The 57,671-nt window shown below is 40.9% G+C and carries 59 protein-coding genes and 2 pseudogenes (1 of these 61 running past the window's edge); 39 read left to right on the forward strand and 22 right to left on the reverse strand.

All coding sequences use genetic code 11. The features are described 5' to 3' along the window. Positions 1-1,209: 1,209 nt before the first annotated feature. On the forward strand, positions 1,210-3,186 hold the full coding sequence (locus VCASEI_RS12890) for a replication initiator protein RctB domain-containing protein (protein WP_086960004.1): 1,977 nt from the start codon (positions 1,210-1,212) through the stop codon (positions 3,184-3,186). Positions 3,187-3,324: 138 nt separating this feature from the next. Here VCASEI_RS12890 and VCASEI_RS12895 read toward each other — a convergent pair whose 3' ends face one another. After that, positions 3,325-3,792 (reverse strand): hypothetical protein, encoded by a 468-nt coding sequence (locus VCASEI_RS12895; protein WP_086960003.1) that lies wholly within the window; start codon positions 3,790-3,792, stop codon positions 3,325-3,327. 424 nt (positions 3,793-4,216) lie between these two features. Between VCASEI_RS12895 and VCASEI_RS12900 the strand changes: the two genes are divergently transcribed. The 5 genes from VCASEI_RS12900 to VCASEI_RS12920 all read left to right on the forward strand — a co-directional run bounded on the left by VCASEI_RS12900 (position 4,217) and on the right by VCASEI_RS12920 (position 7,741). Then, positions 4,217-4,414, forward strand: a complete 198-nt coding sequence (locus tag VCASEI_RS12900; RefSeq protein WP_086960002.1) for a PA3496 family putative envelope integrity protein — start codon at positions 4,217-4,219, stop codon at positions 4,412-4,414. Between the two features lie 295 nt (positions 4,415-4,709). Next, a complete protein-coding gene (locus VCASEI_RS12905; RefSeq protein WP_086960001.1) occupies positions 4,710-4,919 on the forward strand; it encodes a DUF3283 family protein in 210 nt (69 codons plus the stop codon). 94 nt (positions 4,920-5,013) lie between these two features. Further along, positions 5,014-5,739, forward strand: coding sequence for a YebC/PmpR family DNA-binding transcriptional regulator (locus tag VCASEI_RS12910; RefSeq protein ID WP_086960000.1), 726 nt, complete (start codon positions 5,014-5,016; stop codon positions 5,737-5,739). A gap of 120 nt (positions 5,740-5,859) precedes the next feature. Continuing rightward, the gene (locus VCASEI_RS12915; protein ID WP_089110653.1) at positions 5,860-6,735 is read left to right on the forward strand and encodes an NAD(P)-dependent oxidoreductase; all 876 of its coding nucleotides are present in this window, start codon (positions 5,860-5,862) and stop codon (positions 6,733-6,735) included. Between the two features lie 307 nt (positions 6,736-7,042). After that, positions 7,043-7,741, forward strand: coding sequence for a tellurite resistance TerB family protein (locus tag VCASEI_RS12920; RefSeq protein ID WP_086959998.1), 699 nt, complete (start codon positions 7,043-7,045; stop codon positions 7,739-7,741). Positions 7,742-7,827: 86 nt separating this feature from the next. On the opposite strand, the gene VCASEI_RS12925 is transcribed toward VCASEI_RS12920, so the two are convergent. Together VCASEI_RS12925 and VCASEI_RS12930 are read right to left on the reverse strand one after the other, a co-directional pair. Next, entirely contained in the window at positions 7,828-8,121 is a 294-nt protein-coding gene (locus VCASEI_RS12925; protein ID WP_162621068.1) for a hypothetical protein, read from the reverse strand. A gap of 176 nt (positions 8,122-8,297) precedes the next feature. Further along, positions 8,298-9,692: an MATE family efflux transporter gene (locus tag VCASEI_RS12930; protein WP_089110655.1), complete on the reverse strand. Its 1,395-nt coding sequence runs from the start codon at positions 9,690-9,692 to the stop codon at positions 8,298-8,300. A 53-nt stretch (positions 9,693-9,745) separates the two neighbouring features. Here VCASEI_RS12930 and VCASEI_RS12935 point away from each other — a divergent pair, with 53 nt between their 5' ends. Continuing rightward, the gene (locus VCASEI_RS12935; RefSeq protein WP_086959995.1) at positions 9,746-10,630 is read left to right on the forward strand and encodes a helix-turn-helix transcriptional regulator; all 885 of its coding nucleotides are present in this window, start codon (positions 9,746-9,748) and stop codon (positions 10,628-10,630) included. Between the two features lie 167 nt (positions 10,631-10,797). On the opposite strand, the gene VCASEI_RS12940 is transcribed toward VCASEI_RS12935, so the two are convergent. From VCASEI_RS12940 to gltS, 5 genes and pseudogenes are all read right to left on the reverse strand, one after another. Next, positions 10,798-12,341, reverse strand: a protein-coding gene (locus tag VCASEI_RS12940) for an IS3 family transposase (protein WP_110957763.1) whose coding sequence is annotated in 2 segments (ribosomal slippage) — positions 10,798-11,876 and positions 11,876-12,341 — 1,545 coding nt in all. Because the reading frame shifts where the segments join, the coding sequence is not laid out codon by codon here. A 335-nt stretch (positions 12,342-12,676) separates the two neighbouring features. After that, positions 12,677-13,676: pseudogene (locus VCASEI_RS12945) on the reverse strand (IS110 family RNA-guided transposase). A gap of 208 nt (positions 13,677-13,884) precedes the next feature. Next, positions 13,885-14,787, reverse strand: a complete 903-nt coding sequence (locus tag VCASEI_RS12950) for a 1,4-dihydroxy-2-naphthoyl-CoA synthase (protein ID WP_170924565.1) — start codon at positions 14,785-14,787, stop codon at positions 13,885-13,887. Positions 14,788-14,847: 60 nt separating this feature from the next. Beyond that, entirely contained in the window at positions 14,848-16,230 is a 1,383-nt protein-coding gene (locus tag VCASEI_RS12955; RefSeq protein ID WP_162621103.1) for an MDR family MFS transporter, read from the reverse strand. 128 nt (positions 16,231-16,358) lie between these two features. Next, positions 16,359-17,582, reverse strand: coding sequence for a sodium/glutamate symporter (gene gltS / locus VCASEI_RS12960; protein WP_086959992.1), 1,224 nt, complete (start codon positions 17,580-17,582; stop codon positions 16,359-16,361). A 773-nt stretch (positions 17,583-18,355) separates the two neighbouring features. Here gltS and VCASEI_RS12965 point away from each other — a divergent pair. From VCASEI_RS12965 to VCASEI_RS12975, 3 genes are all read left to right on the forward strand, one after another. Next, complete coding sequence (locus tag VCASEI_RS12965) at positions 18,356-18,997, forward strand: YdcF family protein (RefSeq protein WP_086959991.1); 642 nt, start codon at positions 18,356-18,358, stop codon at positions 18,995-18,997. A 58-nt stretch (positions 18,998-19,055) separates the two neighbouring features. Then, complete coding sequence (dgcA, locus tag VCASEI_RS12970) at positions 19,056-20,030, forward strand: N-acetyl-D-Glu racemase DgcA (RefSeq protein WP_086959990.1); 975 nt, start codon at positions 19,056-19,058, stop codon at positions 20,028-20,030. A 124-nt stretch (positions 20,031-20,154) separates the two neighbouring features. Beyond that, positions 20,155-20,391 (forward strand): LysR substrate-binding domain-containing protein, encoded by a 237-nt coding sequence (locus VCASEI_RS12975; RefSeq protein WP_086959989.1) that lies wholly within the window; start codon positions 20,155-20,157, stop codon positions 20,389-20,391. Between the two features lie 60 nt (positions 20,392-20,451). On the opposite strand, the gene VCASEI_RS12980 is transcribed toward VCASEI_RS12975, so the two are convergent. After that, complete coding sequence (locus VCASEI_RS12980; RefSeq protein WP_089110710.1) at positions 20,452-21,477, reverse strand: NAD(P)-dependent alcohol dehydrogenase; 1,026 nt, start codon at positions 21,475-21,477, stop codon at positions 20,452-20,454. Positions 21,478-21,813: 336 nt separating this feature from the next. Between VCASEI_RS12980 and VCASEI_RS12985 the strand changes: the two genes are divergently transcribed. The 3 genes from VCASEI_RS12985 to map all read left to right on the forward strand — a co-directional run bounded on the left by VCASEI_RS12985 (position 21,814) and on the right by map (position 23,769). Then, positions 21,814-22,608 carry an AraC family transcriptional regulator gene (locus VCASEI_RS12985; protein WP_086959987.1) on the forward strand — a complete coding sequence of 265 codons (795 nt, stop codon included), beginning with the start codon at positions 21,814-21,816 and terminating at the stop codon, positions 22,606-22,608. 167 nt (positions 22,609-22,775) lie between these two features. Next, positions 22,776-23,000 carry a ParD-like family protein gene (locus VCASEI_RS12990; RefSeq protein WP_086959986.1) on the forward strand — a complete coding sequence of 75 codons (225 nt, stop codon included), beginning with the start codon at positions 22,776-22,778 and terminating at the stop codon, positions 22,998-23,000. Beyond that, on the forward strand, positions 22,993-23,769 hold the full coding sequence (gene map / locus VCASEI_RS12995; RefSeq protein ID WP_264298551.1) for a type I methionyl aminopeptidase: 777 nt from the start codon (positions 22,993-22,995) through the stop codon (positions 23,767-23,769). The genes VCASEI_RS12990 and map overlap by 8 nt, the downstream gene beginning before the upstream one ends. 208 nt (positions 23,770-23,977) lie before the next feature. On the opposite strand, the gene mpaA is transcribed toward map, so the two are convergent. Next, complete coding sequence (mpaA, locus tag VCASEI_RS13000) at positions 23,978-24,685, reverse strand: murein tripeptide amidase MpaA (protein WP_197709608.1); 708 nt, start codon at positions 24,683-24,685, stop codon at positions 23,978-23,980. Between the two features lie 238 nt (positions 24,686-24,923). On the opposite strand from mpaA, the gene VCASEI_RS13005 reads away from it, so the two are divergent. Further along, complete coding sequence (locus VCASEI_RS13005; RefSeq protein WP_086959983.1) at positions 24,924-26,540, forward strand: peptide ABC transporter substrate-binding protein; 1,617 nt, start codon at positions 24,924-24,926, stop codon at positions 26,538-26,540. A 46-nt stretch (positions 26,541-26,586) separates the two neighbouring features. Here the strand turns inward: VCASEI_RS13005 and flhB are convergent, their stop codons facing one another. From flhB to VCASEI_RS13035, 6 genes are read right to left on the reverse strand one after another with little or no spacing between them, the layout of a single operon-like run. Beyond that, entirely contained in the window at positions 26,587-27,702 is a 1,116-nt protein-coding gene (gene flhB / locus VCASEI_RS13010) for a flagellar biosynthesis protein FlhB (protein ID WP_089110708.1), read from the reverse strand. Next, entirely contained in the window at positions 27,699-28,475 is a 777-nt protein-coding gene (fliR, locus tag VCASEI_RS13015) for a flagellar biosynthetic protein FliR (RefSeq protein ID WP_089110707.1), read from the reverse strand. Before fliR ends, flhB begins: the two co-directional genes overlap by 4 nt. Next, the gene (gene fliQ, locus VCASEI_RS13020; RefSeq protein ID WP_086959980.1) at positions 28,476-28,745 is read right to left on the reverse strand and encodes a flagellar biosynthesis protein FliQ; all 270 of its coding nucleotides are present in this window, start codon (positions 28,743-28,745) and stop codon (positions 28,476-28,478) included. A gap of 1 nt (position 28,746) precedes the next feature. After that, positions 28,747-29,487, reverse strand: a complete 741-nt coding sequence (gene fliP / locus VCASEI_RS13025) for a flagellar type III secretion system pore protein FliP (protein ID WP_086959979.1) — start codon at positions 29,485-29,487, stop codon at positions 28,747-28,749. Positions 29,488-29,494: 7 nt separating this feature from the next. Continuing rightward, a complete protein-coding gene (locus VCASEI_RS13030; protein ID WP_086959978.1) occupies positions 29,495-29,911 on the reverse strand; it encodes a FliM/FliN family flagellar motor switch protein in 417 nt (138 codons plus the stop codon). A 7-nt stretch (positions 29,912-29,918) separates the two neighbouring features. Then, positions 29,919-30,728, reverse strand: coding sequence for a hypothetical protein (locus VCASEI_RS13035; RefSeq protein WP_086959977.1), 810 nt, complete (start codon positions 30,726-30,728; stop codon positions 29,919-29,921). A gap of 302 nt (positions 30,729-31,030) precedes the next feature. Here VCASEI_RS13035 and flgB point away from each other — a divergent pair, with 302 nt between their 5' ends. The 23 genes from flgB to VCASEI_RS13150 all read left to right on the forward strand — a co-directional run bounded on the left by flgB (position 31,031) and on the right by VCASEI_RS13150 (position 50,032). After that, positions 31,031-31,345, forward strand: coding sequence for a flagellar basal body rod protein FlgB (flgB, locus tag VCASEI_RS13040; RefSeq protein WP_086959976.1), 315 nt, complete (start codon positions 31,031-31,033; stop codon positions 31,343-31,345). A gap of 23 nt (positions 31,346-31,368) precedes the next feature. Then, the gene (gene flgC / locus VCASEI_RS13045) at positions 31,369-31,794 is read left to right on the forward strand and encodes a flagellar basal body rod protein FlgC (protein WP_086959975.1); all 426 of its coding nucleotides are present in this window, start codon (positions 31,369-31,371) and stop codon (positions 31,792-31,794) included. 2 nt (positions 31,795-31,796) lie between these two features. Beyond that, positions 31,797-32,465 (forward strand): flagellar hook capping FlgD N-terminal domain-containing protein, encoded by a 669-nt coding sequence (locus VCASEI_RS13050; RefSeq protein ID WP_089110706.1) that lies wholly within the window; start codon positions 31,797-31,799, stop codon positions 32,463-32,465. Positions 32,466-32,477: 12 nt separating this feature from the next. Then, a complete protein-coding gene (gene flgE, locus VCASEI_RS13055; RefSeq protein WP_086959973.1) occupies positions 32,478-33,677 on the forward strand; it encodes a flagellar hook protein FlgE in 1,200 nt (399 codons plus the stop codon). An 8-nt stretch (positions 33,678-33,685) separates the two neighbouring features. Further along, the gene (locus VCASEI_RS13060; protein WP_089110705.1) at positions 33,686-34,414 is read left to right on the forward strand and encodes a flagellar basal body rod protein FlgF; all 729 of its coding nucleotides are present in this window, start codon (positions 33,686-33,688) and stop codon (positions 34,412-34,414) included. A 9-nt stretch (positions 34,415-34,423) separates the two neighbouring features. Beyond that, the gene (gene flgG / locus VCASEI_RS13065; RefSeq protein ID WP_086959971.1) at positions 34,424-35,209 is read left to right on the forward strand and encodes a flagellar basal-body rod protein FlgG; all 786 of its coding nucleotides are present in this window, start codon (positions 34,424-34,426) and stop codon (positions 35,207-35,209) included. A gap of 105 nt (positions 35,210-35,314) precedes the next feature. Beyond that, the gene (flgH, locus tag VCASEI_RS13070; protein ID WP_086959970.1) at positions 35,315-35,989 is read left to right on the forward strand and encodes a flagellar basal body L-ring protein FlgH; all 675 of its coding nucleotides are present in this window, start codon (positions 35,315-35,317) and stop codon (positions 35,987-35,989) included. Further along, positions 35,974-37,110: a flagellar basal body P-ring protein FlgI gene (locus VCASEI_RS13075; protein WP_086959969.1), complete on the forward strand. Its 1,137-nt coding sequence runs from the start codon at positions 35,974-35,976 to the stop codon at positions 37,108-37,110. The genes flgH and VCASEI_RS13075 overlap by 16 nt, the downstream gene beginning before the upstream one ends. Further along, a complete protein-coding gene (locus tag VCASEI_RS13080; RefSeq protein ID WP_086959968.1) occupies positions 37,110-37,877 on the forward strand; it encodes a rod-binding protein in 768 nt (255 codons plus the stop codon). The genes VCASEI_RS13075 and VCASEI_RS13080 overlap by 1 nt, the downstream gene beginning before the upstream one ends. Positions 37,878-37,890: 13 nt before the next feature. Next, the gene (flgK, locus tag VCASEI_RS13085) at positions 37,891-39,264 is read left to right on the forward strand and encodes a flagellar hook-associated protein FlgK (RefSeq protein ID WP_086959967.1); all 1,374 of its coding nucleotides are present in this window, start codon (positions 37,891-37,893) and stop codon (positions 39,262-39,264) included. Between the two features lie 11 nt (positions 39,265-39,275). Further along, positions 39,276-40,160, forward strand: coding sequence for a flagellin N-terminal helical domain-containing protein (locus VCASEI_RS13090; protein WP_086959966.1), 885 nt, complete (start codon positions 39,276-39,278; stop codon positions 40,158-40,160). Between the two features lie 13 nt (positions 40,161-40,173). Further along, positions 40,174-41,025, forward strand: coding sequence for an OmpA family protein (locus VCASEI_RS13095; protein WP_086959965.1), 852 nt, complete (start codon positions 40,174-40,176; stop codon positions 41,023-41,025). A 23-nt stretch (positions 41,026-41,048) separates the two neighbouring features. Beyond that, a complete protein-coding gene (locus VCASEI_RS13100; RefSeq protein WP_086959964.1) occupies positions 41,049-41,381 on the forward strand; it encodes a flagellar hook-basal body complex protein FliE in 333 nt (110 codons plus the stop codon). Between the two features lie 15 nt (positions 41,382-41,396). Beyond that, positions 41,397-43,067, forward strand: coding sequence for a flagellar basal-body MS-ring/collar protein FliF (gene fliF / locus VCASEI_RS13105; RefSeq protein WP_089110704.1), 1,671 nt, complete (start codon positions 41,397-41,399; stop codon positions 43,065-43,067). After that, a complete protein-coding gene (locus VCASEI_RS13110; RefSeq protein ID WP_089110703.1) occupies positions 43,057-44,061 on the forward strand; it encodes a FliG C-terminal domain-containing protein in 1,005 nt (334 codons plus the stop codon). Before fliF ends, VCASEI_RS13110 begins: the two co-directional genes overlap by 11 nt. Positions 44,062-44,070: 9 nt before the next feature. After that, positions 44,071-45,081 (forward strand): hypothetical protein, encoded by a 1,011-nt coding sequence (locus tag VCASEI_RS13115; protein WP_089110702.1) that lies wholly within the window; start codon positions 44,071-44,073, stop codon positions 45,079-45,081. A 90-nt stretch (positions 45,082-45,171) separates the two neighbouring features. Beyond that, positions 45,172-45,456: a flagellar biosynthesis anti-sigma factor FlgM gene (locus VCASEI_RS13120; protein ID WP_086959960.1), complete on the forward strand. Its 285-nt coding sequence runs from the start codon at positions 45,172-45,174 to the stop codon at positions 45,454-45,456. Continuing rightward, a complete protein-coding gene (locus VCASEI_RS13125) occupies positions 45,457-45,876 on the forward strand; it encodes a hypothetical protein (RefSeq protein WP_086959959.1) in 420 nt (139 codons plus the stop codon). Between the two features lie 82 nt (positions 45,877-45,958). Continuing rightward, positions 45,959-46,657: a flagellar basal body P-ring formation chaperone FlgA gene (gene flgA, locus VCASEI_RS13130; RefSeq protein ID WP_089110701.1), complete on the forward strand. Its 699-nt coding sequence runs from the start codon at positions 45,959-45,961 to the stop codon at positions 46,655-46,657. A gap of 515 nt (positions 46,658-47,172) precedes the next feature. Beyond that, positions 47,173-47,865 carry a hypothetical protein gene (locus tag VCASEI_RS13135; protein ID WP_089110700.1) on the forward strand — a complete coding sequence of 231 codons (693 nt, stop codon included), beginning with the start codon at positions 47,173-47,175 and terminating at the stop codon, positions 47,863-47,865. Between the two features lie 129 nt (positions 47,866-47,994). Next, a complete protein-coding gene (locus VCASEI_RS13140) occupies positions 47,995-48,831 on the forward strand; it encodes a hypothetical protein (protein WP_089110699.1) in 837 nt (278 codons plus the stop codon). A 128-nt stretch (positions 48,832-48,959) separates the two neighbouring features. Next, entirely contained in the window at positions 48,960-49,415 is a 456-nt protein-coding gene (locus tag VCASEI_RS13145) for a DUF1294 domain-containing protein (RefSeq protein ID WP_089110698.1), read from the forward strand. Positions 49,416-49,537: 122 nt separating this feature from the next. Further along, entirely contained in the window at positions 49,538-50,032 is a 495-nt protein-coding gene (locus VCASEI_RS13150; protein WP_089110697.1) for a hypothetical protein, read from the forward strand. A 380-nt stretch (positions 50,033-50,412) separates the two neighbouring features. On the opposite strand, the pseudogene VCASEI_RS13155 reads toward VCASEI_RS13150, so the two are convergent. The 4 genes and pseudogenes from VCASEI_RS13155 to VCASEI_RS13170 all read right to left on the reverse strand — a co-directional run bounded on the left by VCASEI_RS13155 (position 50,413) and on the right by VCASEI_RS13170 (position 54,325). Beyond that, positions 50,413-51,568, reverse strand: a pseudogene (locus tag VCASEI_RS13155) (IS110 family RNA-guided transposase). A 345-nt stretch (positions 51,569-51,913) separates the two neighbouring features. Then, a complete protein-coding gene (gene tnpC / locus VCASEI_RS13160) occupies positions 51,914-53,512 on the reverse strand; it encodes an IS66 family transposase (RefSeq protein WP_110957756.1) in 1,599 nt (532 codons plus the stop codon). A 115-nt stretch (positions 53,513-53,627) separates the two neighbouring features. Next, positions 53,628-53,954 (reverse strand): IS66 family insertion sequence element accessory protein TnpB, encoded by a 327-nt coding sequence (tnpB, locus tag VCASEI_RS13165; RefSeq protein WP_004393962.1) that lies wholly within the window; start codon positions 53,952-53,954, stop codon positions 53,628-53,630. Next, positions 53,951-54,325 (reverse strand): hypothetical protein, encoded by a 375-nt coding sequence (locus VCASEI_RS13170; RefSeq protein ID WP_110957753.1) that lies wholly within the window; start codon positions 54,323-54,325, stop codon positions 53,951-53,953. The genes tnpB and VCASEI_RS13170 overlap by 4 nt, the downstream gene beginning before the upstream one ends. Before the next feature lie 145 nt (positions 54,326-54,470). Here VCASEI_RS13170 and VCASEI_RS13175 point away from each other — a divergent pair, with 145 nt between their 5' ends. Then, positions 54,471-54,662, forward strand: a complete 192-nt coding sequence (locus VCASEI_RS13175) for a hypothetical protein (protein ID WP_089110223.1) — start codon at positions 54,471-54,473, stop codon at positions 54,660-54,662. 223 nt (positions 54,663-54,885) lie between these two features. Here the strand turns inward: VCASEI_RS13175 and VCASEI_RS13180 are convergent, their stop codons facing one another. Further along, positions 54,886-55,497: a LysE family translocator gene (locus VCASEI_RS13180; RefSeq protein WP_089110224.1), complete on the reverse strand. Its 612-nt coding sequence runs from the start codon at positions 55,495-55,497 to the stop codon at positions 54,886-54,888. A 108-nt stretch (positions 55,498-55,605) separates the two neighbouring features. Here VCASEI_RS13180 and VCASEI_RS13185 point away from each other — a divergent pair, with 108 nt between their 5' ends. Further along, positions 55,606-56,496 carry a LysR family transcriptional regulator gene (locus VCASEI_RS13185; protein WP_086959831.1) on the forward strand — a complete coding sequence of 297 codons (891 nt, stop codon included), beginning with the start codon at positions 55,606-55,608 and terminating at the stop codon, positions 56,494-56,496. A 103-nt stretch (positions 56,497-56,599) separates the two neighbouring features. On the opposite strand, the gene VCASEI_RS13190 is transcribed toward VCASEI_RS13185, so the two are convergent. Beyond that, positions 56,600-57,671, reverse strand: the 3' portion of a protein-coding gene (locus VCASEI_RS13190) for a flagellar biosynthesis protein FlhA (protein ID WP_089110225.1). 1,001 nt of this gene lie beyond the right edge of the window; 1,072 of the gene's 2,073 nt are visible here — the last part of the coding sequence; its start codon lies beyond the right edge, outside the window — the gene reads right to left on this strand; its stop codon occupies positions 56,600-56,602.

The raw sequence follows: 57,671 nt of genomic DNA on the forward strand, positions 1-57,671 counted from the left end.
AAGTTTTTCCAATCAACTTAACCAATGCCAACAGTGTACACCAAAATACCATAAAAACAATAATTTGGTGAACATTTAACACAATGATACTTTTAATGCGAAATTGTAATTTATTTGCAATAACAATGAAAAAACTTAAATTAGATCACGTTTTTATTTGAAAGTTTTGCAAGTATTTACTAATAAATTTAAAAACTTTTAAACTGTTACGGTGTCACCTATTTACAATGTAAATAAGAATAAATACGGAACGATTATAAATATGTAAAATTTTACGGTCTTTGTCATTTCAACCTGTCAATAATATATACAAATTATTAGTCACCTTTATATTGCTCAATAAACAATCGATAATAACCAAAAAATAAAATATACGTTAATAATGCCGACATAAAAGGATAAAGGGAGGGTACGACACACTCTAAACACCTTAAACAATTTTAATGTGAAAGAAAAAATACAATATAAATAATAATTTTTTAAAATATAGCCTTGATCATGTTTCCTATACCGTTGAAATACACCAAAGGAAACATGATCATGAGAGACGTGTAAATTTGGACAGGATGAAAAAGAAGATCAATATTCGGATCAATGATCAAGATAAATATAACTCTGGAAGCATGCAATCCCTTGTATAGATTACATCTATTGTTATTTGAACTGACACCTTAAACGATAATATCCCTATAATAAAAATAAAAATTATCGCTATCCGCTTGATCATGCTTCGTAAAATGAGCTATCTCTCTGAAAATGGAACATTGAAAGAAAAAATAAGCATCAGAAATACGAATACTTGATCATCGTTCCCTATATTTTTAACCCCAAATATAAAAGACAACATCAAGGCTTGTGGATAAGTTGTCAATTAATGATGATCATCGTTTCAAAATGAATATGATCATGCTTCGATAATTTTATGATCATTCTTCTGCTTGAAATTGATCATGCTTTCATTATAACAATGATCATCGTTCAGATTACATCTTGATCATGCTTTCAAGCGTTAAAAAAAAATAGCTTTTATTATCATTACCTTGGAAGGAGATTTATGTTCAGATCAATAGATCATATAACCATTTAAGATCATATAAACAAAAAGATCAGTTATTTAAAGAAAAGCATTTTTTCCTTTCTTTTTTGATCTTTTTTATTTATTCTCTTGGAACGATGCTAATTTTACAGCCAATGATAAATGGAATCGCTATGCCTAGCCCTGAAAAGATCTTAATAAAATTACCGAGAGACCACAAAGGTGGCCACTTATTTTTGATTTCAGAGCATACGATCGACTGGATCGAGCAGTATCAACATTTTAAAGGCGTAACCAAAAGCATTATTGAATTATTAAACTTAATTTCGCTTAGAGGTCTTTCAAGTAAAGATGGATTAGTCTCAACCACTGAACTTATTGAATCAACTGATGGACAACTCACCAGAGCAGCAATTCAGCAAAGGTTACGAGCAGCCGTTTCTATTGGTCTATTTAGCCAAGTTCCAGTTAGATTTGAAGAAGGTCTAGCCGGTAAAACCATGCTTCATTCCTTCGTAAATCCGAATCAATTAATTTCAATTTTAGGGGCAACAAGCCTAAAAACTGACACTACTCGGCAAAATGAAAAACAAAAACGTTCAAAAGCATTAGCTCAAACACAAGTAAATCGTCAACTTTTGAATGAGCACGGATTATACACACCACCAGCTATGCGCGATGAAGCGGATCAATTTATAGTATCTCCAACCAATTGGGCGGGGATTATTGACCAAGCTTTAGCACCACCAAGAACGAGAAAAAACTACCAAAAATCAATGGTTTCTATTTCAGGTACTCGTGCGATTATTGAAACGCGATCATCAAAAAATATCATGACAGTCGATGATCTCATGACTCTATTTGCTCTGTTTACGTTAACCGTTCAATATCATGAACATCATCAAGATGACTATCATATGAACGCAAAGCAGATGCCAAATAAGACCCCATTATATATAACGGACATCTTATCTTTACGGGGAAAGAAAGACAGCGGACCGGCTCGCGACTCTATTCGAGATAGTATTGATCGTATTGAGTTTACTGACTTTCAATTACATGAACTAACGGGAAGATGGTTAAGCGAAAATATGCCTGAAGGGTTTAAAAGTGATCGCTTTCGATTTATTGCTAGAACGATCACTGCGTCAGATGAAGCACCAACAGAAAGCTCAACAGGCGAAATTCGAATTAAACCTAATTTGTATATTTTGGTTTGGGAGCCATCATTTTTTGAAGAATTATTAACGAAAGATTACTTTTTCTTATTCCCACCTGAAATATTGAAACAGCATACTTTAGTATTTCAGCTATACACCTTCTTCAGAAGCCGCCTAGTACGCCGTTTAACTGAATCTATGTTACTTAGTGAGATTAATCAAAAACTTGCTCGTAATATTGAATGGCGTCGTTTTTCAATGGATCTTATTCGTGAATTAAGAAAGCTGTCTGAAGGTAAAACGACAGAAGATCTTTTTGTCGTTAATTTATGGGGCTATCATTTGACAATCACGACCTTGATGGATAAAGGGAAAGTTCAAGATTATCAAATTGATATTCGTTGTGATGCGGAAGAAGTATTACGTTTTTCTCGTGCTCGTACTACTAATGCAGGTAAGCGGAATATGGCTCCTACATTACCAAACCCGCTACGTCATGAATTGGTTTCAAAGCAGAAATTGCAAGAGTTATCTGAAATCATTGATGGAGAATTTGAACCGATTCAACGCAAAGATCCTTCACCAAGAGGGCGCTTAGGCCGTCGTGTAAAACAGAAGAAGCACTTAGTTGAAATAAATGCTGATGAAATTACTATAACCTTATCCAAATATACGTCACCAGAAGCGCTAGAACGCAGTATTACGGCTTTATCAGCAATGACTGGTCATCCCTTTGCTTCTATTCAGGAAGAGTGTAATGAGCTTGTTAGTAAGCTAGATTGGCTGCGAGTAGGTGAGCAGGTAGTCCCATATCAAACGTTAAGTAAAACCATTGAATTATTTAATCAAGAGACGAAAGCTAAGCACCTTTCAATAGAAAAGTTAATTGGTGGGTTAGCGGTGCGCCGGAAGGTCTGTAAACAAGTTTTTGAAGGACATATTGATGAAATGGTCATACGTGCATTAGATGAAATGGCTAATACCGCTTAATCATATTCGATATCTTTTTTATTTCGATAATATTATACGGCTTATATGGCCGTATTTTTTATGTTTAAAAATAAGCGTTTGATGTGTTATTAAGAAAGCATGATCAAGGATCTCTTGATCATGCTTTCGTTACCTTGATCATCGTTCCGACTCTTTTCTTTGATCATGTTGGTGCATATTAATCTCGCCTAATTGACTCATAAAAGCGACGTGTAATTCGATTACCTGATCACTTGCTTCTACACAATCTGGCTGTGATTGGCAGCATTCCAGCATTAAAACAGTTAATTGATCCAATTTATGGGCCCCCCAGTAACGTAATTCTAAGGATGAGTGTGGATTGGCTGTCATCGATTGAATTCGACCGTAGGCTAATTCTATATATTGATAGGCGAGTTTCTCGTGTGAAAGCTCTTGGAAATATTGGAATATTTTCATACAGCCATCTAACCATATCTCAATGGCTTTTAACTGAACATGAGAGTGGTGTGGTTGCCAGAGCATATCAGGTGGAGAGTGGATTAATGAAACGAGATCTGAAATCGAAGACTTATGCTCTCGTTGATACCATTTTTGCATGTGTTCTAACCAAGTTATGAGTTCCATAGTATGCCTCGTGCGCTTGATTGTTTTTATTATTGTAGTGGATTATTGAATTATCGGTTTGAAAGTATCAATTTTGTCTATCAAATCGAGCTAAATTTAAGCGGTTGTTATAGTGAAAGAAATTTTCATCAAGTTTGAGCTTGCCAGTAAAAAAAATTTACCTAAAATGCGCGCATCTGCTATCTATATAGTTAGGAGTGTTGAACTTAATGCTCTGTGAAGCGTTATTAAGTATTGACTTGTGGGTGATGAAGTTTTTGAACTACACCCAGTTGCTAAGAAACAATAAGCCGTAAATGAATGCGATGAAGGCCATGTTTCTGAACTCTGAGTTTGGTCACACTCTGTGTTTTATTTACTTAACAAAGCGGCATTATATTGCTTAATATCCACTTTGTTTCTACATGGTTTTCTGGAGGTAATTATGTCGATTAATTCAATTGATCACGATGACATGACTGAAATTGCAACAACTTGGGATGCCAAAGATGAGTCCAATGTAAAAGTCACTTCAAAACAAGTGAAGAATGCAGAAGCTCGACGTCGAATTGAAATGTTAAAAGAGATCCGTGAAAGCGGTTTGACATTAGAAGAAGCAAGAGAATTAGGTTTACTTCACTAAAAAAGAATTATTGCGCTCGGTTTTCTCTTTGCCTTTCATGGTAATTTTAGATCGTAAGCAAATAGCAGGGTGACTGATAATTCAGTACACCCTGTTTTTTTACTTAGATTTTCTATAATTTATCTTTAAATAATCTCAACGGCGTTATCCTGATAGAAAGGTTATAGCCTAATAAAGAGAAGCAACTGCGCCATTAAATGCAATTTACAGTGTAAACTTTTCAATATTTTTTATTATTTGTAACCTGCTATGGTATATTTCGAGGTCTTAAGACTCTTGAATAAAGGGCAATAGAATGACCATCAATTTATCTTTGCTGCCTTCAGCTGAGAAAAATAAAATCGAATTAGATAAACAAGCTTCTTATGCTGTGTGGCAATTGAAGCAAGCGAAAGCTGGGCCTGATTTGTTGATCAGTGAAGCGGAAAAAATTCGGAATCCGGATGAGCGGGCTTTTTTTGAACAAGCCATCCAAAAATACAAACGGATAATGGGTGTAGCATAAACGGCTAACCATCATCTGAGATCATAAGAGACAGATCAATTACGCAAGCTCTTATGATGAACATAATGCGTTAAATAGAATCAGAGAGAACCCCATGGGAAGAAGTTTTGAAGTGCGCAAAGCCTCAATGGCGAAGACTGCAGGCGCAAAAATTAAAGTTTATTCAAAATACGGTAAAGAAATTTACGTTGCGGCGAAAAATGGTGGTTCAGACCCAGATATGAACCTTTCGCTTAAGCATCTTATTACCAAAGCGAAAAGAGATAATGTCCCCGCTCATGTTATCGAAAAAGCATTGGATAAAGCGAATGGCGGTGGTGGTGAGGATTTCCAACCCGCTCGTTATGAAGGTTTTGCACCTGGTGGCGCGAGCGTTATTGTTGATTGCTTAACCGATAACGGCAACCGTACGTTTCAAGACGTTCGCCAGTGCTTTGTAAAAACAGGTGCTAAAATAGGTAGTCCTGGTACGGTTGCACATATGTTCGATCATCAAGCCGTTTTTCAATTTAAAGGTGAAGATGAAGAAGCGGTATTAGAAGTTTTAATGATGAAAGATGTCGATGTGACGGATATTGAACTTGAAGATGGTGTGATCACGGTTTTTGCACCACATACTGAATTTTTTAAAGTGAAAACAGCATTAAGTGAAGAATACCCAGATCTCGTGGTTGATGTAGAAGAGATTACTTTTGTCCCTCAAAACCATACACCTGTAACGGGTGAAGATGTGGCTAAATTCCAGAAATTTTTGGACATGTTAGATGATTGTGATGATGTTCAACAGGTTTACCACAATGCGGAATTAGAAGAAGAATAACCAGAAAGGGCTTAATAGCTTGAATGGTTAGATTAATGACCAAACACCGAGCCCTACCGCTCGGTGTTTTTGTTTCTATCATTGATTGACTTTAGATTGATATAAAAAGGAGATGTCGGTATGAAAGTGAGTTTTATTGGTTTAGGTGTTATGGGATTTCCAATGGCAGGCCATTTAACCCAATACGGTTTTGATGTCACGGTCTTTAACCGTACATATGCTAAAGCGCAAGAATGGGTAACTCAATATAAAGGTAAGGTGGAGAGTAGCGTTGAAGCGTGTGTGAAAGACGCTGATGTCGTTGTATTGTGTGTAGGTAATGATGACGATGTTCGCAGCATGACGACCAGTGACGTAGGGGCTCTACGTTTTATGAAACCAGGATCTGTTTTAGTGGATCACACCACCACTTCAGCATCTTTATCGGAAGAATTATCACTCGCGGCTCAGCAGGTTCAAGTTGAGTTTATGGATGCACCTGTTTCCGGTGGGCAAAGTGGGGCAGAAAATGGTGTGTTGACCATCATGTGTGGTGGCGCACAATCTCTATTTGATAAACTCCAACCAGTTTTTAATGCTTATGGTAAATCATCGGTATTAATGGGAGGCGTCGGGCAGGGGCAGAGGGCTAAAATGGTGAATCAGATATGCATCGCAGGGGCATTACGTGGTTTATCAGAAGGTTTATTGTTAGCTCAACAATCTGGACTTGATATTGAAAATTTAGTCAATTGCTTAAAAAATGGCGCCGCGGGATCGTGGCAGATGGAAAACCGTGCCGTGACGATGTCTGAGGGGAAATATGATTTTGGCTTTGCGATTGATTGGATGATTAAAGATTTAGGTTTTTGTTTAGATGAAGCCAGTAAGCATGGATTAAACTTAGCTCATACCAAACAAACTTATGATGATTATGTTTCTCTTGCAGAGTCAGGGGATAACCGCATGGACACTTCCGTGTTGCACAAAGCGGTTCAGAAAATATCGAAGCAATAAAAACTATAACGTGTTTGTAAACCACTTAAAAAAGCGAATCATCTGGTTCGATTTTTATCATCAATTGAGGATGGTGATTCGCTTTTCAAATCATTTACCACAAAAAAGAGGTTATTGAATTGACGATAAGTTCCATTGAATACTCTGAACTTTGACCAGTCACTTACTTTGTGAATTTTTGACTTTGATAGCCTAAAATAACCGTTTGATTTGAAGTGAGTATGATAATTTATCTTTAACAATAAACTCATATAACGTCTTTATCATTGTCATTGTATGTTCTTTGGTTAAGTAAAGGAGAATTAATATGAAAGCTCAAGGCCTACTAAATAGTTTACTCGCCGCTGGTCAACAAATGGCTCAGAAAGGTGGAAGCTTGGCACAAAGCTCATTAAATGTTCCTGATGATAGTAATGAGCGAAAAGCCATGCTCGGTGGTATGGGAAAAGGGGCGGTAGCCGCTGGAGCTGTCGCTTTGTTACTTGGGACAAAAAAGGGCCGTAAACTTGGGGGGAGTGCGCTGAAAATAGGTTCGGTTGCTGCTCTAGGAGGTTTGGCTTTTAAAGCCTACCAAAATTGGCAGCAACAAAATCAAAGCGCAGTTGCCCCGTCACAAACGCCATCGTTAGAAGAGATCAATGATGACTTGGATGAGAGAAGCAAAAAGTTGCTGCAGGCTGTGATTGCTGCGGCGAAAGCGGATGGTCATATTGATGAAAAAGAGCAAGCCACAATCGACTCTTTTATTGATAATTTAGGCGAATCGAGAGAGTTGAGTGATTTTATACAAAGAGAGTTGAAGAAACCCCTCGATCCGGCAGAGATAGCTCAAAATACCCATGCTCCAGGATTAGCCGCTGAAGTCTATTTAATGAGTAAAATTATTGTAGCGGAAGAAAACTTTATGGAAAAAGCGTACTTAACAGAACTTGCCAATAAACTTAACCTGGAAGCTGGGTTAATTGCTGAATTGGATGAGCAAGTGAAAACGCAGGATAATGGTTGAGTTGTTTTAATAAAGGATAGACCGCCATAAAATGGTGATACTATTGATATCCATGATTTTAAAAGCGAATCGTCTGGTTCGCTTTTCTACTTAAAGAAGGTTCCGCAAGGTGTTCCATCAGGAGCTATTTTCAGTTTTTGATTAGGGCAGTGCTGATAAAAATAAGCGGCTTCTGCTTGGGTGTTCATTTCATTACAAGTTTGTCGACGATCGCAATGAAAGCCTTCCTGGATGGATGATTGAGGAGACGATGTTGAGCTGCTCATATCAAAGAATGCTGCAATTCTCTGTTTTTGATTTTTTGTTGATTGTGGCGGCTCTTGGTAAAAAAATTGCCATAGAGCCAGGATAAGTAAAAAAATAAAGGCGATTTTTTTCATGGTGCCATTAACCGATAAATGTTGGCTATTTAATGAGCACACCATGAATGAAGAGAAGGGGATCTCCAAGCATCAAGTTGATAGCGGTGATTGTTTTGCGAGGAATTTCTCTTTTTGACCTTATCCTCACATTGCAGTGCAAATATTAAGGCTAAGATCAAAGACGAATCAAACGGCTAAGCGGTTTGAATAGTAAGATTATTGAGCCATTTTTTCTTTAAGTAACGAGTAAAACATAAAGATAGCTTAACAATTTCTTCTGAAATCATAAGTAGATATACCCAAGCAAAACTTAGCTCTGCTACAAAAGCTCCGTAAGCGGTTAAAGGAATACCCACCATCCACATTGCGATGAAATCCATACGTAAACAAAAATGGTTTTCACCACCAGCGCGTAGAATACCATTGATGATCAACATATTTAGCATACGAATAATGATAGCAAAACTCATGACAGTAAAAGCAGGGTCGGCAATACCATTAAAGTTTGGGCTGTCTAAGTCAAGAAACGCGATGACGTTATCGCGTTGTAGTAACATAATGCCACAGGCTACGATACCCATCGCTATGATCGATTTTATAAAAAACTGAGACATGGCTTGAGCTTGTAAGTATTCATCGCGCCCGAGTGATTGTCCGAGTATGACGGAGCATGCTACCGAAATCCCCATAAAAATGGCGTAGCATAACCCTTCAAAAGGCCCAATCATGCTATAAACAGCGAGCTCGGTGGTGCCCATATGTCCGTAGATCGTTTGGTAAGTTAGTGTCCCGAATGCCCATAACACAGCATTCGCCGCATTTGGAATGGCGAGTCGTTTATAGGATTGCCATAAACGAGGGTTATTGATTTGATATCCGCTGATAATAAGCCAATTTTTTTGATATTTTAAGGTACCGTAAATTAAGCCCACTTGTATGGCTCGTGAGATGGTAGTAGAAAGCGCGGCTCCTGCTACTCCCATCGCCGGCACACCAAACCCTCCGTGAATTAACCAAAAGTTGAGGCCAATATTGATGGCGATAGTGATAGCGGCCAATATTAATGGCAAAACCGCATTACCACTGGAACGTAAACTCGCTTCTGCTGTAATCACCCAATGAGTCAGCATTAATAACGGTAGGCTATACAATAAGTAGTCTGCGCCTTGTTGGATCACAAGGACATCATCGGTTTGAATGCGCATGATCTGCGATCCAAATCCCACCATTAATAGCGTGACAGGGATCATGATCAATGACCCAAATTTTAAGGACATCATACTGACCGTTTTGGCGGTAGCTTTATCGTCTCGCCCCCAATATTGGGAAACTAAAGTACCGGTTGCGGTTGCCAATGCGGCCATGATCATGATCGCAACAAAATGCCAACGTGAGGCTATTCCCACTGCGGCAGTTGCCGTTTGGCCAAAATCACTCACCATTAATACATCGGCCAAGGCTAGAATTGCGACGAGTGCACTTTGTAGAGCGACCGGAAAAGCCAATTTTATCACTCTTGAAAACAACCGAGGCGGTAAGTGTGATATGGGTGGATTGGTTTGAGTACAAGAGTGTGGTTGAATGGACATAGGGCGATCCTCACGGTAAGTCGCAAATATAAAAGAGCTTTGGGTTAATCAACATGTTTGAAATCACGAAAAACCTGTGTGAATCCGTCATTGAACAAGAGTTGCTCAATCGTCATTGGCAAGATGAAGTGTATTTAGCCGAGGCTTGTAAAGAGCGTTTTATCGTGTCTTCCGAGATCCCTGAGTTGATAATGGAAGAAATCTCGATGGCTGGCCTAGGGGAGTTTTCTCAGGGTTATTCTGTAGAACGACGTGAACCTGAGATACACACTATTTTATTTACGCTTGAAGGTGGTGGATGCTTAACCACTCGCCATGGAATACAACAGATACAATCGAACACCGTCACCGTATTGCCTCAGGGGATGCCATTTCGATTTGAATTGGGCGAGCAGCCATATTGGAAGATGGCTTGGATTTTATTGCCACCGGTTTCTAAATGGCGACAAATTGAAGGCAGCCTACAGCGTGTAGAGCAGACACATTTATGCGAATCGGTATGGTCGTTATTAAACTTAACACATCAAGAAATACAGGGGAGGACGACATTTAGACAATTGCTTTTAAGCGAATTAACCCGTGTGATGCTTGGCTCGACCGATGTGCATCCGTCCAATGCTTCGATGCGCGTGCACAGTGTGTTTAACCAAGTAGAAGCGCAACTGCACTTGCCGTGGACGGTTAAAGAAATCGCCAAACGTAGTTTTTTGAGTGAAGAGCAATTAAATAGAATTTCAAAGCAACTGTATGATCAAAGTCCAAGTCAGCGTTTGATCCGGTTAAGAATGGAAAAAGCTTTGGATCTGCTTCACCATCGAGATTGGAGTATTACCATGATCGCTCATCGTTTGGGTTATCCTGATCCTTATAATTTCACGCATCGTTTTCGGAAAAGGTATGGCATGTCGCCAAGAGACTACCGTAAAAATAAACTATGAGTATGTGTAGAGAGTCGTGCTATTTACTTCATCTAGCTACACCAGCGAAGCAACACCAACGAAGCAATATTTTCTCTTTACCAATGAAAATACTTGTCACTAAGATTTAACTATCCTCAAGTGTGTCATATACGGTGTTTGTCAAACTAGTTGTCGCGATCACTACGTTATGCACTCTCAGCCTTGACACTATTTTGTTCAGGGTTTAAGTACACTTCTTTTGGTAAATCCCAATTACGGATATTACCGCTCCAGCGCTCAGGGTGAGCATCTTTAGCACCTTGATAAACTTCTTTTCTATTAGCCAATATGTCACCCGCTAATCCTGAATGCCTTTGATGTGGGCTGACGTATTTGATGCCACTATGTTTGTGGTTAAAATTATACCAGTGGCTAAATTTCAACACCCAACTACGCGCCTCATCAATTGTTGAAAACCCTTTATACGGATAGTCAGGGCGATATTTACACGTTTTAAATATCGACTCAGCATAAGCATTATCATTGCTCACCCTAGGACGATTAAAAGACGACACGACACCTAAACTATAAAGTGTTTCAAGCATTGATGAGCCTTTCATTGGGCTTCCATTATCCGAATGCAGTACCAGAGGATTATCTTTAACTCCTTCTTTTAAATGAGCTTTCTTAATTAATATTGATGCATTTTCTGCTGATTCGTCATCATGAATTTCCCATCCAACAATCTTTCGACTAAATATATCGAGTATCAAATATAAATAAAAATGCAGCCCTTTAGCGGGGCCTGGTAACCAAGTAATATCCCAACACCACACTTGGTTTGGCCCTGTAGCACAGTGTGTCGTCGGTACTTTTCTCTCTTTTATCTGACTACGTCCGCGAGCGTTTTGCTGTTTTTCTTCATGAAGAACACGATAATATGTTGATTCAGAAGCAAGATAAATACCCTCATCTGCTAATGTAGGGACGATTTGGCTTGGTGGTAAGCTCTTAAAATCATCGCTATTAACGATGGCTAATATGTTATCTCTCTCTGCTTTTGATAGCTTATTTTTTGGCTCAGGGCGCTGAGATATTGGTCTACCATCTGTTTTTATGTTCCCGTCAACAGTCCAACGTTGATACGTCCGGACACTGATCCCAAGTTCACGGCAAGCTTTAAACTTTGGCGCACCAGAACTCACAGCTTCATTAACTAGTTTAACTGCTTGAATGCGAGCTGAGTCGAGGATCATTCGTCCTCGGCTTCCCCCCAGATCGCATTTGCTTTTTTTCTTAACACCAATAGTGCTGCGGTTTCAGCGAGTGCCTTATCTTTTCGACGTAGCTCCTTTTCTAATTGATTGATCTGTTTTTTATCTTTCTTTGTTTCGGTGGAGAAGGCTTTTTCTTGCTCTTTAACGTTAGCGTTTGCATCTATACACGCATTTCGCCAAGCCGATACTTGTTCCACATAAAGACCTTTGCCTCGACAATATTCCGCTAACTCAGCTTGATTTAAAGAGGCTGTTTCCAACACGACTGAGAATTTATTTGCTGATGACCACTGCTCAGCATTCTTTCCATCACCTGGCACTAAATGCCCCTTATCAATTGCTTGTTTTCGCCAATTATACAAGGTTGATTCACCAATCCCCATCTCGATTGATAATTGGGCTATTGCTATATTATTTGGAGGCATCATCTTCTGAAGAGCCGACTCTTTGCTTTGCGCTGAATAATGTTTCATTGTTACTCCACGCCCTCTGTTTAATGGTTGAATATTAAGCGCGACAACTAGTCTGACAGAGAGGGTATATGGACCCACCCAGTTTGCAAGTGATTTTGAGCAGTTAATAAAATAGTCATTGCCTTCATATATTCGGCTTATTTATTGGGCATTAATCCCATAGCCTGGATGCAATCTGCTTCTACTTAACTTTATCATTCCGGCGGCTTCTTCGAGCCAATGACAAGGATAGTTTTTAAGTAGCACAGTTTAACTGTCTATTATCCGTTCAAACTCATTTCGCAACTGATGGTGAGCGTTGTAACTCTATATTTGTATCGCTTTTTCTTTATTACTTAGAGGTAATTTACTTGGTATTCTTCATCTTTGCTGATGACAGCCCAGACTATTCTGGCCAATTTATTGGCTACTGCAATACATGCTTGATTATAGTGCTTTTCTTTCTTGAGTTTTTGAGCCCATAGGCTCAATCTATCGTTTTTACCTTCACAGTTTTTTAAAACTGTTCTGGCTCCGTGATTAAGCAAGGTTCGCAAGTAAGGGTTACCTCGTTTTGTTATTCCTAACAAAACGCTCTTTCCTCCCGTTGAATTCTGTTTTGGAACCAATCCACACCAAGCTGAAAAATGACGGCTATTATTGAAATTATTCCCATCGCCTATTGCTCCATAAAGAGCGGCTGCGGTAATTGGCCCAATGCCCACAACCGTTTGAGCTCGAAGGCAGATGTCATTCAACTTAGAGACTTCTTCTACTTTTTTATCATGTCCCTTAATTACCTCATCTAACTGAAGCAATTCTTCGTATAACTCTAAGAATAAAGAGCGGCTGGAAGCGGTTAAAGTATTCTCGGCATCTTCTTAGAAACTCAGGTAATGCTTTTCTTAACGCTGCTTTTCCCAAAGATGGGATAACTAAGCCATATTCGGCAAGTAATCCACGGATTTGATTACTGAGTTGTACTCGATTTTGAACATGCCTATCCCGAATACGTAATAACATTTGTGCGTCTTGTTGCTCAATCGATTTGATTGGCATGAATGTCATATTACTTCGCTGAGTCGCCTCCGCTATTGCTTCAGCATCATTAAAGTCGTTTTTATTTTTTCTTCGATAAGGCATCACATATTGTGGTGCTATCAATTTCACCTCGTGGCCGAATTCGGTAAATTTTCTTCCCCAATGGTTGGCACTTCCACAAGATTCAATCACCACAACAGTTGGCTCTAATGTACTAAAGAATGGCAATAATTCAGAGCGGGACAGAATCCGTTTTTTGACTTTCTTTCCCGCTTGATTATTCCAGCCGAGCCTAAGCGAGAGCGGGAATCTCATACAGCGCGCTTCGAGTAGATACCGGATAACTCGTGCCTCGTTTCCGGCATGACGGTTGTTGGATATTTCTAATATTACTGGATAGATCTTAAACTCATTCATGTCCAAAAATCAGTTAAAAGCATTGCCTCCCAGCATCAACAGGGATAAAAATGCCCTGAACTTTGTTAAGCTCAGGGCGTTGTTTTATCTAGGCTAACTAAAAGAATTAATAGTGATATGGAAACTTAGAGAAATCTTTTGGGCGTTTTTCTAAGAAAGAATCACGGCCTTCGCGTGCTTCGTCAGTACCATAAGCAAGACGAGTGGCTTCTCCTGCAAAGAGTTGTTGTCCAACCATGCCATCATCGGTCATGTTCAAACCAAATTTCATCATACGCAGTGCCGTTGGGGATTTTTGGCAAATGATCTTACCCCATTCCAGTGCTTCTTTTTCAAGATCGGCATGAGGCACGACTTTATTCACCATGCCCATTTCAAATGCATCTTGCGCGCTGTAATCTAAACCTAAAAAGAAGATCTCACGGGCTTTTTTCTGGCCAACCATTTTGGCTAAGTAAGCTGAACCATAGCCAGAGTCAAAGCTAGCAACATCTAAATCGGTTTGTTTAAAGATGGCATGTTCTTTAGAAGCGATGGTCATATCACAAACAACATGAAGTGAATGGCCACCACCGGCCGCCCAGCCAGGCACTACTGCAATCACCGCTTTTGGCATGAACCGTATTAACCGTTGTACTTCAAGGATATGTAAGCGTCCAAGCGCGGCAGGGTCGACTTGATCTTGAGGCATACCTTCATATTTATAACCATCTTTACCGCGAATACGTTGATCACCACCGGAGCAGAATGCCCAACCACCATCGCGTGCACTAGGCCCATTACCTGTAATTAAAACACAGCCGACATCGCTCCACATACGAGCATGTTCAAGAGCGCAGAATAATTCATCTACGGTTTTCGGACGAAAAGCATTGCGACATTCCGGGCGGTGAAAGGCGATTCGAACCACGCCCGCATCGACTGACCGGTGGTAGGTGATGTCCTCAAAAGAAAAGCCTTCGACTTCTTGCCAATCTTCAGGATTAAAAATATCAGAAACGTTATTCATGATGACAAACCTTTATTTTTTCTGGGTATATGCGATGACGTTAAGTGTATACCCTATGGATTAATCTTGATCGATTTCAGTCGCTAAAGTTTGTTTTTTTAGCGCAAATAAGGTGATGAACATGGCGATAAGTGCCATGACAGCCATGAGTAAGTAAATAGAATTAAATCCGCTGGCTAAAGCTTGTGGGCTATAATCGGCGAGGCTAGATTCTTTGGCTACACCATTATGATTTAAGCTTAATTGGAAAACTGTTGAACATGCGGCAACACCAATAGCACCACCAAGTTCCCGACCAAAGTTAAATAAAGACATCCCAATTCCTCTGTCTTTTGGTGGAAGCACGTTTTGTACGACGACGCCTAATGCGGGTAAAGTGAAGCCAATGCCAAGCCCTGATAATCCAAGTGCAACGGCAGGGAAAAGGTGATTTTGAATCATCGCAAAGCTGACGGCTGCTAAAAAGAAACCAAACAAAGCATAGCGCTTATATTCACCTGATTTATTCACTAACTTACCGCCACAGTAAGCACCGAGAGTAATGCTTATCATGAAAATAACCATGATTTCGCCACTTGCTGAGGCCGATAATCCTTTTTGCCACTGCATTTGCATGGGTAAATACACCAAAATGGCAAACATCAGTAATTGTGAGCAAAGAATTAATACAATGCAGACCAAATAATTTGGCAGTTTGGCGAGGCGGGCTGGCAGCATGGGATCGGAGACTCGTCTTTCAACAATGATGAGCAATAAAATGGAAGCGATAAAAGCGCCTCCAGTCCAAGATATTGGCAACTCAGCTTCTGGTGACAAAAGCAGTAATAAGCTGGTGGAACAGATCATTAACATCATGGCACCAAGCCAATCGAATTTTGAATCTCGCTTTTTATTAAGATGAGCTAAATTGCGTCGAATTAAAAAGACTGCGATCAACCCTAATGGAATATTAATCCAAAATACCCAGCGCCATGAAAGGTGTTCGGCAAAGTAACCGCCAAGTAAAGGGCCTGCAATGCTTGAAACGGCATATACCATTGAAATAAATCCTTGGTATTTACCGACTTCACGTGCTGGAATGCAATCGGCAATAACGGTAAAGGCGAGAGCGATTAACCCCCCTCCACCAATACCTTGGATGACTCTTGAAATAATTAATGTCTGTAAGTCTTGTGCAAAGCCACAAGCGGCAGAACCAATAATGAATAAAGTAATGCCAATGTACAGCATCCTGACACGACCAAGAATATCACTTAGTTTTCCATAAACTGGTAAAACGGCCGTTGCGGCAAGTAGATAGGCGGTTACGACCCAAGTAAGCGCATTACCGGCATTTAACGCATCGCCAATCATCGGCAGTGGTGTCGTAACGATACTTTTTTCTAACGATCCCAGAGCTATCACGAGTGCAACACTCATAAATATTTTTTGCGGGGAAACCATCTTCTGTTCAGTCACAATCTATCCTCGGAAGAGTTACACAACTGAAAAATAAAGACAGTTGGGAAAAGTAATCAAATAGAGCAGTATCTAACTGCTCTATTAAATATAACAATGAACGAGATCAAAGCTTAGCCAATAAACGATAAATAACCTTGAATGATAATTAAGTTAACAATATCGATAAAGAAAGCTCCCACGATGGGTACGACCATGAACGCTTGAGGTGAAGGACCATAGTGAGTGACTAATGACCCCATGTTCATGACCGCTGTTGGCGTTGCCCCTAAACCAAATCCACAATGTCCGCCTGTGATAACCGCAGCATCATAATTAGATCCCATAACTCTAAAGGTTACATTGTAAGCAAACACCCCCAAAATAAGGGTTTGAACACATAAAATAACCAGTAGAGGAATTGCAAGAGAAAAAATCTCCCATAATTTAAGGCTCATTAATGCCATTGCCAAAAACAGTGAAAGCGATACAGTACCAAGAATATCCACCGTATCGGTATTAAGCTTATATTTTCCCGTTAGCTCAAATAGGTTGGTAATGATCACACCAAGAAATAGAGCATAAACAAAATCAGGAATTTTCATCCAACTAATTTGCAGAGTATTGACCCATTGCTCCATATAAATGGCACCAACCACACACACGAGCATGGTTGCTAAGGTTTCAATGACACGATAGGCAGAGACATTGTCTTCTTCACGATCGTTATAAGTAACAACATCTGGGAAGGCATCGTGGTGCTTATCCCCTGCGCCGTATTCGGACATTAAATTGTGTTTTTGAATGCGTCTTTGAGCTACCGGACCACCAATAATACCCCCCATAATTAACCCAAAAGTGGCGGCGGCCATCGCAAACTCTAAGGTATTTAAGCCATATCTATCTTGGAAAGTACTTGCCCAAGCTGCACCAGTTCCATGTCCTCCTGATAAGGTAATTGAGCCTGCAACTAATCCGAGCAATGGATCAATCCCTAACATTTCAGCTAAGCCAACCCCTACCGCATTTTGAATAATAATATAAATTGATGCTACGCCAAGGAAGATAAAAACCTTCTTACCACCTTTCAACAATTGCGAGTAGCTAGCAGAGAGTCCAACAGTGGTAAAAAAGAGCAACATTAATGTGTGCTCAAGTGGCAGATCAAACTCTAAAGTAATGTGTTGAAAATGTAGAATAGTGATGATTGCCGCGACGATCAAGCCACCAACAATCGGCTCTGGCACTTTGTACTTTGTTAAAAATGGTACTTTACTATTAATAAAGTGACCTAACAGCAAGACGAAAATCGCCAGTAAAAAAGACTCGATAGAACCAACAGGATAAACTGTATTCATATACTGCCTCTAAAAGTAATTTTAAAATAGAAAATATTTGGCTCGATTTTTAGCGTAGGCAAAGAAAGCGATATTCATTTGTCTATACTGAAGAATGTCACGTCAATACCATGCACAGTATTGACGAGAGAGTTTGAAGCCAAAGAAATAATGAGTGAATAAAATGTGAACAGATCCGACAAACTTTGATGTTGATTGCATTATTGACACTAAGTTTTCAATTTTATGACGTGCTACTTATTGAAAGACTTACCATCTGGGACAATAAATTTTTCGTATCTATATAATATTCTTGGAGTTCGTCATGCCTGTTTTATTCTGCCACTCATGTTGTCGCGACACACAACATAAGGAAGTGCTACGCAGACGCGCTGAGGATGATTTGTCGATCAAAACTAAGTTGCAAAAATTTAATGAATTGATCAATCAACTTTTCAGCGGCGTACATTACCACAAAATGGACCCCGTGTGTTTCTGCCGAGACTGTAATCGTCAAAATGCTGAGAAAAGTTTAGTTTCAAGACATTAATTTTACACTACTTTTAGAGTGCCGGAATACGGTACACCACTATATCTTCTTCTGTGCGATTTTATTGATATCCCTCCTTACTCCCATCCTTGAACTCGAGTAGAGTATACAAAAGTAGGTGTTTCAAATACGGCCTTCGTATTTGAAACACCTACTTAACTTGGCGACGTTACCGCGATATGGTTTAGACACTTATGGCGTTGTGCATGGTTATATTCGTCGACCTATCAATAAGGAGAAAAGAATGGCTCGTTATTATCAGCAAGTTTTATCAGTTTGGAATTACTTTAAGCTCAATCAAACCCTTCAAGCGAGTGATGCTATTTTACTACTAGGTAGTTCAGATTTACGAGTAGGGGAAAGGGCGGCAGAGCTCTACCATCAAGGAATTGCACCTTTGGTGATTATTTCTGGAGGAAAAGGCCGGATGACCGATGGAGTGTTTGAATTATCAGAAGCTGAAACCTTTGCCAAAGTTGTGATGGATTGTGGGGTACCTCACTATGCTATTTTATTAGAAGATCAATCGACTAATACAGGGGAGAATTTTCAGTTCACACAGCAGCTTTTAGAGAAAAAAGGAATCACTTTACAAAGTATTACGTTAGTGCAGAAACCCTATATGGAAAGGCGAGCACTGGCAACAAGTGAAAAGGTTTGGCCAAATATTAAAGCGCAAGTGACGTCTCCTCAGTATGATTTTTTGGATTACTGTAGTGCACTACATCCTTCGACGGAAGTCATCAACTTAATGGTTGGGGAGTTACAGCGTATGAAACACTATCCACCTCAAGGATTTTTTGCTGAACAACCGTGGTCTCCAGAGCTGGATGACGCATTAGAATCCTTACTCGCCATTGGGTATGACGAACAGACGATTTTATAACAAATCAACTATCTTAATTATTGCGCGAGTAAACGAAAAGAGTGGAAGGAATGGACGAATGAGAATGATGGTAACCACAAAATCTTGGCCCATTGCTGGCGCGTTTACCATTTCGCGTGGTTCAAAAACTCATGCTGATGTGGTGGTGGTTGAATTAATGTCTAACGGCCATACTGGTCGTGGAGAATGTGTTCCTTATGCTCGATACGGTGAATCGATAGAGCAAGTACAGCAAGATCTTGCCATGATAGCACCGAATTTGACAGCACATACAACGGCTAAAGAGTTTGCAAAATGGTTACCGGCTGGCGCTGCGCGTAATGCATTAGATTGCGCATGGTGGGATTTACAGTGTAAACAGCAACATCAATCGATTTGGCAATTACTCGATATAAAGCCGAGTGCGTTAACGACCGCCTTTACATTGTCGCTTGATATACCAGAAAAAATGGGTGAAGCCGCGAAAAAAAATCAGGCACGCCCTATTTTAAAATTGAAGCTTGCAGGCCTAGGTGATATTGAGCGGGTAGCAGCAGTCAGAGCTAATGCTCCTCAAACCATGATTATTGTCGATGCCAATGAAGGTTGGAATATTGACTTATATCATCTAATGATCCCAAGATTGGTTGAACTTAATGTCGCGATGATCGAACAGCCTTTTCCTAGTGAGAATGATCATTGGTTAGATGGATTAGATCGCCCAATTCTCGTCTGCGCCGACGAATCTTGTCATGGGATTGACAGTTTACAAACACTTGCCGGCCGCTATGACATGATTAACATTAAATTGGATAAAACCGGAGGCTTAACGCATGCACTGGCCTTAAAAAAAGCCACTCTAGAGCAAGGTCTGAAAGTTATGGTAGGCTGCATGGTAGGCAGTTCATTAGGTATGGCTCCGGCTTTTGTTGTGGCACAAGGTGCTGACATTGTTGATCTTGATGGGCCACTTTTGCTCGCTGAAGATGAACCAAGTGGCTTTGAGTTTACGGTCTCATCCATGCAAGTTATGGATGAAAAGTTATGGGGTTAATTTTTATATTTAGGGGTAGCCCTCGGAGAGCGGGGAGCCCTGAAAACCATCAAGAAGCTTAATAGTGTGAATAAGCACATGATGGTTATTATTGCTGAAGCTGATCCATCATTAAAGTAAGCCAATAGAAGAAGTCGTATTCAATAGTTCTGCAAATCGATTAGATGCCGTATTATCTGGAATCGGTTTAGCTTATTTACCTGAGGATATGGTACAAGATTACGTAAAATCTGGTGAATTGATTGAAGTATTAACCGATTGGTGTGAGCCGTTTGATGGCTATTATCTATATTATCCAAACCGCCAATTGTCCTCTCCTGCTTTTAAATTGGTAGCAGATGCCTTACGAATTCAGAAATAAAACCAGCCTGAAAATGCGTCTTCAGGTTGGTTTAAATGGTTCGGTTTATTCAGTATAAAATTACGCTTCGGTTTGCAGTGAAGACATATCGATCACAAAACGATAATGCACATCAGAACGTTCCATGCGTTCAAACGCTTCATTAATTTCGTCCATGCGAATCATTTCACATTCAGGCAAAATATTGTGCTCCGCACAAAAATTTAGCATTTCTTGAGTTTCTTTAATGCCACCAATAAGAGATCCTGCAATACGGCGACGTCCCATGATTAGTGGTGTTGTCATGACTTCTGCGACAGGGCCAATTTGTCCAACTAATACCAAAGTACCGTCAATTTTAAGCAGCGGAGTATACGGGTTTAAGTCATGTTTCACTGGTACCGTATCAATGATCAGATCAAAATGGCTGGCTTTATTTTCCATCTGCGCGCTGTCTTCTGAAATTAAGAAATGATCAGCGCCAAGCTCCATCGCGTCATCTTTTTTGCTTTCAGAGCGGCTGATCACGGTGACTTCTGCGCCCATACCGGCGGCAAGTTTTACGGCCATATGACCTAAACCGCCCATGCCAATCACACCGACACGGCTATCTTTGGTGATGTTCCAAGTTCTTAGAGGAGAGTAAGTAGTGATGCCCGCACACAGTAGTGGCGCAACGCGAGATAAATCCAATGTTTTCGGCACGCTCAGTACAAACTCTTCACGAACGATAAGGTGCTTAGAAAACCCACCCATTGTAATGTCACCGGTTTGGCGATCTGGGCTGTTATAAGTTTGTGTCATACCATTTTCACAAAATTGTTCTTCGTGCTGGTGGCAGGGATCGCACTCTTGGCAACTATCAACCATACAACCGACCGCGACATGATCGCCCACTTCAATGACGCGTCCAACAATTTCGTGGCCCGGAATATTTGGGTAAGTTGTCCAACCCCAGTCATTACGTGCAGTGTGTAAATCGCTATGGCAAACACCGCTGTATAAAATTTCCATTGCCACATCATTACTGCGTAGAGCGCGTCGCTCGAAGGTAAACGGTACCAATGGTGAGTTTTTATCGTGAGCACAATATCCAATTGTTTTCATTTGATGACCTTTTTGTTCGTTAAAAGTGGGTAGGGGAGTAACAAGTTGTTGATAGTCATTGTAGTCAAGGATTGAAGAAGTGATTATCTTATTCCTACACTATGCTTGCCTATTTCTACAAAACCCTCATTAAGTCAAAGCCTGTGATTGATTCATCGATTAGAATGAAAACACACTGTTTTAGTCAAAACGTATGAATGACGGTGAGTGGTAAGCAAATAATTAAACATTCTGAAATAGGGAAAATAATGAGATGCATTCATGCCTTGATAAATATCATGAGATGATTGAAATTGTTCAGAGACATACAAATGAGGCACTGTAACCAGTACACCAATGGCGGATTTTTGCCTATTTAAAGCATCAAAGCCGACTCAATGTGATGCCACTATGTATAAGCCGAGCTTAGTGGTGACACTACAAGGCAGTAAGATGATCAGCTTATTTGGTGATAACCAACCCTTATCGGCAGGTAAAGGATTAATTTCATCGATTGATATTCCTATCTTATCGCGTATTGCGGATGCGAGTATAGATAAGCCCTATTTAAGTGTCGTTTTTGAGCTAGATATCAACATCGTGACGGGGCTTATTCAAGAAATCGATGACACGATATATCGAGATCCAGATTCACAAGCGATTTCAATTTCGACGCTACCTGAATCATTAATGGATGCCGTTTCTCGTGTAGTTCGCTTGCTTGATAATCCAAATGATATTGCGGTGATTTACTCAATGTTACAGCGTGAAGTGATATACCGTTTATTACTCAGCGAGCAAGGAAGCCGTTTGCGCCATTTATGCATTCAAGGCAGCTCGAGTCATAAAGTGTCACAAACCATCAAATATTTGAATCAACATTTTGATCAGCCGATGAAAGTGGAATCATTAGCTCAGCACGTTAATATGAGTGTGTCGTCATTGCATCAGCATTTTAAAGCGATTACTACCATGACGCCGCTGCAATTCCAAAAACAATTGCGCTTGCATCAGGCCCGAAATCAGATCCTACAAAATGTGGATATTTCGGTTGCCGCTTATCAAGTTGGTTACGAAAGCGCTTCCCAGTTTAGCCGAGAATACAGTCGTTTATTTGGATTGCCACCATCGCAAGATAGATTGATGGTTTAGATTTAACAAATCAATTTCTATCAGTTGTAGCGATTAGATTCATCAGGTTTCTACTCCGATGGGAATAGTGAATGAACATCATTAGAATATATTAACCTAGTTTTACCTTTACTTTAATATTCGATTCATATACGTTTCGTATTCACTTTGTATATTGATTGGGTGTTATGGGTATTGTTAAAATTTCAGAAGATCTTCATGAAGAAATCCGAAAAGCGAGTGGTGCGATGCATCGCTCTATTAACTCTCAGGCTGAGTTTTGGATAAAAATGGGCATGATGGCAGAGCTTAATCCACACCTCACATTCAATCAGTTGGTATCGGAGTTATGGTTATCTGCTTCAGTATCAGCAACAAACATTAAAAATAATGAAGAGGCAATGGTTGAATAGTTCCGTTAATATCAAAAATAGCGATGAAATTGCATTGATGAGAGAGTCAGGTAAGTTACTTGCCAAGGTCTTTTATGCTTTAGACGATTACATTAAACCCGGAATATCGACAATGGACATTAATGACTTTGTTGAGAATTACGTTGTGAATGAACTAGAAGCTCGTCCTGCAAGTAAAGGGCAGTATGGCTATCAATATGTATTAAATTCATCCATTAACGACGTTGTCTGTCATGGTGTTCCTAAAGCATCGCAAATTTTAAAATCCAGAGATATTATTAATTTAGATATAACTTTGGAGAAGAATGGTTTTATTGCTGATTCAAGCAAAATGTATGCAATGCCAGATGCCAGCCCAGTAGCGAAGAGACTGGTACAAGTGACCTATGAGGCTATGTGGGAAGGGATAAGACAAGTAAAACCTGGTGCAACACTTGGTGATGTGGGAAATACAATACAACGTTATGCGGAATCACGTGGCTATAGTATCGTTAGAGAATATTGTGGGCATGGTATCGGACAAGAAATGCACGAAGAACCTCAAGTGCTTCATTATGGTAAACCCAACCAGGGGTTGACTTTAAAAGAAGGCATGACATTCACTATTGAGCCAATGATCAATCAAGGTTCGGCTAAAATTAAAACGAAAAAAGATGGCTGGACGGTGGTGACAAGAGATAAAAAGCTGTCAGCTCAGTCAGAGCATACTATTTTGGTGACAAAGACAGGGTATGAAGTTTTAACTCTACGAGCTGAAGAATCAATATAGTGACGAGGAGCAAAGTCATTTTCTTTGGGTCTCAATCATTTATATCAATGAGAACAACGTGAGATTGAACTCGCGTTTTATCTGTCTAGAAGATCGTCATTTCGGAATCTCTCACACTAACGAAACTCACATGAAAGCGAGATCAAGCATCGCTCATGTGCAGGATGAGTTTAAACCCATATTATTCAATAAATCCTAATCCTGTTGCCTAATTACCATCAGACACTAATAATTCCATCAGCACATCCAAATAATGTTCACACGCGTAGTCGGCAGAAACAGGGGGTAATTCTACGGTGACACATAACAAATCATGTTCGTCACACCAAGAACCAAATGAGCCAGGTGTGTCGTAGCCGACATCTTCTACCATGGGTAAATTCATTTTGTTGGCTAACCACTTTGCCAAGGGGGAATGGCTTGGATCATCAATGCAGGCTAAAGGTTCGTGGAAGGAGGTAATCCATGCGGGGTGCAATTGTTCGATCAGTTGGCATAAGGCTTGGGTTTCTGGCTCTGAATTACCGAATTCACCTGTGCCTATTTGCACATCACGTTCCGGTTCGTCAGTACTCCAGCGGTATACCGTGCCACCTTGTTGCCAGTTTTGGCTAGCAAAATTACGATTTAGATCCACGCCATTGGCGTTAGAACGGGTACCAAGTTGGTTGCCATCAGGGTTCATACTTAAAATGACATGATGCCGAAGTTGGTTTTGCTCAATAGATCGAAGCGCACAAGATAGGCTAACGATAGACGCCGTTTCATCGCCATGTGTGCCCGCAATGATAAGCCCGGTATTTTTATCTTCTATTTGAGCAGGAAAATAGTAGAGTGGCGCGCCCAAAACGGAGTGTCCATAAGTGATCGGTTTATGTTCAAATTGACCACGTTGTTGGCGGGCACGAAGATTGATAGCCATGTGATTTCCTAATCTATTCCTAATCCCAACGCTATGCGGATTGCATCATTTAATGATGGCATTGAAATACGCTTCTTACTTGAAGGTTTTGATTGTATTGACTCGAGTATTACTTAATCGAGCTCACAGATAAAGGGGTCACGTTAACAAATTTACAAGAAGTAATGGGTAGAACGTTAAGTTAACGTTATAGTAATTAAAGCGATATTTATTATTAAATCAAGGATGAACCATGTTTAAGTCTCCTCTTTCAATCCTAACTTTAGCGCTTACGGCTTCTTTTCCATTATCCATTTTTGCTGCTGAGGTGCCTGCTGGCGTTACATTAGCCGATACACAAGAACTTGTACGTGGCAATGATGCTGAAGCGCCTACCTTGAACCCACTCAAAGCGGAAGGCATTCCCGAAATGCATATTTTGCGGGATTTGTTTGAAGGGTTAGTGATTCAAAACCAAGATGGTAGCGTTGTACCTGGCGTGGCAGAGCGTTGGGAAACCAAAGATAACCAAACCTACACTTTCCACTTGCGTAAAGACGCAAAATGGTCGAATGGTGATCCCGTGACCGCGCAAGACTTTGTATATAGCTTACATACAGCAGCTTCCCCACAATTTGCTTCACCTAATGCGTGGTATTTGAAACTGACGGGTATTAAAAATGCACAAGCCATTATTGATGGGAAAAAACCGGTTGATTCACTTGGCGTAAAAGCCATTGATGCGCATACGCTGCAATTCCAACTTGATAAACCTGTCCCGTATTTTGTAGCCATGACAGCGCATACTGTGATGATGCCGATTAACCAAAAAGCAGTGAAAAAGTTTGGTGATAATTGGACTAAGCCAGAAAATATGGTGTCGAATGGGGCGTATAAACTTCAAAACTGGGTGATCAATGAGCGTTTGGAAATGGTGCGTAATCCAAACTATTGGGACAATAACGATACTGTTATCAATAAGGTGACTTATATTCCATTTGAAAGCCAAACTGCAGCCATGAATCGTTACTTAACAGGAGAGGTTGATATTACTTCTGATGTGCCCGTTGCGATGGTAGATAAGCTGAAAAAAGATCACCCAGAGGCTTACAAAATTACGCCATTATTGTGTACTTATTACTACGCCTTGAATACCGAACGTAAGCCTTTTAACGACGCCCGTGCTCGTAAGGCCATTTCTTACACCATCATGCGTGATGTGATTTCAAATGGCATTACCAAAGGGAATGTTCCCGCTTATACGTTCGCCCATCAAGATGTGGCTAACTTTAAAGCGACGCAACCAGAATACAGCAAGTGGACCCAACAACAACGCGATGTTGAAGCGAAGAAATTATTAAAAGCAGCAGGTTATGATAATGCTAATCCACTGAAAGCCACATTGTTGTACAACACCAGTGAAAACCATAAAGCCATTGCGACGGCGATAGCATCAATGCTGCATAAGAATTTGGGCATGGATATCACTCTGGATAACCAAGAATGGAAGTCATATTTAGCGGCGCGTCAACAACGTAATTTTGACATTATGCGTGCTTCTTGGTGTGGCGATTACAATGAAGCTTCGACTTTCTTGAGCTTGCTCACTTCTGGTAATGATAAAAACTTCCCATCTTACGCGAGTCTACAATACGATGAAGCATTAGAAAAAGCGCAAAGTGCCGTTGATTTACAAACTCGTAATCAGTATTACGATCAAGCGGAACAGATTTTGGCGCAAGATATGCCAATTGCTCCCATTTATTACTTCATGCAATCTCGTTTGGTTAACCCTAAATTAGGTGGTTATCCAATGCATAACGCTGAAGGTCGTATTTACTCGAAAGATTTGTATTTTAAAGCGAAGTGATGGGTTGAAAATAAACCCATTGGTATGAATGGATTGAATTCGATCATTAAAATCTTAACTTCTCAGGGATTGAGAAGTTAGGAAGCGTGTTCGGTTTTATTCCATTTCCATTCTTAAAGGATTTGAGTTGGTTCACATAATGTAAAACTTGGGCAACGGTAGAGTAAAGTTGGCTAGGCACCATTTGGTTTATTTTCGTGGTATAAAAAATGGAGCGTGTTAACTCTGGTGAAGTGATCACTTCAATATTGTGTTTATCTGCAATGCTTTTAATATAAAACGCCACGGCATCTTCCCCTTTTGCCACTAAGAATGGGGCTTCCGCTTTCGTTAAATCGTACTTTAATGCCACCGCATAATGAGTGGGATTCATTAAAATAACATTGGCGGTCGGAACGGTTTTTGTGGCGGCATTCTTAGACATTTGCATCTGAATTTGCTTCATTCTTCCCTTGGTTTGTGGATCGCCTTCCGATTCTTTGTATTCATCTTTTAGCTCTTGTTTGCTCATTTTCATTTGCTTCATAAATTGAAGTTTTTGATAGGGTAGATCGATTAGTCCAAAGATCACGATGACGGCAACTAGCATGAACGTTAGCGTAATCATAATGCTTGCCGACACCGCCATCACGGAGTTTAAGGTTGATCGGACAAGTGGGCTAATGACATTAATATTGCTGGTAATGGTGTAATAGAGAATCATAAAGAAGATGGTGATTTTTAGAATACTTTTCAAAAACTCAACCAGAGTGTTTTTTGAAAAAATGCGCTTAATACCACTTCCCGGATTGATCTTGTTAAATTTAGGCGCAAGTTTGGAAACATTGACGGAAAAGCCTCCCAAAATGGTACTGCCTAAAATCACCACAATAAATTTTATAAATAGCAGGGGTACGAATAGCATCATTAGTAAATACATGGCATAACCAACCAATTCTATTTGTAATTTTGGTTGAGCGATTTGTGAGCGATTAAAGCTGTAGGCGTGAATGAACATTTCTTTAATGGTTTCAAACATGGTCGGAATAATGACAGCGTAATAGAGGATGCAAGACATTAAAGCGATGGCGGTGATGAATTCTTTGGCGCGGGGTATATCGCCTTTTTTTCGTGCTTTATTGAGCTTTTGAACACTGGCATTTTCTGTTTTTTCAGAACTCATACCTTTAATCCCATGATGTAATAAAGGTGATTTTTTAACTGCATGGTTAAGTCAAAGTAGGTTTCGCCGACCCCTTTAATGGATATTGATAGTGCAATTAAGCCTAAGAGCATGGTCAGCGGGAAACCCAGAGCAAAAATATTCAATTGAGGAGCGGCTTTGGTCATAAATCCGAAAACCGTATTACTAATTAGCATGACCACCATGGCGGGAATAGAAATAATTAGCGAGCTTGAGAACAACCAAGTGATCATTTTTAACACATGCTCTAAGCCGGAAACGGGAATCGGGCTGCTTAAAGGCCAGAAAGTAAAACTGTCGGCCATTACGGTAATGACGACTAAGTGCGCATCGAAAGAAAGAAATAAAAAGATGGAAGTGATGGAGAAAATTTTTGCCACAATCGCTTCATTAACACCATTGGATGGATCATTCATGATCGCCATACCTAGTCCCATTTGCATCGATAACGCTTGCCCTGCCATAGTGAATATTGCCATGAAAATCGTGACGCAATAGCCAAGAACCCAGCCGAATAGAATTTGATAGCCGCTCAATAAAATGGTCGTAAATGAAAATGGATTAAAGGCGGGAACGTGTCCTGATAAAGATGAGCAGATTAAGCCTAAAATAAAAGCCAGCATGACCTTAAATTGCATAGGTATCGCTTTGTCGCTGAATATCGGGGCGACCATGAAAAAACCAGTAAAACGCATAAAAGGCCACCATACGTGGCCAAGAAATTGCGTAATTTCACTAAAAGATAACGCCATTTATTGCGTCACCGTTGGTATCGAGTTAAAGACCAAATTAAAAAAAGTAGTTAACTCCATGATGACCCAATGACCAAAAATGATAATAGTTAGTAAGGTCGCGAGCAATTTAGGCAGGAAGCTGAGTGTTTGTTCATTAATTTGAGTCACCGCCTGGAAAATAGCGACCAATAAGCCAAGTAATAAGCTGGGAGCAATAAGTGCAGTAACAATGATAAGCACCAGATAAATGGCTTGCCCAACAATAGTGATCGCAGCTTCTGGTGGCATATTATGTTCCTACCCAAAAGCTTTGTGCCAAACTACCCATTAGCATTCCCCAGCCATCGACGAGAACAAATAACAATAATTTAAAGGGTAACGAAACAATAAGTGGTGAAAGCATCATCATTCCCATCGACATCAATACAGAGGCAACCACCAAATCAATGACGATGAAAGGCAAATAAATCATCAGTCCAATCTGAAAGGCCGCTTTAAGTTCGCTGAGAACATAAGCAGGCAGTAAAACGAGGAATGGAATGTCTGGCTTATCCACCATTTTAAGGCCAGCAATGGCGGTGACTTGCTCTAATGTTTTTTCTTGAGTTTGGTCGAGCATGTATTTTCGAAGTGGCTTTTCTCCAATTGCCATGGTTTGTTGTAGAGTTTGTTCACCATTCGCGTAGGGTTGATAAGCATTATCATAAATATCCGTCCAAACAGGACGCATAATTAAGATGGTAAAAATCAACGCCAATCCAACTAATATCTGGTTGGGCGGAGACTGCTGTAAGCCGATGGCTTGCCTTAAAATAGACAACACAATAATAATGCGAGTAAAAGAAGTACACATAATGATAAAGGCAGGAATAAAGCTTAATGCCGTCATTAGTATCAGTATTTGCAGTTTAACCGAATACTCGCTGCCGCTATCGGTAGTGCTGACGGATAAAACGTTTAGCGAGTCATCTGCCAAGACCAGTGTAGGAAAAGAAAACGCCAGTATTAATAAAAGAAGAAGCTTCACCATTGTTGACCTATAGGCTGTCGTTTGCGAGGCTTAATATCTTCACTGCGTACTTACCATCGGATTCAATAATCTGTCCAGAGGCAAATAAAACACCATTGACGCGAATATCAACAGGTTCACCTAAGCCTTTATCTAAAGTGATAATTTGACCTTGTTCAAAGCCCATCAGATCATTAATTGGTAATTTTTTCTGGCTCACTTCAACCGTCATTTTGACTGGGATAGTACTGAGAAGACCTAAAGCGGCGTCTTTTGGTTGTCCGGTAAGGTGCTTTTCAATCAGGCTAGAGTCATCAAACGATTCGTTCCCCAATGTCGATTCTTCAGAGTCTAAGTCGTCGATCAAGCTATCGTCTAAATCTGAGATCAAATCAGAGTCTAAATCATCTAAATCTAATTCTGTGTTTTCAATTTCTGTCGTCATGTTAACCCTAGTATTCTGTTGAATGTGTAAGTGATAAAAGGTTGTTTTCGTCTGTGGATACTTTTGCTTTATTGATTTCTACGGAGTCGACTTGCAGTGAAACCCAAGATTTCTTTGTAAACAGCAAAGTGTCACCGACTTTAATTTCTTTAACAGATTGTAAAGTAGCGGATTTTTCGGATAGCACCGCCGATGCTTCGACATTTATTTTTTTTATTAGGCGATGAATTTGGTCGCTTGAGAACTTATTGGTGTACCCACAGTCCTCTAATAAATAGTCGCTGTAATTGTCATCAATGCTGATATTTAAATGACATGGAGTCTCATTAATATGTAAGGTAAATGAAGCACTTAGTGTCATTTTTGATTCTGGTTCACTGCTTTTTTTATCTGATTTATTATTTGTTAATTCTGCATCGTTACTCATTAACGACTGAAATAAAGCGGAGGATATTTTGTCAAATAACTTTGTGTGAGATTGGGTTATTAACTCTCTTTTGTTAATCAGCTTTATTTTGTCAATTAACTCTTTTTTTATGGAAGTAGTGTTTCCAATAAATTTTGAGAAAATTGAATTTAATGATTCGGAATTAACCTGTATTTGGATAATTCCCAACCCTAATTCTTGCATGGAAACACAGTAATCAGCATCGTAATGAGATTCGCTGGCGACCAGTTTTATATCCTCCTGGTTAAGCTGATAAAGCTGAGCAATAGTGGCACGATGGTGTTGAAAATGCTTTAGAAGAAGTTCGGTTAACACTCTTCTAGTAACAGTACTAGTGTCTCCAAACTCAATGAGTTTCACTTCTCGCATGACTTATTCGCCTTATTTTTCTCTTGGTATCAATAGCCTTTCGAATGTGACTTATGGGACCTTTCTACAGGATAAATTTGTTTACCCATCTTACTTTTTATTTGATGAAAACTTTTATTACTTATTTATAGTATCAAATAATAAATTTTTTAGCATTTGATTTTATTGTCACTATGGTTACATAATATAATGAAAATTAATTCTATTAATAGTTATTTAATGTTATTAATTAAACTTAATTTTTTAAAAGTAGCGTTGGTGGTTTTGTGATAAATTTAGATGAAGTGCTAGGTGTTACACCAATGATGCTGGCATATAGAGCCGAAAGAACACAGGTTCTCGCTTCTAATATAGCCAATGTAGATACCCCTAATTACAAGGCAAGAGATCTTTCTTTTAGTACGGTAATGAATTCAATATCAGATGAAAGTAAGCAGCCTCAATTAGAAACGCAAACGCTTTATCGGATACCGACCCAACGCTCAAGAGATGGAAATACCGTGGAACTTCAACATGAACAAGCGGTTTTTTCTGAAAACTCAATGCAGTATCAACAAAGTCTTCAATTTCTTAAATCAAGAATTAGTGGGCTTAAAAAAGCCATCGATGGTCGTTAAGCCGCAGATTAAGAGGGGAATGAATGTCATTTTCAGGAATATATGAAACCGCTGGTTCAGCGATGAGTGCACAAACGATTCGTTTAAATACGATATCAAGTAACTTAGCTAATGCTGACTCAGTTTCAGGCAATCCAAATGAAGTTTATAAGCAATTAAAACCGGTTTTTTCGGCTGTCTATAACCAATATTCTGCTGATGGCAATGCGCAAGGGATTGTTCCAGTGAAAATAGCGGATGTTATTTCCGTCGATTCTCAAATGGAATCGAAATACGAACCTCATAACCCTTTAGCGGGCAAAGATGGCATGGTCTATTACTCGGGCATTAATCCTGTCTCAGAAATGGCGGATATGATGTCGGCCACTCGTAGCTTTGAAGCCAGCGCTTCGGTCTTTGGATCGGTTAAATCGATGCAACAATCTTTACTACAAATCTGGGATATTTAATTATGATCACACCGACCGTTGCTGGTGCAGATACTTTAGCTAATATTCAATCGGCTTCAACGGGAGTGAGCGCACAAGAAGACAACAGCGCCAGCTCACTTCAAAATCAATTTCTAACCTTGATGGTTGCCCAAATTAATAATCAAAACCCACTTGAACCTCAAGATGGAACCGAATTTGTTTCTCAGTTAGCGCAATTCTCCCAAGTCGAAAGCAGCGAAAATCTGGTTAAGTTAACCCAAACGAACCAAGTCCTTCTAGATAATTTGCAAGTGCTGAGCACGTCAACATTGGTTGATCAAAATGTGTCTGTGCGCACCGATTCTATTCAAGCTGACGGTGAATCTGTGATCAATGGTTCCATTGATTTGTCTGCGAATAGCAATGTTGTGAATTTGGTGATTACCGATTCAAAAGGGGGGGAGCAAACCATTTCATTGGGTGCGAATGCAAAAGGGAAAGTGGATTTCAGTTTAGACACCGAAAAACTGGGTTTAAAAGGCGATTACAGCATCAAAGTGGATGTCGATGAAGATCAAGGTTACTCACCAACTACCACTGTGAATGGTCAGATTAACAGCGTGATCATACCGTCTAACGGGGGTTCGACAGTACTGAATGTTCAAGGGGTAGGGGAAGTCCCTTACTACGAAATTAGCTCATTTTCATAAAGGATAAATTCAATGTCTCTCAATATTTCTTTAAGTGGTTTGAATGCTTCGAGTAAAGAGCTCAATACCATTTCAAATAACATCGCCAACGTGAGTACGACCGGTTTTAAAGAAAGCCGTACTGAATTTTCAAGTGTGTACAGCGGTGGTCAGTCTAACGGTGTTGAAGTCGTTGGTATTTCACAAAACTTTGAAGTCAATGGACAAATTTCTGGTACGGGACGGGCTTTAGACATGGCGCTGTCAGGTTCAGGCTTTTTCGTGGTTGAAGATGGAAAAGGCCAAACATCGTATACCCGTAATGGCATTTTTAACATGGATTCTAACGGTTACATTGTGAGTAATTCTAATGCGAAATTGCAAGGTTACTCGGTTGATGGCGACAATAACCTGCAACAAGGTACGGTTGGCCCGATTAAAATAAGCACTCAATCACAGGCAGCAAAGGCTACCACGAATGCTGAATTTGTGGCGAATTTAGATGCACGCAGTGAAGTGATTGATAGCGTGGTAACGCCTTTTGATCCTAAGGATTCAGCAACCTATACCAATTCTTATACGACACCGACGTATGACTCACTTGGTAATCCACATACAGTGACGCAATACTTTGTGAAATCTTCGGATAATCAGTGGGACGTGTATGCTGTGGTGGATGGTGATGCAACGTTGCCGATGACGAAATCAAATACATTGAACTTTGATGAATCGGGTAAGTTAACAACAGGAAATACTTACACTGTAAGTACTCCCGTTTCTGGTGCTGATGATTTGAATATCGCCATGAAACTTGATGGTGTGACTCAATTTGGTAATAACTTTGTTGTGTCGACCAATAACCCTGATGGTTACACTTCTGGGGACTATGTGGATATGCGCGTAGAATCCGATGGCAGCATTTATGCGAACTATTCTAATGGTCAGACACAACTGCAAGGCCAAGTCGTATTGGCTAACTTTGCCGCCCCTTCAGAGTTGCAGCAAACCAATAATACTTCTTGGGTTCAATCGTTTGGTTCTGGCGTTCCTATCATCGGAACGGCCGGGACTAGCCAGTTTGGCGAGCTTACCTCGAGCGCGTTGGAAGCATCGAATGTGGATTTGACTCAATCATTAGTCAGCATGATGACGGCTCAGCGTAATTACCAAGCCAATACTAAGGCCATATCAACCGATTCACAGTTAACTCAAGCCTTATTCCAAGCTATGTAGGTAATTGAATGAACCCTATTTTATTCACCGCAGCTAAAGGTGCGGAACGCGTTATGTACGCACAAGAAGTAAGAGCAAATAACTTGGCTCACACCAACACGGTGGGCTTTAAATCTCTTATGGAATATTCATCACCGATACCGGTGGGAGGATCGGGGTTTCAGTCTTCGGTTACCACGAGGACAAACTCTGCCACCAATAACTTTCAAGAAGGCACCAATGTGAATACGCAACGTGATCTCGATGTGGTGATCACGGGCAGTGGATTTTTCACCCTTGAAGGCGAGGATGGCAAAGAGATCTACACCAGAGCCGGCGATTTTCATTTAGATTCTGCTGGCAACCTGATGCGTGGACCTTTTGCTGTAGTGGGAGAAAACGGGCCAATTCAAGTGCCTGAAAACCAAAAAGTACAGATTTCAGATGACGGTTTTGTGAGCATTATTCCGGTAGGTGGCGGTGCATCATTAGGTGTTGATCAACTTAAATTGGTTAACCCTGATGTGAAAACCATGACGTTGGATCGCAGTGGTCAATTTGTATCAACGACAGGGCAAAACTTGCCAATGGCGGAAGATGTCACAATAAAAACTGGCTTTTTAGAATCCAGCAATGTGTCCGGTACGGATGAGCTCGTCAGTATTTTGTCGCTGAGTCGCCAGTATGAAATGCAAGTTAAAGTCATGGCAGCGGCGAATGAAATCTCCAAAATTGGCAATAAAATCATTCAAGGTTAAGGAATCATTATGCATAACGCACTTTCAATAGCAAAGACGGGCATGGCGGCTCAAGATGCAAAAATGACCGCTATTTCAAATAACTTAGCGAACGTGAATACGGTGGGTTTTAAAAAAGACACCGTGGTTTTTGAGTCTCTTTTTTATTCGATTGAAAAACAAGCGGGAACCGAAACGGCCGATTTGAATCAACACCCAACGGGTATGCAACTTGGTAATGGGGTTCGTATTTCAGGTACTCAAAAAGTGTTTACACAAGGCAGTATTAATAACACGGATCAACAATACGATTTAGCTATTCTTGGTGATGGATTCTTTCAAGTTGCAGGGCCAGACGGTGAAATGCTTTACACCCGTAATGGTCAAATGCAAGTGAACTCAGATGGTAACTTAGTGAATAACCAAGGCTACATTATTCAGCCTGAAATCACGGTGCCAGATAACGCAACATTAGTGTCGATTAGTGAAGATGGCATGGTCACCGCCACGGTTGCAGGGCAAGTCGACGGTGAAAACCTAGGTCAGTTAACCCTCGTTAAGTTTATGAACCCAGCAGGGCTTTCGGCATTAGGTGGCAACTTATTGGCGGAAACCGATGCCTCTGGTGAAGCGTTAGAGTTGATTCCTGGTGAAGAAGGCGTGGGGGTAATTAAGCAAGGTGCATTGGAAGGTAGTAATGTGCAAGTGGTTGAAAGCATGGTTGAAATGATTCAAACCCAACGTGGCTATGAAATGAATGCCAAGGTGTTGAGCGCGTCAGATGAAATGCTGCAATACATCGCACAGCAAGCGTAATCGGCCTAAAGGTAAGGTAATAAGCGCTTAAGCCATATAGAAACCTGAGCAACAACCCACGCATAACCAACCTAGTGAGTGAAAACGGTGACTGGAAGAAAAATTGTGAAGACATATCAATTCTTAATCATTCTTTTTGTCGGGGTATTAACCGGCTGTGCGGGGCGTGGTGATGAATTTATTCCGCCACAACCGGACGATGCGGCTTATGCCCCACCAGAATTAAATTATGAAGTGGAAAGAGTCTCCCAAGGAAGCCTTTATACTGGGTCTTCTTCCATGACGTTATTTCAAGACCGTCGAGCCTATAAAATTGGCGATATCCTCACCGTGGTTTTAGATGAAAAGACCAGCAGTGATAAAAACGCTTCGACTAAGTATGGGAAAGATTCCTCGTTGTCCATCGCTGCGCCGACTTTTGGGGCGAATACCATTGATAAATTTACGGCCGATGCGAATGCTTCACGTGATTTTAATGGCAGCGCGAATGCCAAACAGGGCAATAGTTTAAGTGGATCGATCACTGTCACCGTGTATGACGTATTGCCCAATGGGGTGCTGCGAGTTCGTGGTGAGAAATGGCTTAAGTTAAATAATGGTGATGAGTTTATTCGTTTAACCGGTAATGTCCGAGTGGAAGATATTGATTCTAATAATATGCTCAGTAGCCAACGTATTGCTGATGCCCGCATTACTTATGCTGGTCGCGGCGCATTTGCCGACAGTAATAAGTCTGGCTGGCTTACTCAAATGTTCAACAGCCCATGGTTCCCGTTCTGATGACCTTATTTAATCACATTCGTCGATATACCTTATGGCTTGTTATGGCCTTGGTATTGAACGTTCAGGCCGCGCCTATTCGCGATATTACCAATGTTTATGGTGACCGTACCAACCAATTAATTGGTTATGGTTTGGTGGTGGGGTTGGATGGTTCTGGTGATAAAAGCCAAGTGAAATTTACCTCACAATCTGTGCGTAACATGGTGGAACAATTTGGGGTACAACTGGGCGAGAAATCCAACCCAAAATTGAAAAATGTCGCAGCAGTGAGCGTGATTGCCACCGTGAACTCACATGCAGGAACGGGACAGACGCTGGATGTTACGGTTGCTTCGTTAGGTGATGCTAAAAGTTTACGTGGCGGCACATTGTTACTTACGCAGTTGAAAGGTGTCGATGGCAATGTTTATGCGGTCGCACAAGGTAACGTGATTGTTGGTGGTTACAATTACACCGGTGCGGATGGATCCAGCATTACGCAAAATACCCCCACCGCTGGGCGGATCCCGAATGGGGCAACGTTAGAGCGCGAGGTGTATCAAGAAGTCAATTCTGATCACGTTATCAAGCTGCAACTTAAAAAGCCTAATTACAAAACGGCGTTGAATATCTCTAAGTCGATCAATAGTACGTTTGGTGATGGTGTTGCAAAAGCAATGAGTAAAGGCGAAGTGCAGGTCAGTGGTCCAAAAGATACCGAAGATCGCGTTATGTTCATGAGTATGGTGGAAGTTTTAGATATTGATGAGGGCAAAGAAGCACCGAGGATCATTCTAAACTCACGCACCGGCACGATAGTGATGAGCTCCAATGTAACGGTGTCTGAAGCGGCGGTTTCTCAAGGTGGGATTACGGTAACGATTCAAGAGGATCAATACGTTTCTCAGCCGAATAATATTGGTGGTTTTAATCAGGCTGGAAACACTGAAGTGATTCAAGATTCCAAGTTGAACATTGATCAAAAAACCTCAAATACTATGATCTGGCCGGCTGGCACCAACCTTCAAGAAGTGGTTGATGCTATTAATCGTGTTGGTGCAACCCCCGACGAGTTGATGAGCATTTTACAAGCGCTGGATGAAGTGGGCGCGTTAAGCGGCGAATTGGTGGTGATCTAATGTCAATGATTAACCCAATCTTCAATATCATTCAACCAAGTGAAACGCGCGCTTTTACACAAGTGACCGTGAATAATCAATCGCATATCGAGTCGCCATCTTTTACCTCGACCTTGGCGAATACTATGGATGGCTTGGCAAATACGACGGATGGAAAGCTTGCTTCAAACTATGCTTCGCCTTCCGCAATGTTGAATATGGATCTCTCGCTTGAAATGTTTGGTCTAAAGAGCACGCCTGCGCATATAACTCAGCTCAGCGAACAAGCTAAGCGACAAGCGTTTCCCGCCTTTTCTATGCCCGCGCCGCCAGTACCTGCGTTTGATTTACACAACGAGAGTGGCCTAAAGAATTTGCAAATTGTGGCAAAAGTTTCTCAACCGGAGAACCGCGATCAAGTGACGCCCAATACACAATCCACATTAAATCTGTATACCGCGAATAGGCCAGCATCAACCCATTCAATGAATAAAGGTGAATTTTATATTGATACTAAAGATATGAATTCATTGAAGTATTCCGGCGATAACAATGCCAGTTTGCGTCAAGCTTCGGCACAGTTTGAAGCGTTATTTGTTCAACAGATGCTAAAAGGCATGAGAACGGCGACCGCCGCCATTGCCGATCAAGATAACCCGTTATCACAAATCAAAAAAGATGATCCATTTCAAGACATGCTAGATAACAAAATGGCGATCAGTATGACCAATAATGGCGGAATAGGGCTGGCAGACATGCTCTATAAACAATTATCCAAAAATCAATAGGTAGGAACCAGTTATGTCAATGATTAACATCGGTTTATCTGGTGCTTTAGCCAATAGAGTTGCCATGAATGTAACGGCAAATAACACCGCTAATGTGAATAATGAAAACTACACTCGCCAAGTGACTGATATGTCTGCACGTATTAATGGTGTCAATGTGGGGAGCTTTTCGTTAGGCAGTGGAGTAGGCGTGGATTCTATTCGCCGAGTAACCGATGCGGCTTTGGTTGAAAGAGTCAGAATTTCAGGGCAAGAAAAGTCATACAGTGAAACGTATTATTACGGAATGGCTGGGGTTGAGAATACCTTTGGTACGGAAGGGTTAAATATCACCGATGGTTTATCGGCTTTTTTTTCGGCGTTTGATGAAGCCAGTTTAACGCCAGAATCGCCCGTGTATCGTAGCCAAATTTTGAACTCTGCTAGTGATATATCTGGGCGTTTTAACCAAATTATCAGCCAGTTGAATGATCAACAAACCGGCCTGTATGGGCAACATTCCACCATTATTACTCAAACCAATAGTGACCTTGCCTCGATAGCGAATTTAAATAAAAAAATTCTAGAAACCTCATCGTCAGGTGGCAATATTGCCGCGTTACAAGATGCATTAGACACTCAATTAAATACTTTATCTGAAAAAATGCAGGTGAATGTCTTACGCAATTCAAATGGTACCGTTGAGCTTTCCAGTTCGTCTGGTTCACCACTGGTTCAAAATGATCATTACGCCACCTTGACTGACACATCGGATAAAACCAGTGCATTAGGCACCAGTATTAGCGCTGAATTTATGGGTATGACCAGCACGTTATCTAATGATCTAGGTGGGCAATTGGGCTCGATTAACGATCTCATTCAAGGTGATATTCTTCCCAACATTGAATCGATGAATAATATTGCTGAGTCGTTTGCGAACAAGGTGAATGAATTACTCGCCACCGGTACGGATTTAAACGGAAATGCGGGAAAACCATTGTTTGAATTTGATGCCAATAATCCGGCTGGAAGCTTAAGTGTGACCGATTTATTAGGTGAAGAACTAGGGCTGTCTTCGGATGGTAATATTGGTAATGGTGATATTGCGACTCATATTTCTGCGCTTGCCAATGAACCGATTTCGATTGGAGGTCAAAGCAGCACTTTATTTGACGCTTACTCGCAACTCATTGGCGATGTTGGGCTTAATGCCAAGCTTTCAGAAAGTCGTTACACCACGTCAATCAATAATCAAAATGAAGCGAAAGCCGCCAGAAGTAATTTAAGTGGTGTGAATTCGGATGAAGAAGCCGTGAATTTGATGCAATACATGAATGCTTATTCCGCCAATATGAAAGTCATCTCCACTGCAAAAGATATGTTCGATACCGTACTTAACGCATTTTAAGAGGATTCATCATGCGAGTTTCAGATTCTAGCTACACCTCTATGATTTCTCAAAGCTTCATGGATAACAGCATTAAATTGAACAAAGTGACGGAGCAATTAGGCTCAAACTTAAGAATCAACCATTTTTCTGATGACCCTTTAGCTTCCATGAAAGTGGAGAATCTGAATAAGCATCTAAGCCTGAATGAGAAATATCAAAGTAATGCCCAAAGCGTGATGTCTAATTATCAACGCTATGAAACTTACATGAATTCAATGCATGATATTGGCAATGAAATCAATGAATTACTTTTAACGGGCAAGAATGGCACCTTGGATGATGATAGCCGTTTAGGCGTGGTCAGTGAGCTGAAATCGTTACAAGAAGAAATGGTGAACATTCTCAATAAACAAGATAATGGATCGTATATTTTTTCGGGAACTGCGGTTGATAAACCCGCTATTACGGCAGGAACCGAATACACCATGACAGCGAATAACCTACAGCGAGAGTCCACCATTGGGGAAGGTCAAAGCGTCATTAGCAACTTTACCGTTGAAGATGCGTTGGGCAATGTGAATTTTTTAAATGATTTAACCAAAGCCATTGGCGAGCTAGAAAGTGAATCTCCCGACTTCGTGAATACATTAGATACGGCCATAAACAGTAACCAAGACGCCATTAATAGTTTGCAAAAAGGCATTGCTAATATTGGCAGTCAGTACAGCAGTGTAGAGCGAATTTTAGGCACCAATAAAGATGTCAGTACTTTTACCCAAGCGATGAAAGATAACCTTACCGCCCTGGATGTTGCCGATGCCAATGTACGTTTAAATCAACACTTAGTGGCACTTCAAACCACACAAAAAGCATTCACCATGATCCAAAGTAATTCGTTATTTAATTTATTGTAAAGGCAAGAGGTTCATGAATAAGCTCAAACATGTTGTTGTCGTGGCGGCTTTAATCGTGGCGGTAGACGTGCAAGCGGTTACCATTCCATTTGATGAAGTGAAGTGGGAAGTAAAACAAAAATCAGATTATTGTTCGATGAGCGCCCAGCATAATGGTAAAGGATACACATTACGCTTTGAGCAGCGTGCAGGGAGCGCATTGAATATGATCTTAATGGGTCGCAGTGTAGTCAGTATGGGGGCTCAAGTGAATGTGAGCCTAGATAATGCCATTTGGTCACATCGGCAGCGAACCGCCGATCAAGCTTTATTAATGTCGGTGCCGACTCAAGCTGAAAGCGATCAGCTAATGACCATGACGAGCTCTGGTCGTTTTTATCAAGCTTTTAAATCAGGCTGGTGGATCACGTACAAAGGGCAAGCACCCTCTCAAACACTTACTTTTCCCTCAACAGGAGTTCAAGCAAAGAGTGTCGAATTTGATCAATGCGTTGCGACATTGCCTTTAGTTGGATTTGATGATGCACATTCTACGGCTATTACTTTTTCAAATGGACAAATAAAGCTATCCTATACTCAATTAAAATCGATTTATAATATAAGTGATTTAATTAATAAGGATTCTGATATTAGCAAGGTTTACATTGATGGTTATACTGATAATATCGGTAGCGAAATTGCCAACATTAAACTTTCCAAAAAACGAGCATCAGAAGTGGCTTATGCGATGGTGCTCAATGGTGTTAAAAAAGACATGATAAGGATAACCGGCCAAGGTCCACGTAATCCGTTACGTTCAAATGCCACTCAAGATGGCAGAGATCAAAATAGAAGAGTTGAAATTAGGCTCATTAAAAAGCAGTAATGATAATTTATATCGGGATGTAAATGGAAATTAATACAATTGGTACTTTGGAAAATTCTATCATTAATAAAATAGATAACTATAAAGTTATTCTTAATAATGATGAGTTTCGTTCGAATGGTGTAACCCCAAATTATTTGAATATTTCTAACGGCCTTTCTTCGGTTCTCTCTTCTGTAAATAACTTACAAGAAGCCGCGTCAACGAAAGTGACAGCGGTAGAGCTTGGTCAAAGTGATGATTTGATCGGTGCGACCATTGCCAATCAAAAAGCCTCGTTGTCCTTTGATATGCTGATGCAAGTGAGAAATAAGATGGTCAGTAACTTCAATGATATTTTTAAAATGCCGGTGTAATTAAGGAATTCAATCATGTCTAACACTTCATTAGTGGGCAACGCATCACCGGAACCGTCTCGCAAAGAACGCGTGATAAATAGCATAGGGAAAGTATCTACCTCGGCCAGTTCTTTAAAATCCTTTTGGTCAAAATCGAGTCGTAATTTTGGCATTATGCTGGTGTTTTCATCGGTTGTTGCCATCATCATTGTTTTAATGCTTTGGGGAGCTGGAACCGAGTATCGGCCGCTGTATAGTAAGAATTCTAATTTTGACTCCAGCCAAGTTCTGCAAATGTTGGATTCCGAAAATATCAAGTATGAGTTAAGTCAAGATTCAGGGATCATTATGGTTCCCCATGATGATGTCGCACGAATTCGTATGGTGTTAGCGGCGAAAGGGCTGAAAGAGCGTTTACCGAGTGGCTTTGATTCATTAACCACGAATTCAACGGTGGGCGAAAGCCAATTCATGGAAACGGCGAAGTATCGCCATGCTTTAGAAGGTGAGCTGGCGCGCAGTATTGTTACAATAGATGCCATTAATGCCGCTCGGGTTCATTTAGCTATTCCAAAAGAGTCCTTGTTTAAACGCAAAGATTCGGAACAAGCAAGAGCTTCAGTCGTCGCCAATATTATTGGTGGAATGGATTTAAAGCCCAATCAAGTTGATGCGATCATTAATATTGTTGCGGGCGCAGTGATTGGCCTTAAAGCGGAAAATGTCCGAGTGATTGATCAATTTGGCCGTTTATTATCCTCTGATCTGAATGCGGGGGATATTGCCTATTCCACCACCAAACAAACTGACTTCAAGCATAAAACAGAACAAGGCTTGGTAAAGCAAGCGTCTGATATGTTAACCCCAGTATTGGGATTATCGAACTTTCGGGTTCAAGTGTCTTCAGATATGGATTTCTCTAAAGTAGAAGAAACGGAAGAGTTGTACTCTAATCCGGTTGTGCGTAAAGAACGCACCATGCTTGATACTAATAACTCCGATCTTGCGTTAGGCATTCCTGGCTCTTTAAGTAATTCACCGCCAGTGACGGGAGACGCCGATCCGGCTAGCCCTACTAATGAAAAAACGCGTAATGAAACCAATCGTGATTATGCCGTGAGTGGTAAAGTGATTCGTACTCAGCACCAGCAAGGCAAGATTGAAAAGTTGAATGTGTCTGTGGTCTTAAATCAAGCATCTGCTGCCGATGGAGGGTGGACTCAAGCCCAACTAGACAGCGTGACTAATATTGTGAAAACCGCGATTGGTTTTGATGTGCAGCGTGGTGATGTGATCAACGTGACCAGTATGCCGTTCATTGCTGCTACAGGTCTCGTCTCCAATCAATACGCATGGTATGAAAATCCGAGTTATCAAACCCTTGGGCGTTATATCTTTATTGGATTGATTTCTGTGTTGTTGGTGATATTTGTGCTTCGTCCATTAGTTAAAACGATAGCCAACGAGCATGAACAATCGGGTCAAGAATCCAATGTTAGTGATGACCTTGAGATCGATGTTGAAAAAGAGAAACAATTGCCATCCACCACCACTAGCTCCCATTTTGATACGGAGCTACCTTCTGCAGATAGTGCGTTGGATGTACAGATCCAACACTTACGCATGATTGCCGATAAAGACCCCAATCGGGTGAGTGAAATTTTGAAAACGTGGATGATGGAGAAAGACAGCCATGCAAAATAGCCTAGAGCACAGAACCACCAAAGACGTTGCTTTATTGGTGCTTGCCATGGGGGAAGAAGTCGGCTCCAAGGTACTTCGAAACTTCAGCCAAGATCAAATTAAACAGATTTCCAAAGCCATGAGTGAATTAAAAGACATTAAGGATGAGCATGCCTTAAGCGCATTAGTCGGCTTTTTCAACGATTTTAAATCCCATTCAGGCATTTTGGGCGGCAGTCGGGAATATGTTTCCAACGTATTGCATAAAACGCTTAATGGTAACTATGGGAAAGATCTCGTCGCTGAATTGTATGGCGATGAATTGCGTGTGTACGCAGAGTCGTTGGCGTGGGTGCCAGCCGAAGTACTCGTTAATACACTTAAGCAAGAACATGTTTCAATGCAAGCCTTGTTAATAGCCCACCTGCCTGTTGATTATGCTCAGATTGTTTTAGGGGAATTTGATGATGAATCATGCCGTGAAATCATCTTACAAATTTCGGAAAACCAAGTGTTGTCTGGCGCAGTGACTCAAGCACTAAAAGAGCTGGTGGATCAATGCAAAGCCACGTATGAGACAGGCGGCACTCAAAGCATTAATGGGACTAAAATTGCGGCCAGTTTGATCAATCGGTATTCCGGCGATAAAACATTGCTATTTAATTACATGAAAGACAAAAACCCACAACGTGCGCAAGAGCTTGAAAATGCGTTATTTGATTTCTTCATTATTTTCTCTCAAGACATTAAAACCATCGAATCGATTACCAGTGTGGTGGATGTTCAGCAATGGGCATTGGCATTGAAAGGCTTGGATGAAGAAACCAAGAATATCGTCATAAAAACGTATGCTTCACGTGTTGCCACGGAATTACGTGATCAAATGGAGATTCTTGGTTCAGTGTCTAAATCTCAAGTGGATGAAGCCAGAAATGACATTCTTCAAATTGTGAGAATGTTGCGAGAGGATGGTGTGATTGAATTGTCATTTGGCAGCGAAGTTAAACTGACGTAAGGGCATTCAATGCAAGCGAAGTCTGTTTCTGGGATCGGGGTTGGTTCCACGCACTTAACATCGAAAACATCCACGGTATCGAAAGCCTCACCTACGGCGGCGATCAGTTCGGTGCATCAAACTCGTAAAGCGAAGTTTAAATACCTTTCTCGGTTACAAGAAAGGCCAAGACTCATATCAGAGGTATCGGACACCCATAAGAGCCTCTCTATGATCCAGATTGCTCAATCGTTAATTAAAGAGGTGTTGCGCTCGGTTATTTCAATTGAACAAGTGATCCAATCAGGCAAGCGTGACATGGCCACATTAAACCGAGTCGATATGGCAAAAGAGCACGTTCAAAAGTGCGTTAATACCAAGTGCTTTGGGGCGTATGTTCTGGATTCTTCCTTTCGCCCGATACAACGAGAGTGGCAACATATCGAGTTTACCGTTCAAAGCCTTGATTTAAAGCGTGAACCCTTTAGCGATGAATTGGTGACCTTGCACCTTTTGAATCGTATGGTGCCGTTAATGTTCAATCGCCTTGATGCTCGTGCGACAAAACTGCAAAAGTTTTCAGTCATGTTTTCATTAGCCAAATTAACGCTGCGTCTTGGTGACAATGATGAGTTAATTATTGGTATGCCGGACAACGAATGGCGTAAATGGGATTTGAATGCGCATGTTTCAGGAAATGGATATCGTTATCCACAAGAGAAGCCGTTGACTTTTCAAGTGAGCCCTTTGGTGCCAACGATAGAATACATCACCATGCTGGATTTAAATGGCGGTGGCGCTTTAGAACGTGTTAATGCGGTCATTAAGCACCTACAAATGGTGTTCAAAGAAATGACCATGGTGTCGACGGCAATTTTGGATAAATCCAATCAACTCACTCCATTATGTGCCACCGCGACACAAGAGCAAGTGACCAGCATTAAACACGATTTAATCAGCAATGCGATGAAATCGGCTCGCGTTATACAGCGTGCTTATATTGGTCCTTCAAAGGATAATGTCATCTCTTTATTGAAGTAAAATGATAATATTTAGCCAACATTTGAACAAAATCTATTTTTTGGTCGTTATATATCATTAAGTAGCCGTACCAATAATGAGAATCAAGACATGAGCAGTGTGAAAATAGAGTCCCAACGAAATATTATTCCTTTACAAATCAAGGATAAAGTTGAGTCTGCCAGCGTTCAAAAACAACAAAAATCCGAACCACAAATGGTGAACATCAATACGACTGATCAAGCTTTAATCCGTGAGGGTGTGGACCAATTGAAATCAAGCAGTGATTTTGATTTGAACAAAGTTGAAGCCGTTCGCGCCATGTTAAAGTCTGGTGAAATGACTTTTGATATGGATGAGCTTGCCAACGCTTTAGTGAGTGTGGTTAAAAAATAAATGAAGCAAAGTGATCTTATTAAACGCTTCTATACCTTAACCGTGAAAAGTACGGAACTAGCCAAAAAAATTTCCACTCATATTGATGAGGTGAGAGTGGCTGGGATTCAAATTGATCACTTAATGGTGGCGTATCATAACGATGAGATCATTCGTTTAAGTAGCGATATTCAAAAAATGCATCGACAGCGCGAACAAATTTCAAATAAGTTTGGTGTCAGTTCATCGGATTTTTTTGAGAAAGTGATCAAGCGTTTACCAGAGAAAATGATGCATACCATGTATCGGGCCAATAAAAAGCTCAATGATGAGTTACTTATTTGCAAAGATAAAATGGAAGAACAACAACGGTTAATGGAGCAGCAACACGCGATATTAAGCGAAGCGATGAGTCACGCTTCATTTGAAATTAAAGCATAAATGGTAATGATAAAACACGCTTAAAATAGCACGCTTAAACGGTCGCCCAGTATGGGCAATAAGTGAGATAAGGTAGGTGAATGTGCAACTGAAAATCGGTCAATTGGCAATGATTTTACTTTGCACCTATACGCCATATGCTTTATCGGCTACCGATGAGAATGCTGAGCAACAGATCCGTACTTTCCTTTTGCAGAATATTCATCAAAGTATTGAAAATGCGTATCATCGTTCTCGCAATTTATCGATAAACATTCGTCTTCCTTCTGCCGCGCAACGTTTTGAACCTTGTGATATCCCTTTGTATAGCGAACCCAAAACCACCATCTTGCTTGGCAATGAAAGGTGGCGTATTGAATGTGGTCAATTGTGGTCGATTTCAGCGTCCACCAATACGGTTGCAGACGTTTATCTGCCTATTGCCACCAAGCCTTTAAAGCGTGGTCAACGGTTAGACAATAAAGATATGAAAGAAGACTGGGTCACACTTTCTTACCCCCATAGCGTTATTCGCTCTCAATCTGCCCTCATTAACAAAAAGCTTAGGCGCGGGCTTCGGCAGGGGCAATATTTTACCGATGCCCATGTTCAATATGATTACGATGTTATCTCGGGGCAGAATGTAGTGATCACGTATCAATCTAAATCCTTTGCCATTCAAGCCAACGGTGTTGCGACCGAATCCGCCATGATAGGCGATAAACTGACAGTCAAAAATACCAGTTCAGGCAGTGAAATGATCGGTGAGTTAACCCGTAAAGGCGTCGTTGAAGTGTATTAGGGGTAAAGTGTCGAAAGGCCATGACATCGATAACAATAAATCTCATACCGCGCGCGGCAAGTAGATACCGGATAACTCGTTCCTCGTTTCCGGCATGACGATGGTTGGGTGTTTCCGGTATAACGAAATTCCGTCATTCTACCGTGCCTCCCTCCCGTCATTCCAGCCGAGCCACCGCTCGTTATTCCAGCCGAGCCACCGCTCGTTATTCCAGCCGAGCCACCTCCTCGTCATTCCAGACGAGCCTAGGCGAGAGCGGGAATCTCTCACGCCCACTAAATTAACCTAAAAGCGAGATCCCACATTTTTTCGTATTTTCTACCACAGCGATGACTAAACGGCAAAGTGCCGTATTTTCCAACCTACATCAAAAAATGGATTAAATAGTGATTACGATACAGAATGTTAAAAGTTCATTGATGTATAGTAGAAAAACTAAACAGGCAAAGAGTCGTCAGGAAAGATGGCAGTTTGCCGTCTAATAAGCGTTATATTCAAGGTGATATCGGTTAGTTATGTATACAAAGAAAGAAACTACACAAGAAGTAATGATCGGACTTGATGGATTGTACGATCGTTTCAAGTTTGAGGTAAAATACCTAAAGGAATACCTTGATTTCTCAAAGGAGTCAGTAGAAGAGCGAGCTGAAAGTCTAGCAGATAAAATTTATGCTGATACCCTTGAGAACCCAGACTTAGAGACAATGCTACAAGAAATGTATGAACAGGAGCATAAAGCAATATCTAGCTACTTATACCATTCTTCTATTGTGCTCGTGTATACAGTTTTGGAAAGTACTCTGGCTCAAATCTGCACGGAGTTAAAAGTTACTGCTAAGATTCCATTTTCTTACGACGAAGTAAGTGGCGGCGGAAATATAATAAAAGCACTTAACTATTTAAAAATGGTTTCAAGTCTACCTAGAACTGAAGTTGAAAAAATAACTCCCAAATTTGGTAAGTTTCAGCAATTACGTAACTCAATAGCTCACAAAAATGGTAGGTTTAGCGGGAAAAACGTAGCTGCGATTGATAAACAGCGGAAGCTTTTTGTTGAGGAATTTTTTGGTTTGGAACTAAGTAATGATGAAAAGCAATTTTTCATTATGAGTTCTGAATCTGTCGAGCAGTTTATAGCTTTAGTGGAAAAAACAGTTAAATTGGTTGTTTTTCACATTAAAGATCAGACGTTTGTTGTTAAATCTTGAATATAACAAAACGTTCAAGAGCGATTCGTAAACGCGTGCCATTTTCGCTTCGCTCCAATTTTGGCACACGTTCACTCACGCCTCAACGTGGTGTTATATGGCCTAGGCAGCCCGAGGAATCCCCAAAACATGAATACGGAAATCAACGCCGAAAATTGGCCTGACCATTACTGGAATTACCTCGCTCAGCTAGAGGTCCATGCGATTGATAAAAATTACACTGCACTAAAGCCATGGGATGAACTTGCAGAAAAGTGTATGAATCTAGCAATAAAAGCACCATTTTTAAAAGGTGAGGAAACTGGTAGCAAATCTCTAAAGCTTTCTGCAGCCTTTCTTAAAAGAACAATGAGTGATTTTAGAGGAGCTTGGTTACTCGTTAATTGGGGTTATCCATATCAAGCAGCATGTGTCGCCGCTTCCCTCTATGAAAATGCGCTAGTAGTGAATTGTATTAGTGGTAGAGATGATTTGGCTGAAAAAATACTTGCGAATAAAAACGGTGACGTTCCATGGCAACCTCAAAAGCTATCCAAAATGGCAGCGCAAAGAGATTTGTTTGGTGAAATAAAAAACCATGCTCCGAACGACAGCAACTTTGAACAAGCATGGAAACTTTGTTACCACAACTATAAACTTCTGTGCAAAATGAAACATCCTACCCTGCAACAAATAGGTGACGAAACAAGTCATGCCATGAATGAAAAAGGTGAGTTTGTTGTTATTCCTCTGCCAGACATTAGAGACAGTGCAGTTGGGTTAAAGCAAATGATAATGATCGTTGGTATATCAAAATTATTTTCAGCAGCAAAATGCTTTGCGCAGTCTTCTAAATGTTCGGACGATGATGCATTTCATCAAGAATTTTATAACTTTGCTACTGAGGTATACTCAGACTTGAAAACACACATTAGCACAAGTGCCATTAAAAGCATTCCCATTAAAGCAACGGGGTTCAAGTTTTGAGCAAGCGGCCACATAACAAGAGTTTTCAAGTCGGACAAAAAACAGTTGGCTTTGTTCGTGCCTCACAAATTGTAGCCAACTATTTTTTAGCCGCTTAAAACGGCGTTAGCTTACAAGAAGAGTCATTGATGAAATTTTGGCATCTCCCCATTCTCCTATTAGTAATAGCTCTGCTTTATTCGTATTGGTTTGCGTATACGCCAGCCATAATAGGCTTGGCCTATTTTCTAGTTAGCATCGTTTCATATTTCCTATATGCCAAAGATAAAAAAGCAGCAAAAATTGGAACGTGGCGCGTATCGGAGAATACTTTGCATTTCTCTGCTTTATTTGGAGGTTGGCCTGGGGCTCTAATGGCGCAGAAAAAACTTCGTCATAAAACAAAGAAAGTTAGTTTTCGTATCGTATTTGTACTCACAGTCTTGTTAAACTTGGGCTTTATGGCTTATCTACATACCCCAGATGGTTCGCGTAATCTCTATAGCTATACCTATCAACTAGAAGATCGGGTGGTGAATAATTTTGCAGGTAATGCAAGTGTTAAAGCTGTCTTGAATCTAATTGGATTTCGTTACACTCGATAATAATTGTAAGCTAACAAACGCAGTCAATCGGAACGGTTTAAAGCCGCTTTCGTTTCACTCAATCAACTTTAAACCGTCCGTTGCTGCGGGCGTTAGGCTTATCTTCAAATATGGTGATTTAAATGGAAGCAACAGATCTTAATTATATTTCGGTAATTGCCGCGGGTATATCTTGTGTAGCAGCAATAACGGCTACTATCATCTCTTGGAAAGCTGGTAGATATCAAAAAACCATCGAGGGAAATCATCTATTACTTCTAAAAAATCAAGATGCAATTAATCATCTTCAAAAAGTTATTGGTACATTCGCCCAAATAAAAGCAACAGCAGAAACTGAATGGTCAGCAGAAAGAACAGAGAAATTAAAAACATTATCAGATGAATTAAAGTATCAGTCGTCTATAATTTCCTCTTTAAATCAAGTTGTTGGGGAAAAGCTATATAACTGGAAAGTAAGTAAGAATGAGCATAATGAAAGTGTTCCATATATTGTTTCTCACATTTTAGCTAATAATGGTGCAATCATAGGTGATAAATATGATCGTTTTTTTCGTTCAAAATCAATTGAGTTGGAGTTAATACAAGATTATCTTTTTAATTCAATGCTAAAAGCCTAACAAGTCACTCAAAAGGACAAATAATGCTCCTTCGTCGCTTATTTTAACCAACTATCATTTGCCTCTTAGTAAGGCGTTGGTATGACTCCCACTGTCAAGTAGAGCGCAAAAATTCTACCCAATTATTTGGGGCATTTTGTCTTTAAAAAAGAGATAGTGTTAACGCATTGCTCAAGCAAGCACATTCGTCGGTTATCATGCTGGTATTCGTAGGTTACTCATCCGAAAATGAGCAGAGCTTACCGTACTTATTCCGTCGTGGCACCTGTCTGCAGTCTATGCTCGTGGTTCAATAGCCGTTAGGCTATTGCCATCCTAACGCCGTCGGAGTTTATGCCACACCCGATGCTTGATGCGTTGCGTTAACACTAATTCATAATTCATGAGGGTAACCTTGCAATACGTTGACGAGGATCGATCGGTTGGATCCCAACTTCTCGTGTGATTGCCCAAATGAAGGCTACCATTTCTCTCGCAATTGCCGTAACAATAACACTGCGATGCTTGCCTAAAAACATCAGCCGTTGATAACGTCGGCACAACCTTAGTTGTGCTTGCCAAGCAATGTCGATAATTTCTTTCGAAAGACCTTCTTGCCGAATTTGTAATTCCGATGAGATGTTGGCTTTATGTTTATAAGAGGTGCGCCCCCTCAATCAATAAACGCCTTGCGCGCGAGTTACCACACTTAGTGATACTGCCTTGCCGCCGCTTTTGTCCACTTGAGTTTTCAGAAGGGACTAATCCAAGGTACGACATCAGTTTTCTTGGATGGTCAAATCGTCGCAAATCCCCAAGTTCGGCAATCGTTCCTAAGGCCACCAGTAAGCGAATGCCTCGCATGGCTTGAATTGCTTTGACTACAGGATAATAACGCCAATTTTTAACTTGGTGGATAAGCTCATTATCCAGTCGTTGTAGGCGCTGCATTCGTTCAGAGATGATTTGAATCATCTCTTGCAGCACAATTTGTTGGCTATGATGGGGAAGGACAAGTTCGGTGAGCCAACGTAAATGCTTTTTAGACCAATTATCTTTCACGACAGTATTGATGTTGTTGCGAAGAAAGAAGCCTTTAAGTTGAAGCTTGGCATCTTTTAAATCTTTCATTGCGGTTTCACGGGCACGCGATAAATCGCGAATAGCTTCATCTTCGGCTTCAGGCACATAAATTGTGCTGAGCTCATCGGCTCTAAATAATCTTGCCAACTTTGCCGCATCCCGTTTATCGGTTTTCACTCTATCGCCAGGCTTTTTAGGAATAAGCGAAGGAGCCACAATATAGCAGTGGTAACCAAGGCTGGTTAAAAGGCGATAAATCCAATATCCACATGGCTCTGCTTCATAAATGAAGTGAATAGTGGCTTTAGGGAATTGAGATTGAATTTTTTGAGCCAGTTTAATCAGCGCGGATTTTGAAGTATCAATACGGCCATATGAAATCGGGGTTTCACCCCGATTATCTTTTAAAAGTGCGGCTTGAGTGAAGGATTTATGGGTATCTAACCCAATAAAAAGAGTGGTATCGTTATTCATGCTAGCCTCCTAATTTAGTTCTTTAGCAAACTAATTATGGCTCTGGCTTCTCGCTAACCCACGAAACTGGAGGCTAGCACCTTCGTGGGAGTCATTATGTCTATGTTTCAATCGGGGAAAGTAGGTTATGGACTTTATTCAACAGATCCTTGTTGGTATTACAATAGCAAGCATAAGCGCAGTTGTTACGGTGAAGCTTTCCTTAAATCGCTTTAGAGCCGAGAAAGTATGGGAAAGAAAACTGCAAGCCTATTAAAACGTGATAGATGCATTGTGAGCTTACGAGAAGATAGTGTACATAGGTATTAAGAAGCGGCTCTGGCCGAAAGCCAGAGCCTGTTTTGATTAGATATTGGACTGATAATTCCAGGGCAAGAACTGTTGTGGATTAGCCTTAACTTCACTTTCCATTCGCTGTATCGTATTAAAGTAATCCAGCACATTTATACCCGCTTCGGCTGATGTCGCTATCATCGCCATGATCACATCCGCAATGCTCGCACCAGCCTGTGTTTTATGGAACAGGGCATTTTTTCGGTTGCGAGCAACTAGCTTGAGTGCTTGCTCCGCTCGGTTATTATCCAGCTGTGCTCCCTCGAGACGGCAGAAGGCGGTCAGCCCCTCATAATGCTTAGTAAAATAATTAATTGCTTTACCAAGCCCGCTGTTTTCTTCTGTACTTCCCCTGTTCAGCTCGGCCTGACCCCAGTTTCGGATCTGCTCCATTACCGGAAGTGATAGCTTTTTATGCCAAGCTAACCGTTGCCCCGCGTTAAGTCCTAGCTCCCTGGCTTCATCATCGTGTCGCCAGATTTCACCATACCACTGTAGTACTTGCTCCACTTCATCTGGAAACTGATTAAGGACTTCGGCAAACTGCCGTCGTCCGTGACTGTTGCACAGACTGTGTTCGACCACGTAATCAAGCGATGGGCGGTTGCTGGATAAGGCATCACTCATCAATATCGGGGGCGCGAGTGTCCGGCCACGGTCATGTAAAATCTCGTCGATGAACTCGCCGGCATGACCGATATTGGTCTGATACAACACGACAGTACGACCCTCTTTTAAGCCCGCGACTAAACCGGAGCTGTAAACACCACTGCGCTCTCGGGTTTTTGTTCCATTTCTCTGCGGCTTTTCTATCGGGACTTTGTCTAAAATTCGGTTGGTCGTGTCATCTAAATAATAGTGCTCTGCGTTTGCGGCAAACACTCTTAACAAGTTATAAATGGGTTGCAAGCTATTGGCGACTAACTCGACTTGGTCAAAGATGGTTGAGGCGGTCAGTTTAATCCCCATCAGCGCTTGCGTACTCTCCTGACGATAGTAGGGTGCACCTGCAAAAAACTTGTGAAGAGCCATCAGGCTGCGGGCACTGTAACCATACTTCTGGCTTGGCTCTCCATCATTTATCACGTCATTAGGTAACTTGGCAGTGAAGTACTGACCACAGGCATTGCAACGTAGCCGCTCCATAACGTGTTGCTCTGGGACGAACGGACTTTGCCCAGTGATCCGCAACAGCGTAGCGGGCTCGTATTTATATAACTTGCCTTTTTGACACTCGGGGCAACTATCGCCTTTCTTTAGATCGTCCAGTTTATGCTGAGTGACTTTCGGTTTCACTGGTGGTGTGCTGGGTTGGGTATTTTTAGGCTTAGGACGTTTTTGACCGCGGTTTTTGTTTTTCTTATTTTTCTGGCCGAGTAGAGTGTCCATCGTTTCTGATGACTTGACCATGCCAACCAACTTACGCAATTTATGCAGGGTGATATCGTTATCAGACAGACGCTCTTGCAAGGCAGCCAGCGTCTTTAATGCCTTCAACAAGATGTGGCAATCTTCCGCACTCAGTGCTAAGTCGTGCTCCTTTGCCTCGTGCACTCGCTGGATAAGCCCGTCCAGCTCTTCGCTGTCAATATCGGTAAAGTCTTGCGCCATTTAAGTTCCTGTCGGCTGGCTTGCAGTGCTGATGCGCTCAATTATTCCAGCATTGTGGGATCAGTCAACATGATCGTGAGGATCGATAACTTAAGGGGGAATAGTGTGCGTACGGTCATACTTTTTGCCAGCCAGGCAGCCCCACCAACAGAGCTTTAAGCTGCTTCGCGGCGACAGGGGTCACCCCATCTTGGTGATGACGGGGCCAATCTTGAAAGCGGCCTTTGCTCAGGCGTTTATTGATTAACCAGAAGCCAGAGCCGTCATAACATAATGCTCTAAGCATGGTTTGACGGCGGTTGGTAAACACAAACAGGGTTCCGCTACGAGGCGACTGTTTTAGCTGATGACGACACAGGGCGGCGAGTCCATCAATACCACAGCGAAAATCGGCTGGTTGAGTCGCAAGCAGGATTTTACTCTCAGCAGTCAGGTGGATCATTTTACTTCTCCTGCTTCTTGTATCAGAGCTCGCAATAAGTCAGGAGAGACAAGGCCGCTGATACAGATCTGACTTGAATTAGGAAGAGTGAGCTGAAGGCTCAGGTCTGATTTAGGTAGTAAATCAGGCTCTATCTGTAACGGAACAAAATCAGGAGCGGACGACTTAACGGGAAGTTGCTTGCGCCAGTCATTGAGCTGGGTGGTGCAGATCCGTAGTGCTTTGGTCACGTGACTGATCGGATATTCTTCAAGCAGCTTGAGTGCTAAGCAGCGTAGTTCATCGGGGATACTGGCATGTTTATTAATGCGGGTTTGTCGCCAGTGCTCAAAGTCAGCAGTGGCCTGAATCAGGTTTTTCTGGTTTTGCATGGTGCCTTCCTTATATTGGATAAGCACTTAGTAAACCAGAGCTGGCGAGTTAAGTTGAGCTATGCTGCCGTAAGCTCACGATGCATTTCATCAGATCAAAAAGTACTATGATGAGCACTATAGTTCTTCTCTGAGGCACACTAGGATGTCAGAAGAGCAGAAAGAAGAACTGTATAAAGCGCAAGTTAAAGGTCGAGCTGAGCTTAGTCGTGCGATAGATATCGGTGGTTTGCTTCTCAACTCAAATGCAATATTGGTCGTTGAATGCTATTTATCTGATTATCATAACTGCCCCGACTTCGATTTTTATGAAGAGCATTTGGACCATCGCAGATAAAGCACTCAAAGAATTTATCGTCCATGCAAAAACTGATTTAGAAAAGTGAGCTTCAGAAACATAACAAACGAGTATCGCGTCAATAATTAATTTTATCGATATATCCCTATACCACCCATATGATCTAGAACGCTTTTCCCTGCATTGAATTATTCTGGCCTTAAACGGGAACTGAAATACATTAAATAGCGACAGGTAGTCGCTATTTAATGTGATGTCAATTTTACGATTTTATGGCTAACAAGGCGCCAAAGGTAAGTAAGCCCAGTCCGCATGCTTGATTCAATCTTTTTTTCATTTTCTGAAAGTGTGTTTGAAGAGCATTTGATGTAAAAAGCATTGCCACAAGACTGAACCAGACTCCGTGCAGTATCACCATATATAAGCCATATATTATAGCTTGATGATGATCACTAGAATCCGGTGAAATAACTTGGCTGAATATACTCAAGAAAAAAAGCATTGTTTTAGGGTTTAATACATTACACAAAAAACCTTGTGCTAAGTATTGAGAAGCTTTGAAATCTTTTTGTCTGTCTTCTATTGTTTCGAAATTAGCTTTAGCTGAAAAAATGCCTTTTAATCCTAAGTAGATTAAATAGGCAGATCCTGCATACCTCACTATATTAAATAGCCATTCATTTTGTGAGATTAAGTAACTTATTCCTAGCATTGAATAACCAATATGAACACAGATGGCGAGACTAATCCCAATAGCGGTCCAGATCCCAGATTTTCTTCCTTGATTAATACTATTTTTTAGGACTAAAACAAAATCAGCTCCCGGACTGATTACGATTAATATACCTAGAATAGCAAGGCTTATGATTTCCATTTATGCTCCAAATTTGATCCGTGATGAGTATTGAGCACTTATTGTATGTGTTTTTTATCGTGGTTATAATCGAATCAATTTCTATTATTGTGTGAGAAAAATTCACAAGTGAGACACTTAAAAGCATTCCATGTCTTCCATGTTGCGGCCACTTCATCAAGTTATAGTGAAGCGGCAACTAAGTTACACATTACTCATGGGGCAGTGAGTAAACAGATCAAAGTATTGGAAAACTATCTTTCCTTGCCTTTATTTTATAAGCAAGGACGAAATGTCTACTTAACTCAGGAAGGTGAGTTATTAAAAAGCTATACGAAGCAGGCGTTTGAAGCTCTTGAAAGTGGTGTAAATAAGCTTATTCAAGTTAATAATCCTTGCATAGACGTTTCTTGTGAGCCAACACTAGCAATGCGTTGGCTGATGCCGCGATTATCAGACTTTCATATGGCTTCAGGGGAAGATGTAAGGTTATCGACAGCGGGAGGGCCTGTAAAACTAGGCGTCACAGGACTGTCGTTAGCAATACGTCGCGATGATTTTGAGTTACCTCATGATTACAAACAGGTGAAATTAGTCGATGAGTGGGTAGGGCCTGTATTTTCACCTGAATATTGGCATCAAGTGAAAAATGATTTAAGTAAAGTTAAACTGTTGCATAGCCAGACAAGGCCACAAGCGTGGGAATGTTGGTCTTCTCGCCATGTGGGTTCGTCTCTTTCTAGTCATACTCATCACACTTTTGCTCATTTTTATTTTTGTTTTCAAGCTGTCGTCGATGGATTAGGGGCTGCAATAGGATCGTATCCACTTGTGGTGGATGATTTGAAAAGAGGCAACTTAATTGCACCATTTGGGTTTGATTTATCTGGGCATCGTTATATCTTGCTTAGCCAAGAAAGAACGCCTGATGCTCTGGAGAAAAAATTTACTGATTGGTTACAGAACAGTTTGTGGCAATGTGTGCCGACTAAAGATGAAAGAGACGGCTTTTCAGATTAAAACAAGGTAATAGCGCGTATCAACCGCCTAAAACTTAATAGATAATACAGAAAAGTCTTAGTTTGGTCCCATCGTTCTAAGCCTTTTTTCTTATCTTAATTCACTATTTCTCAATCGTTCCAAAGACATTAATAGAATATTCATTCGGAATTTCGTTGAAGCTTAGTACCACTAATTCATTGGCAAACGATTTGGTTAATTTACTGAGAATCGGCCTCATGGTGGGCGGCACCAGTAAAATGGGTTGGACATTCTGCGCATTCATGGTTTGTACCACCGTGGGCATTTTATTTTGAAAGACAATCAAATCTTGCTGGCTAACAATCACGGCATCTAAGGATAAATTTGGGTTGTTTTGTAAAGAGTTATTGATCGACTGGTTCAAGCTGTCGGTCAAATTTGGCCCTAAATCAAACACGTTCAGTTGGCGAGAATCAGGTACCACCAAATTCATAATCGAGCGCTTTAACGCCACACGTACATTCGAGGCTAGCATTACGGCATCTTTGGTGGATTCAATGCTTTCAATCAAGGTATTGGCAATGGTTCGAATGTTAGTTATGGGGATTTGCTCCGACAGTAATTGCCTTAAGACCTGCATTTCAAGACTTGGGGTAATAACCTTACCAAGCGTCTCCATGAGTTCAGGGTGCGCATTGGCTAAGCGATCATTCACGCCTTTTACATCATCAAAGTTAAAAATAGAATCTAGGTATTCAATACACACTTTTTGAATGTGTGTGGCGATCACATCATGCACATCGATAATTTGAAGATCACGTCGAATAGCCTCTCCTTTTTTCTCGGGTTCTATCCATAATGCTGGCAGTTGATAAGCGGGATCGACCCCAATCACGCCATCCATTTGGTTGAGTTCATGTTCTGCGCCCACCACCATGAGCATGTCGGGTTCTACGCGACCACTTTCTATGGCATCGCCATCCACGTAAATCACGTATTCATTGGGTTGCAGTGAATAGTCATCTTTCACCATGATTTCGGGGATCACAAACCCAATTTGTTCACTTAAGGTTTTGCGGCAGCCTCGGATACTTTTCAGCAAGGCCGTTTGTTTGGACTTCGTCACCAATGGAACCAATTTAAAACCAATGTGTAATTTGATGGGCTCGACATGTGGGATCATCGCCCAACTTAATGGCTCATCTAAATGGTTT

It is taken from the genome of Vibrio casei, from assembly GCF_002218025.2.
Classification (GTDB): domain Bacteria; phylum Pseudomonadota; class Gammaproteobacteria; order Enterobacterales; family Vibrionaceae; genus Vibrio; species Vibrio casei.

What these genes read in the sequence shown, in the direction of transcription:
- fliP (WP_086959979.1), bottom strand. Translation starts at nt 29,487, where the DNA reads ATGGTGAAGCTTCTTCTTTTATTAATACTGGCGTTTTCTTTTCCTACA.
- flgG (WP_086959971.1), top strand. Translation starts at nt 34,424, where the DNA reads ATGCATAACGCACTTTCAATAGCAAAGACGGGCATGGCGGCTCAAGAT.
- VCASEI_RS12980 (WP_089110710.1), bottom strand. Translation starts at nt 21,477, where the DNA reads ATGAAAACAATTGGATATTGTGCTCACGATAAAAACTCACCATTGGTA.
- fliQ (WP_086959980.1), bottom strand. Translation starts at nt 28,745, where the DNA reads ATGCCACCAGAAGCTGCGATCACTATTGTTGGGCAAGCCATTTATCTG.
- VCASEI_RS13150 (WP_089110697.1), top strand. Translation starts at nt 49,538, where the DNA reads ATGGAAGCAACAGATCTTAATTATATTTCGGTAATTGCCGCGGGTATA.
- VCASEI_RS13175 (WP_089110223.1), top strand. Translation starts at nt 54,471, where the DNA reads ATGTCAGAAGAGCAGAAAGAAGAACTGTATAAAGCGCAAGTTAAAGGT.
- VCASEI_RS13095 (WP_086959965.1), top strand. Translation starts at nt 40,174, where the DNA reads ATGAATAAGCTCAAACATGTTGTTGTCGTGGCGGCTTTAATCGTGGCG.
- VCASEI_RS13110 (WP_089110703.1), top strand. Translation starts at nt 43,057, where the DNA reads ATGCAAAATAGCCTAGAGCACAGAACCACCAAAGACGTTGCTTTATTG.
- VCASEI_RS13115 (WP_089110702.1), top strand. Translation starts at nt 44,071, where the DNA reads ATGCAAGCGAAGTCTGTTTCTGGGATCGGGGTTGGTTCCACGCACTTA.
- fliF (WP_089110704.1), top strand. Translation starts at nt 41,397, where the DNA reads ATGTCTAACACTTCATTAGTGGGCAACGCATCACCGGAACCGTCTCGC.
- VCASEI_RS12985 (WP_086959987.1), top strand. Translation starts at nt 21,814, where the DNA reads ATGGCGGATTTTTGCCTATTTAAAGCATCAAAGCCGACTCAATGTGAT.
- gltS (WP_086959992.1), bottom strand. Translation starts at nt 17,582, where the DNA reads ATGAATACAGTTTATCCTGTTGGTTCTATCGAGTCTTTTTTACTGGCG.
- VCASEI_RS13120 (WP_086959960.1), top strand. Translation starts at nt 45,172, where the DNA reads ATGAGCAGTGTGAAAATAGAGTCCCAACGAAATATTATTCCTTTACAA.
- VCASEI_RS13035 (WP_086959977.1), bottom strand. Translation starts at nt 30,728, where the DNA reads ATGCGAGAAGTGAAACTCATTGAGTTTGGAGACACTAGTACTGTTACT.
- flhB (WP_089110708.1), bottom strand. Translation starts at nt 27,702, where the DNA reads ATGAGTTCTGAAAAAACAGAAAATGCCAGTGTTCAAAAGCTCAATAAA.
- VCASEI_RS13170 (WP_110957753.1), bottom strand. Translation starts at nt 54,325, where the DNA reads ATGCAAAACCAGAAAAACCTGATTCAGGCCACTGCTGACTTTGAGCAC.
- VCASEI_RS13080 (WP_086959968.1), top strand. Translation starts at nt 37,110, where the DNA reads ATGTCAATGATTAACCCAATCTTCAATATCATTCAACCAAGTGAAACG.
- tnpC (WP_110957756.1), bottom strand. Translation starts at nt 53,512, where the DNA reads ATGGCGCAAGACTTTACCGATATTGACAGCGAAGAGCTGGACGGGCTT.
- VCASEI_RS12905 (WP_086960001.1), top strand. Translation starts at nt 4,710, where the DNA reads ATGACCATCAATTTATCTTTGCTGCCTTCAGCTGAGAAAAATAAAATC.
- VCASEI_RS12900 (WP_086960002.1), top strand. Translation starts at nt 4,217, where the DNA reads ATGTCGATTAATTCAATTGATCACGATGACATGACTGAAATTGCAACA.
- VCASEI_RS13145 (WP_089110698.1), top strand. Translation starts at nt 48,960, where the DNA reads ATGAAATTTTGGCATCTCCCCATTCTCCTATTAGTAATAGCTCTGCTT.
- VCASEI_RS13060 (WP_089110705.1), top strand. Translation starts at nt 33,686, where the DNA reads ATGAACCCTATTTTATTCACCGCAGCTAAAGGTGCGGAACGCGTTATG.
- VCASEI_RS13030 (WP_086959978.1), bottom strand. Translation starts at nt 29,911, where the DNA reads ATGACGACAGAAATTGAAAACACAGAATTAGATTTAGATGATTTAGAC.
- VCASEI_RS12920 (WP_086959998.1), top strand. Translation starts at nt 7,043, where the DNA reads ATGAAAGCTCAAGGCCTACTAAATAGTTTACTCGCCGCTGGTCAACAA.
- flgC (WP_086959975.1), top strand. Translation starts at nt 31,369, where the DNA reads ATGTCATTTTCAGGAATATATGAAACCGCTGGTTCAGCGATGAGTGCA.
- VCASEI_RS12955 (WP_162621103.1), bottom strand. Translation starts at nt 16,230, where the DNA reads ATGGTTTCCCCGCAAAAAATATTTATGAGTGTTGCACTCGTGATAGCT.
- fliR (WP_089110707.1), bottom strand. Translation starts at nt 28,475, where the DNA reads ATGGCGTTATCTTTTAGTGAAATTACGCAATTTCTTGGCCACGTATGG.
- tnpB (WP_004393962.1), bottom strand. Translation starts at nt 53,954, where the DNA reads ATGATCCACCTGACTGCTGAGAGTAAAATCCTGCTTGCGACTCAACCA.
- VCASEI_RS13075 (WP_086959969.1), top strand. Translation starts at nt 35,974, where the DNA reads ATGGTTCCCGTTCTGATGACCTTATTTAATCACATTCGTCGATATACC.
- flgK (WP_086959967.1), top strand. Translation starts at nt 37,891, where the DNA reads ATGTCAATGATTAACATCGGTTTATCTGGTGCTTTAGCCAATAGAGTT.
- VCASEI_RS12910 (WP_086960000.1), top strand. Translation starts at nt 5,014, where the DNA reads ATGGGAAGAAGTTTTGAAGTGCGCAAAGCCTCAATGGCGAAGACTGCA.
- VCASEI_RS12950 (WP_170924565.1), bottom strand. Translation starts at nt 14,787, where the DNA reads ATGAATAACGTTTCTGATATTTTTAATCCTGAAGATTGGCAAGAAGTC.
- dgcA (WP_086959990.1), top strand. Translation starts at nt 19,056, where the DNA reads ATGAGAATGATGGTAACCACAAAATCTTGGCCCATTGCTGGCGCGTTT.
- VCASEI_RS13140 (WP_089110699.1), top strand. Translation starts at nt 47,995, where the DNA reads ATGAATACGGAAATCAACGCCGAAAATTGGCCTGACCATTACTGGAAT.
- VCASEI_RS12930 (WP_089110655.1), bottom strand. Translation starts at nt 9,692, where the DNA reads ATGTCCATTCAACCACACTCTTGTACTCAAACCAATCCACCCATATCA.
- VCASEI_RS12895 (WP_086960003.1), bottom strand. Translation starts at nt 3,792, where the DNA reads ATGGAACTCATAACTTGGTTAGAACACATGCAAAAATGGTATCAACGA.
- VCASEI_RS13100 (WP_086959964.1), top strand. Translation starts at nt 41,049, where the DNA reads ATGGAAATTAATACAATTGGTACTTTGGAAAATTCTATCATTAATAAA.
- VCASEI_RS12915 (WP_089110653.1), top strand. Translation starts at nt 5,860, where the DNA reads ATGAAAGTGAGTTTTATTGGTTTAGGTGTTATGGGATTTCCAATGGCA.
- VCASEI_RS12890 (WP_086960004.1), top strand. Translation starts at nt 1,210, where the DNA reads ATGCCTAGCCCTGAAAAGATCTTAATAAAATTACCGAGAGACCACAAA.
- flgE (WP_086959973.1), top strand. Translation starts at nt 32,478, where the DNA reads ATGTCTCTCAATATTTCTTTAAGTGGTTTGAATGCTTCGAGTAAAGAG.
- VCASEI_RS12990 (WP_086959986.1), top strand. Translation starts at nt 22,776, where the DNA reads ATGGGTATTGTTAAAATTTCAGAAGATCTTCATGAAGAAATCCGAAAA.
- VCASEI_RS12935 (WP_086959995.1), top strand. Translation starts at nt 9,746, where the DNA reads ATGTTTGAAATCACGAAAAACCTGTGTGAATCCGTCATTGAACAAGAG.
- VCASEI_RS12925 (WP_162621068.1), bottom strand. Translation starts at nt 8,121, where the DNA reads ATGAAAAAAATCGCCTTTATTTTTTTACTTATCCTGGCTCTATGGCAA.
- VCASEI_RS13050 (WP_089110706.1), top strand. Translation starts at nt 31,797, where the DNA reads ATGATCACACCGACCGTTGCTGGTGCAGATACTTTAGCTAATATTCAA.
- VCASEI_RS13125 (WP_086959959.1), top strand. Translation starts at nt 45,457, where the DNA reads ATGAAGCAAAGTGATCTTATTAAACGCTTCTATACCTTAACCGTGAAA.
- VCASEI_RS12965 (WP_086959991.1), top strand. Translation starts at nt 18,356, where the DNA reads ATGGCTCGTTATTATCAGCAAGTTTTATCAGTTTGGAATTACTTTAAG.
- VCASEI_RS13135 (WP_089110700.1), top strand. Translation starts at nt 47,173, where the DNA reads ATGTATACAAAGAAAGAAACTACACAAGAAGTAATGATCGGACTTGAT.
- VCASEI_RS13005 (WP_086959983.1), top strand. Translation starts at nt 24,924, where the DNA reads ATGTTTAAGTCTCCTCTTTCAATCCTAACTTTAGCGCTTACGGCTTCT.
- flgB (WP_086959976.1), top strand. Translation starts at nt 31,031, where the DNA reads ATGATGCTGGCATATAGAGCCGAAAGAACACAGGTTCTCGCTTCTAAT.
- VCASEI_RS13180 (WP_089110224.1), bottom strand. Translation starts at nt 55,497, where the DNA reads ATGGAAATCATAAGCCTTGCTATTCTAGGTATATTAATCGTAATCAGT.
- VCASEI_RS13090 (WP_086959966.1), top strand. Translation starts at nt 39,276, where the DNA reads ATGCGAGTTTCAGATTCTAGCTACACCTCTATGATTTCTCAAAGCTTC.